The organism is Flavobacterium sp. ov086, assembly GCF_900187965.1.
Classification (GTDB): domain Bacteria; phylum Bacteroidota; class Bacteroidia; order Flavobacteriales; family Flavobacteriaceae; genus Flavobacterium.
This window is the reverse complement of record NZ_FZNL01000022.1, coordinates 1-57,671: the sequence shown is the minus strand read 5'-3', so window position 1 is coordinate 57,671 and position 57,671 is coordinate 1. Positions and strand designations below refer to the sequence as shown.

The 57,671-nt window shown below is 33.6% G+C and carries 50 protein-coding genes and 1 pseudogene (1 of these 51 running past the window's edge); 37 read left to right on the top strand and 14 right to left on the bottom strand.

The annotated features are described in order from the left end of the window. The 3 genes in view from CHB81_RS20705 to CHB81_RS20695 are tightly spaced (at most 11 nt apart) and all read right to left on the bottom strand, a layout consistent with a single transcriptional unit that may run on beyond the window. Positions 1-630, bottom strand: partial view of an outer membrane beta-barrel protein gene (locus CHB81_RS20705; RefSeq protein WP_089353741.1) — the 5' portion only. Its footprint begins 63 nt before the window's first position; the window shows 630 of its 693 coding nt (coding positions 1-630); the start codon lies at positions 628-630; the stop codon falls past the left edge of the window. 11 nt (positions 631-641) lie between these two features. Then, on the bottom strand, positions 642-1,232 hold the full coding sequence (locus tag CHB81_RS20700) for a hypothetical protein (protein WP_089353740.1): 591 nt from the start codon (positions 1,230-1,232) through the stop codon (positions 642-644). A gap of 2 nt (positions 1,233-1,234) precedes the next feature. Beyond that, entirely contained in the window at positions 1,235-1,957 is a 723-nt protein-coding gene (locus CHB81_RS20695) for a hypothetical protein (RefSeq protein ID WP_089353739.1), read from the bottom strand. A gap of 186 nt (positions 1,958-2,143) precedes the next feature. Here CHB81_RS20695 and CHB81_RS26945 point away from each other — a divergent pair, with 186 nt between their 5' ends. The 4 genes from CHB81_RS26945 (at position 2,144) to CHB81_RS20680 (ending at position 5,223) form a co-directional block, all read left to right on the top strand. Further along, positions 2,144-2,314 (top strand): hypothetical protein, encoded by a 171-nt coding sequence (locus CHB81_RS26945; protein WP_165902284.1) that lies wholly within the window; start codon positions 2,144-2,146, stop codon positions 2,312-2,314. Positions 2,315-2,382: 68 nt separating this feature from the next. Continuing rightward, on the top strand, positions 2,383-2,925 hold the full coding sequence (locus CHB81_RS20690; protein WP_089353738.1) for a hypothetical protein: 543 nt from the start codon (positions 2,383-2,385) through the stop codon (positions 2,923-2,925). Between the two features lie 273 nt (positions 2,926-3,198). Then, the gene (locus tag CHB81_RS20685; RefSeq protein WP_089353737.1) at positions 3,199-3,585 is read left to right on the top strand and encodes a PKD domain-containing protein; all 387 of its coding nucleotides are present in this window, start codon (positions 3,199-3,201) and stop codon (positions 3,583-3,585) included. 93 nt (positions 3,586-3,678) lie between these two features. Further along, positions 3,679-5,223 (top strand): patatin-like phospholipase family protein, encoded by a 1,545-nt coding sequence (locus tag CHB81_RS20680; RefSeq protein WP_089353736.1) that lies wholly within the window; start codon positions 3,679-3,681, stop codon positions 5,221-5,223. Positions 5,224-5,237: 14 nt separating this feature from the next. On the opposite strand, the gene CHB81_RS20675 is transcribed toward CHB81_RS20680, so the two are convergent. Next, positions 5,238-5,849 carry a DapH/DapD/GlmU-related protein gene (locus CHB81_RS20675; protein ID WP_089353735.1) on the bottom strand — a complete coding sequence of 204 codons (612 nt, stop codon included), beginning with the start codon at positions 5,847-5,849 and terminating at the stop codon, positions 5,238-5,240. A 222-nt stretch (positions 5,850-6,071) separates the two neighbouring features. Between CHB81_RS20675 and serS the strand changes: the two genes are divergently transcribed. From serS to proC, 7 genes are all read left to right on the top strand, one after another. After that, complete coding sequence (gene serS, locus CHB81_RS20670) at positions 6,072-7,343, top strand: serine--tRNA ligase (RefSeq protein ID WP_089353734.1); 1,272 nt, start codon at positions 6,072-6,074, stop codon at positions 7,341-7,343. Between the two features lie 68 nt (positions 7,344-7,411). After that, positions 7,412-8,251, top strand: a complete 840-nt coding sequence (gene lgt / locus CHB81_RS20665) for a prolipoprotein diacylglyceryl transferase (protein ID WP_089353794.1) — start codon at positions 7,412-7,414, stop codon at positions 8,249-8,251. Between the two features lie 89 nt (positions 8,252-8,340). After that, complete coding sequence (locus CHB81_RS20660; protein WP_089353733.1) at positions 8,341-10,122, top strand: tetratricopeptide repeat protein; 1,782 nt, start codon at positions 8,341-8,343, stop codon at positions 10,120-10,122. A gap of 94 nt (positions 10,123-10,216) precedes the next feature. Beyond that, positions 10,217-10,528 carry a DUF4286 family protein gene (locus CHB81_RS20655; protein WP_089353732.1) on the top strand — a complete coding sequence of 104 codons (312 nt, stop codon included), beginning with the start codon at positions 10,217-10,219 and terminating at the stop codon, positions 10,526-10,528. 279 nt (positions 10,529-10,807) lie between these two features. Beyond that, complete coding sequence (rsmA, locus tag CHB81_RS20650; RefSeq protein WP_089353731.1) at positions 10,808-11,587, top strand: 16S rRNA (adenine(1518)-N(6)/adenine(1519)-N(6))-dimethyltransferase RsmA; 780 nt, start codon at positions 10,808-10,810, stop codon at positions 11,585-11,587. Further along, a complete protein-coding gene (gene mgtE, locus CHB81_RS20645) occupies positions 11,577-12,983 on the top strand; it encodes a magnesium transporter (RefSeq protein WP_089353730.1) in 1,407 nt (468 codons plus the stop codon). The genes rsmA and mgtE overlap by 11 nt, the downstream gene beginning before the upstream one ends. A gap of 156 nt (positions 12,984-13,139) precedes the next feature. Continuing rightward, entirely contained in the window at positions 13,140-13,916 is a 777-nt protein-coding gene (gene proC, locus CHB81_RS20640) for a pyrroline-5-carboxylate reductase (RefSeq protein WP_089353729.1), read from the top strand. A 215-nt stretch (positions 13,917-14,131) separates the two neighbouring features. Here proC and CHB81_RS27195 read toward each other — a convergent pair. The 3 genes and pseudogenes from CHB81_RS27195 to nhaA form a co-directional block, all read right to left on the bottom strand. Then, positions 14,132-14,380: pseudogene (locus CHB81_RS27195) on the bottom strand (cytochrome c); the annotation flags it as partial. Positions 14,381-14,583: 203 nt separating this feature from the next. After that, a complete protein-coding gene (locus tag CHB81_RS20630; protein WP_089353727.1) occupies positions 14,584-15,129 on the bottom strand; it encodes a hypothetical protein in 546 nt (181 codons plus the stop codon). Position 15,130: 1 nt separating this feature from the next. Beyond that, positions 15,131-16,276, bottom strand: a complete 1,146-nt coding sequence (gene nhaA, locus CHB81_RS20625) for a Na+/H+ antiporter NhaA (protein ID WP_089353726.1) — start codon at positions 16,274-16,276, stop codon at positions 15,131-15,133. A 252-nt stretch (positions 16,277-16,528) separates the two neighbouring features. On the opposite strand from nhaA, the gene CHB81_RS20620 reads away from it, so the two are divergent. The 3 genes from CHB81_RS20620 (at position 16,529) to CHB81_RS20610 (ending at position 18,366) form a co-directional block, all read left to right on the top strand. Beyond that, on the top strand, positions 16,529-17,473 hold the full coding sequence (locus tag CHB81_RS20620; protein ID WP_089353725.1) for a 2-hydroxyacid dehydrogenase: 945 nt from the start codon (positions 16,529-16,531) through the stop codon (positions 17,471-17,473). Between the two features lie 176 nt (positions 17,474-17,649). After that, positions 17,650-18,075 carry a DUF805 domain-containing protein gene (locus CHB81_RS20615; protein ID WP_089353724.1) on the top strand — a complete coding sequence of 142 codons (426 nt, stop codon included), beginning with the start codon at positions 17,650-17,652 and terminating at the stop codon, positions 18,073-18,075. Between the two features lie 15 nt (positions 18,076-18,090). Next, on the top strand, positions 18,091-18,366 hold the full coding sequence (locus tag CHB81_RS20610) for a TM2 domain-containing protein (protein ID WP_089353723.1): 276 nt from the start codon (positions 18,091-18,093) through the stop codon (positions 18,364-18,366). A gap of 319 nt (positions 18,367-18,685) precedes the next feature. On the opposite strand, the gene CHB81_RS20605 is transcribed toward CHB81_RS20610, so the two are convergent. Further along, positions 18,686-20,488 (bottom strand): lysophospholipid acyltransferase family protein, encoded by a 1,803-nt coding sequence (locus CHB81_RS20605; RefSeq protein WP_089353722.1) that lies wholly within the window; start codon positions 20,486-20,488, stop codon positions 18,686-18,688. A gap of 118 nt (positions 20,489-20,606) precedes the next feature. Between CHB81_RS20605 and CHB81_RS20600 the strand changes: the two genes are divergently transcribed. The 5 genes from CHB81_RS20600 to CHB81_RS20580 all read left to right on the top strand — a co-directional run bounded on the left by CHB81_RS20600 (position 20,607) and on the right by CHB81_RS20580 (position 24,487). Then, a complete protein-coding gene (locus tag CHB81_RS20600) occupies positions 20,607-21,368 on the top strand; it encodes an exodeoxyribonuclease III (protein ID WP_089353721.1) in 762 nt (253 codons plus the stop codon). Positions 21,369-21,600: 232 nt separating this feature from the next. After that, on the top strand, positions 21,601-22,545 hold the full coding sequence (locus CHB81_RS20595; protein ID WP_089353720.1) for an OmpA family protein: 945 nt from the start codon (positions 21,601-21,603) through the stop codon (positions 22,543-22,545). Between the two features lie 176 nt (positions 22,546-22,721). Then, positions 22,722-22,985, top strand: a complete 264-nt coding sequence (locus CHB81_RS20590) for a hypothetical protein (protein WP_141130434.1) — start codon at positions 22,722-22,724, stop codon at positions 22,983-22,985. Then, on the top strand, positions 22,978-23,220 hold the full coding sequence (locus CHB81_RS20585; protein WP_089353718.1) for a type II toxin-antitoxin system RelE/ParE family toxin: 243 nt from the start codon (positions 22,978-22,980) through the stop codon (positions 23,218-23,220). Before CHB81_RS20590 ends, CHB81_RS20585 begins: the two co-directional genes overlap by 8 nt. 229 nt (positions 23,221-23,449) lie before the next feature. After that, entirely contained in the window at positions 23,450-24,487 is a 1,038-nt protein-coding gene (locus tag CHB81_RS20580) for an aldo/keto reductase (protein ID WP_176427558.1), read from the top strand. Between the two features lie 509 nt (positions 24,488-24,996). On the opposite strand, the gene CHB81_RS20575 is transcribed toward CHB81_RS20580, so the two are convergent. The 5 genes from CHB81_RS20575 to panC all read right to left on the bottom strand — a co-directional run bounded on the left by CHB81_RS20575 (position 24,997) and on the right by panC (position 31,331). Then, a complete protein-coding gene (locus CHB81_RS20575) occupies positions 24,997-26,976 on the bottom strand; it encodes a transglycosylase domain-containing protein (protein ID WP_089353717.1) in 1,980 nt (659 codons plus the stop codon). A 160-nt stretch (positions 26,977-27,136) separates the two neighbouring features. Further along, a complete protein-coding gene (gene radA, locus CHB81_RS20570) occupies positions 27,137-28,498 on the bottom strand; it encodes a DNA repair protein RadA (RefSeq protein WP_089353716.1) in 1,362 nt (453 codons plus the stop codon). Continuing rightward, positions 28,498-29,652 (bottom strand): alpha/beta hydrolase, encoded by a 1,155-nt coding sequence (locus CHB81_RS20565; RefSeq protein WP_089353715.1) that lies wholly within the window; start codon positions 29,650-29,652, stop codon positions 28,498-28,500. Before CHB81_RS20565 ends, radA begins: the two co-directional genes overlap by 1 nt. A 435-nt stretch (positions 29,653-30,087) precedes the next feature. Then, positions 30,088-30,438 (bottom strand): aspartate 1-decarboxylase, encoded by a 351-nt coding sequence (panD, locus tag CHB81_RS20560; RefSeq protein ID WP_017495920.1) that lies wholly within the window; start codon positions 30,436-30,438, stop codon positions 30,088-30,090. 14 nt (positions 30,439-30,452) lie between these two features. Continuing rightward, entirely contained in the window at positions 30,453-31,331 is an 879-nt protein-coding gene (gene panC, locus CHB81_RS20555; protein ID WP_089353714.1) for a pantoate--beta-alanine ligase, read from the bottom strand. A gap of 78 nt (positions 31,332-31,409) precedes the next feature. Between panC and CHB81_RS20550 the strand changes: the two genes are divergently transcribed. The 18 genes from CHB81_RS20550 (at position 31,410) to CHB81_RS20465 (ending at position 57,316) form a co-directional block, all read left to right on the top strand. After that, on the top strand, positions 31,410-32,216 hold the full coding sequence (locus CHB81_RS20550; protein WP_089353713.1) for a glycogen/starch synthase: 807 nt from the start codon (positions 31,410-31,412) through the stop codon (positions 32,214-32,216). 21 nt (positions 32,217-32,237) lie between these two features. After that, positions 32,238-33,965, top strand: coding sequence for a DUF4270 domain-containing protein (locus CHB81_RS20545; protein ID WP_089353712.1), 1,728 nt, complete (start codon positions 32,238-32,240; stop codon positions 33,963-33,965). Positions 33,966-33,974: 9 nt separating this feature from the next. After that, complete coding sequence (gene glmS / locus CHB81_RS20540; RefSeq protein ID WP_089353711.1) at positions 33,975-35,825, top strand: glutamine--fructose-6-phosphate transaminase (isomerizing); 1,851 nt, start codon at positions 33,975-33,977, stop codon at positions 35,823-35,825. 140 nt (positions 35,826-35,965) lie between these two features. Beyond that, positions 35,966-36,421, top strand: a complete 456-nt coding sequence (locus CHB81_RS20535) for a T9SS type A sorting domain-containing protein (RefSeq protein WP_089353710.1) — start codon at positions 35,966-35,968, stop codon at positions 36,419-36,421. Positions 36,422-36,427: 6 nt separating this feature from the next. Beyond that, on the top strand, positions 36,428-42,961 hold the full coding sequence (locus CHB81_RS20530) for a polymorphic toxin type 23 domain-containing protein (RefSeq protein ID WP_089353709.1): 6,534 nt from the start codon (positions 36,428-36,430) through the stop codon (positions 42,959-42,961). Continuing rightward, entirely contained in the window at positions 42,955-43,503 is a 549-nt protein-coding gene (locus CHB81_RS20525; RefSeq protein ID WP_254921201.1) for a hypothetical protein, read from the top strand. Before CHB81_RS20530 ends, CHB81_RS20525 begins: the two co-directional genes overlap by 7 nt. Positions 43,504-43,524: 21 nt before the next feature. After that, the gene (locus CHB81_RS20520; RefSeq protein ID WP_089353708.1) at positions 43,525-44,031 is read left to right on the top strand and encodes a hypothetical protein; all 507 of its coding nucleotides are present in this window, start codon (positions 43,525-43,527) and stop codon (positions 44,029-44,031) included. Between the two features lie 29 nt (positions 44,032-44,060). Continuing rightward, positions 44,061-44,627: a transposase gene (locus CHB81_RS20515; protein ID WP_089353707.1), complete on the top strand. Its 567-nt coding sequence runs from the start codon at positions 44,061-44,063 to the stop codon at positions 44,625-44,627. 653 nt (positions 44,628-45,280) lie between these two features. Continuing rightward, entirely contained in the window at positions 45,281-45,709 is a 429-nt protein-coding gene (locus tag CHB81_RS20510) for a hypothetical protein (RefSeq protein ID WP_089353706.1), read from the top strand. 421 nt (positions 45,710-46,130) lie between these two features. Continuing rightward, the gene (locus tag CHB81_RS20505; RefSeq protein ID WP_254921200.1) at positions 46,131-46,931 is read left to right on the top strand and encodes a tail fiber protein; all 801 of its coding nucleotides are present in this window, start codon (positions 46,131-46,133) and stop codon (positions 46,929-46,931) included. A gap of 55 nt (positions 46,932-46,986) precedes the next feature. Continuing rightward, a complete protein-coding gene (locus CHB81_RS20500) occupies positions 46,987-47,925 on the top strand; it encodes a hypothetical protein (RefSeq protein WP_089353705.1) in 939 nt (312 codons plus the stop codon). Positions 47,926-47,935: 10 nt separating this feature from the next. Next, a complete protein-coding gene (locus CHB81_RS20495) occupies positions 47,936-48,868 on the top strand; it encodes a hypothetical protein (RefSeq protein WP_141130433.1) in 933 nt (310 codons plus the stop codon). Positions 48,869-48,887: 19 nt separating this feature from the next. After that, complete coding sequence (locus tag CHB81_RS27190; RefSeq protein ID WP_254921199.1) at positions 48,888-49,628, top strand: hypothetical protein; 741 nt, start codon at positions 48,888-48,890, stop codon at positions 49,626-49,628. A gap of 2 nt (positions 49,629-49,630) precedes the next feature. Continuing rightward, positions 49,631-50,326: a hypothetical protein gene (locus CHB81_RS20485; RefSeq protein ID WP_254921198.1), complete on the top strand. Its 696-nt coding sequence runs from the start codon at positions 49,631-49,633 to the stop codon at positions 50,324-50,326. A 303-nt stretch (positions 50,327-50,629) separates the two neighbouring features. Then, positions 50,630-53,473: a TonB-dependent receptor gene (locus CHB81_RS20480; RefSeq protein WP_089353703.1), complete on the top strand. Its 2,844-nt coding sequence runs from the start codon at positions 50,630-50,632 to the stop codon at positions 53,471-53,473. A gap of 85 nt (positions 53,474-53,558) precedes the next feature. Beyond that, entirely contained in the window at positions 53,559-55,115 is a 1,557-nt protein-coding gene (locus tag CHB81_RS20475; RefSeq protein WP_089353702.1) for an SGNH/GDSL hydrolase family protein, read from the top strand. A 235-nt stretch (positions 55,116-55,350) separates the two neighbouring features. After that, entirely contained in the window at positions 55,351-56,862 is a 1,512-nt protein-coding gene (gene atpD / locus CHB81_RS20470) for a F0F1 ATP synthase subunit beta (RefSeq protein ID WP_089353701.1), read from the top strand. Between the two features lie 172 nt (positions 56,863-57,034). Next, the gene (locus CHB81_RS20465) at positions 57,035-57,316 is read left to right on the top strand and encodes a F0F1 ATP synthase subunit epsilon (RefSeq protein ID WP_089353700.1); all 282 of its coding nucleotides are present in this window, start codon (positions 57,035-57,037) and stop codon (positions 57,314-57,316) included. 68 nt (positions 57,317-57,384) lie between these two features. Here the strand turns inward: CHB81_RS20465 and CHB81_RS20460 are convergent. Then, the coding region (locus CHB81_RS20460; RefSeq protein ID WP_141130429.1) for an IS3 family transposase at positions 57,385-57,671 on the bottom strand (287 nt) is incomplete at its 5' end.

Genomic DNA, 57,671 nt, shown 5'->3' with positions numbered 1-57,671 from the left:
AAGAGTTGGCCCTGTGTAATTATTCGATTCGTCGTAACTATGCACTTGTACATCTTGTAATAAATTTGCCATACCCAAACTATATCTTAGGTCAAATCTAAAATTATTATATCCCCCGGTTAAACCAATTCCAAAACCGTAATTAAATTTTGCCGAATTTGTTAAATCAGATTCATTAAGCAAATAAGGTAAGTATTGTTGGTTATTAACATCTGCGCCTTTAGAAGGTGTAAGAGGGTCTACTACCGCCACAAATAAACCTGCCTGCGGTCCCAAAAAGAATTCATCCTCTTCAGGTTTTAAAATATAGTAATTAAAGTAAAAACCAAAGGTAAGATCAGAGTATTTATATTTTGATTTTTTCACTTCTTCGAAAGTATCTTCAACATATTTTACATCTAAAGTGTTTTGTCTGTAAGCAAGCTCTAATTGAAAGTTGTAATTTTCATGATAGCCCATAAGAGCGTTTAACCCAATAAGAAAGCCGGGTTTAGATTCATTAAGTAAATCTGATGATTTTAAATTTGTTTGGGAAAAACCTGCTGAAGCATAAAATCCTCTTGGGGCTTGACTATATATAGATAAATTGAAAAGTAATGCGCTAATAAAAAGTAATGTTTGGTTTTTCATTATTAAGGGGGTTATTTGCAATTAATATATTCTGTGTCTGAAAAAAAGGATAAGATTGTTTCATTTCTTTCGTCCGGAATATCATATTTTTCAAGTTTTGTCATTAAATCCGGGCAGTCAGAAAAATGTTTCCTAATCATTGCCGCTATTTGTCCTCGACGTTCTATTTTTTCTTCTGATTTACCAGATTTTGTAACAATTTGTTCGATAACAGTTTCATTGTTATCAATAACATATAATTCATAAAATGTACTGGAAGACGACATTGATCCTTGAGTTGTTGTTACAGTTATGGCGACACCAATTAGCTTTTTGTCTTGTTTTTCTCCAAAAACGAAATAAACTTCTGCTTTTTTCTGCTGGTTTAGATGAAATGATTTTAGCAAACTTGGGCCAATTATTGCATAATCGAGATCTTTGAATTTAATATACTTTTCCCAGCTTTTCCCCACATTCACATAGGATATTCTTTTATCGACTAATAGAACATCAGTCAGTTCTCCTCTAATAAAAGTTTTGGTTCCTTTGTTGTCAACGATGTATGAGTTTTGTGCAAAAGAACTTGAGAAAGTAAAAAGTAGAATTATTAATAATTTTTTCATTTTTAATTTTCAGTTATTGTTGCAGATGAATTTAATGTAAAGGGAGACTGCTCGAAAATTACATTACAAAAAGTAGCTGTTAATTTTCCATTTAATGAGGATATATACACTAATCCACTATTGGCATGAGAATAACTAACATAATTCAAGCTAACGCAGACTTCATTGCTTTTCATGAAAGAAGTTGGACACGTGCTGCAGATATTGTAAACTCCAGGTATTGGAATTATATTACTCGCAAACTCTATTCTTAGAGTCGCTTCTAATGAACCTGCTGTAATGTAATAATCATCATTAACATGGGAGGAGTATACAGAACCAAATTTGAGCGGACCAAGAGATAATTTTTCAAAAACCATTGTATTTTTAACAGGATTACAAGGGATATTTGGAGCATTAATTTCAACCATAACAGTACTTTCGCTACTTTCACAGATTCCTTTATTGGTTTTTAGTTTATACTCTCCCGCCATAGAAGGTAAGACACTATTAATAGTTGGATTTTGTAGATTGGAGTGAAAGTTATTAGGTCCTGACCAATTGTAGCTTACATCTGGACTGTAAGTAGAAGTGGCGTTCAATAATAATGTTCCTCCGGGAACTAAGGGAGAGTTGCTGGTGGTTGTGTTTGAAGGAAGATAACATGTAACCGCTTCGTTTGTTGAGCAGCTAAATAAGGAAATACTAAAAACAATTGGCAATAGAAAAAGTAATGTTTTTTTCATGAAATAACATTTGATTTGGTTAAAAAAAGTGCTAAAGTATAGTGTATTATTAAGGTTTTTACTAATTTTTTTAAGTTAAATAAAAGGTATTGTCTTGAATAAAAGCTAATTGTCTCATACAGTTTTGTTTGACTAATGAAATGTTTTTTTTATATTTTATATTTGTAAATTAAAGAATAATCGATCATGGCAAAAGGACCCGAAAAAAATACCAAAAATAAGGCTTTGCATACCAAATTGCTCAATAGAAAAAAGGCTAAACTTCAGGCCGAAAAGAAAGAAAGCGCCTTGCGATTGAAAGCTTTAGTGGCAAAAATGAATGAAAAAAAGAATAGTGAGGGATCTGATCGTATTTAAATCAGATAGTATTTCTTTTCTGTTTTAATTTATCTGAAATTTGCAAAACAATCTCAAAACAAAACAAAATGGAAGAATTTGGTAGAATAATAGTTTCTGAAACGGCAATGAATAGTGAAAATCTTCACGATGTGATTCATTCCAATATTTCGGTAATCAATTTAATGCGCGAAGAAGGTGTTGATGATGAATTTATTCATGAAGATGCTTTGATGAGTTATTATCTTGATTATTACTGGTCACAGTATACCGAAGGAAATTTTGCTCAGTTTGTCTATAGATCGGGTTGGAATAAAGAATTAAACGAACTTATCGAAGAAGGTTTGGCTTTGATTGGTGCTGAGAAACACTTGGAATTGTTTCAGCAACAAAGCAAAAAAGTCAAATTGATGAGCAGCGTAAAGCTTAATAAATTTGTAAGCGGAAAATTAGAAGGCGTAAACCCAACGCGCGATTTGCTTAATAATGATACTTTTTATGAATTAGAAGAAAACCTAATTACATTGAATGCTAATTTCCTGAAAAATCATCCGGATTTCGAATCGCTTTCTGTAGATGATATGTTTGCTGTTTTGGAGGAATTTGTTGGACATGAGATAAAACGCGCTTAGTTTTTTACCTCAGAGTTTATTTTACCACAAATCACACTAAGGTTTTACGTAACGCAACGTTAAGTTATATTAAAAACTTTCCGGGACTCTGTGTTAGTTTTGGGCATCTTTGCGGAATAATTAATATTTATATATTGGTGTTTTCATTGTTTTAAGATTGTATAATATTTGATAAAAAAAGCCTTTTGGTGATAATTGTCAGATAATTCATGTAATATTTTGATTATATTTGTTAAAATTTCAATCTGAATAATAATAAAAAAATCAAATACCATGAAAAAATCCGCTACAATTTTGTGTTTTGTTGCATTGCTAACTTTAAGTCTCTCTTGTGAACATGAACTTGAAAAAGCACTTGATAAAGGAATTGATTGTGTTGAAGAATCACTATTCGAGAAAGTAAAACACACAACAGATGCTACAAATCCTAAGAAAATTGATTTTACAGTTGAATATTCAGGAAAGAATACTTTAAAAACTGTTAAATGGACTTTTGGAGATGGTACTCCTGCAGAGACAGTTACAGCAGCCGGAACTACAGTTTCTATTTCACACATCTATAGTGCGGCAGGGACTTATACTGTAAAAGCTGATATTACAGTTCAAAATGGAGATGGGACATGTACATCGTCTCCAACAAAAACTGTTACTGTAAATTAGAGAATTGCCTTTATTGTTAAAGATTTCATTATTTGAGAATTAACTTGTTTCAGTTTCTTGTAACTTCGCTTTTTGTGATTTAAAAAAGTCAAAATGAGATATCGATACAGTCAGATAATGTTTCTCCTTTTTCTTCAGATAGGATTTTCCCAAAATAAAATAAATCTATTTTCAGAAATCAATTATAGTTCAATTCCTGCTGTTTCACTAAGCGATTATAAGTCAGTTCAGGAAAGAGATAAAAAGTTTCAAAACCCAAATATTGCGCTCGGAATTGGTATTTCTGGAGGGGGTTCCCGAGCGCAGTTTTTTAGTATGGGTGTGCTTTTAGGATTAGAAGAAATTAAGGAAAGTGATGGACAGCGTAATTTTCTGAACGAGATAGATTATTATTCCACTGTTTCGGGAGGTTGTTTTTCGGCGGGATATTATTTGACGATTCTAAAGAATAAATTGTTTTATGACAATTGCACCTTCAACGAATTCTATTTTTCTAAAGCCGATGCATATAAAGACTACGTAGATAAATCGGCAAATATTTTATCACTTTTAAACAATAGCCGAAACGAAAAAGGCGATAAAATATCGATGACGCAACGAATAGATTCGGATATTTTACAATACGATGCAACGAATCCCGATAATACCAACAAGTTTGGAACGCAAATGTTATTGTCGGATTTCTTTGTTTCAAAAGATAGTAAACAAATCCCTTCTTTACCCATGTTTGTGGCAAACGGAACGGCATTTAATAATGGCGAACGTATTCCGTTTATGCCACATATTATTAGAGGTTTAAATCTCAACTCATCTTTGGCTCCAAATAAAGCAGAAATTTCATTAAATGAAAATAAGATAAACGATGGCTACGATTTTCCGGTTACGTACGCCATTACAGCAAGTTCGGCTTTTCCCGGAGTTCTTCCAAAAGTGAAGTTTGGAGTAAAAAACAAAGACAAAATATTGTGTATTGTCGATGGCGGTGCTTCAGACAATATGGGGTACAAAACCTTAGTCGAATTACTTCATAACGATACAAAAGTTGATGATAAAAACAAGAAAGCACTTTTTATTGATTGTCTCGGACAAGGAAAAAAAACACCGTATGTAACTGATGCCAAAATTAGATTGATTTCACTGTTTGAAACGGCTTCTTTATACACCGTTCAAACTCGATACATGACTTTTGATAAAGATGTAGAAAACACATTTGAGCGTTATAAAATACCCGTTTCAAATTATCAAATCATTGGATTTACTACTATTCGCGATCATTTATTAAAATTGGAGAAAGATCAGCCATATGAAGATTTAGTAATTGAATTGAAGAATACAAATGACGATTCGAGCAGTTGGGCAAGATTATATGCTAATTTTAAGCAAGAGCTTTTGAGTAAATTTGGCGAAGATGCCTTCAAAAAAGATAAAGACGGTGAAGTAATCGTTGCTACATTAAACAAGGAAAAGTTTAGTGAATTATCACCAAGGCAAATTTTACTTCTATACGAATATGCTTCACATGTTGAAACCAAATTGAGAATTACTCCCGAAGAGAGAGAAATGTTACTACTTTCAGGACGTTTTGCTACCTATTTAAAAACCAATGAATTGAAAGAATTATTGGTAGAACATAAATAAGAGTTTATTGTATGTTACTCCGGTTGAACTTGCTCAATGAGCTCAAGTCTTTTTACAACCGAATTTTTAAGTAATATCGTTCCCGGCGATAATACAGCATTTGCGCCAACTCTGGAATTATCGCCAATTAGCGATCCAAATTTATCAGAGTTTGTTTCGATAATTTCGGAATTATAAAGTACAGATATTTTCTTAATTGCTCTTTCGTTGTAATGATTTGCGGCAATTGAACCTGCTTCAAAATTGATATTGCGGCCAACAATACTGTTTCCGATATAATTAAAATGGGCAATTGCAGTTTCTGAACAAATAATACTGCTTTTAATCTCGCAACCCGGACCAATCTTTACGGAATTATCCAGATAAACGCCTTCTCTAAAATAAGCATTTGCACCAATGTAACAGTTTGCACTAATAATTGCAGGGCTTTTTATGGTGACGTTACTTTCTATAATTGCCGATTTATGAATAGCGATATTGTTTTCAATTATAAAATCGGTATCAAGATCTACGATCATTTTTTCGATTATACTTTTGAGATTGCTTGTTATAGTCCAGGGTTCTGATTGAGGAAGTTCTTTAAAAGTATTGGAGAAACCTTCGATAAAATGGTCGATATGAATCATTGTAATTTTTTAAGGGCAATTTAATTAATTCATTTTGTTTTCAATCCATCCATCGCAAAGAAAAGACATGAAAATTTAGTGAATCTCTGCGAAACCTTTACGGATCTCTGCTGAATAAACATCAAAATGGCTTTTCCTCTCAAAGTTTGTCTTATTCTTATGAAACATTTCCTTAAATTTGCTTCCATTATAAAAAAATACAATAGTTATAAAAAGTAAGCTATGTTACAAATCGCATTTATTAGAGAGAATCAGGAGAAAGTAATCAAGGCTTTAGCAAAACGAAATATCGATGCTAAAAGCGTTGTTGAAGAAGTGGTGCAACTAGACGAAAACCGTCGCGCAACACAAGTTGAATTAGATAATACTTTAGCCGAATCTAATAAATTGTCCAAAGATATAGGCGAATTAATGAAAGCGGGAGAGAAATCTAAAGCCGCAATCTTAAAAGAAAAAACCGTTTCATTAAAAGAAAAAAGTAAAGAATTAGGCGAGAAAGCAGAAGCTTTGGCTGTCGAATTAACCAATAAATTATATACATTACCAAATCTTCCAGCTGATATTGTTCCTGAAGGAAAAACTCCGGACGATAATTTGAATGTTTTTCAAGAGGGAGACATTCCGGTTTTGCATGAAGGTGCGCAGCCTCACTGGGAATTGGTGAAAAAATACGATATTATCGATTTTGAACTAGGTGTAAAAATTACAGGCGCAGGATTTCCGGTTTACAAAGGAAAAGGAGCTCGTTTGCAACGTGCCTTAATCAATTATTTCTTAGATAAAAATACAGCTGCAGGATATAATGAAGTTCAGGTTCCGCATTTGGTAAACGAAGCTTCAGGTTACGGAACAGGACAATTACCGGACAAAGAAGGGCAAATGTATCACTCAACAATTGATGATTTATATTTGATTCCAACTGCTGAGGTTCCGGTTACCAATTTATTCCGTGACGTTTTATTAAGCGAAACTGAATTACCTGTTTTATACACGGCCTACACGCCATGTTTCCGTCGTGAAGCAGGTTCTTACGGAGCACACGTTCGTGGATTAAATCGTTTACACCAATTTGATAAAGTAGAAATTGTACGTGTTGAACATCCTGACAATTCTTATGCAGCACTTGACGGAATGGTTGAGCATGTAAAAGAGATTTTGAAAGAATTAAAATTGCCTTACAGAGTTTTACGTTTATGTGGTGGTGATATGGGTTTCACATCGGCTTTGACGTATGATTTTGAAGTGTTTTCTACAGCGCAGGATCGTTGGTTAGAAATTAGTTCAGTTTCTAACTTTGAGACTTTCCAGGCAAATCGCTTGAAATTACGTTTCAAAGACAAAGACGGAAAAAACCAATTGGCACACACACTCAATGGAAGTTCATTGGCATTGCCAAGAGTTTTGGCCGGAATTTTAGAAAATTACCAAACGCCGGAAGGAATCGTAATACCAGAAGTCTTACGCCCTTACTGTGGATTTGATATTATAAATTAATTTAGTTTTCAGTTACAGTCTCAGTTTGCGCTGAGACTGTAAACTGGAACCGCAAACAGAGATTGGGTATGATGAATGGAGTTTTGAATTGGAATGTAGATCCGGTTATTTTTATGATAACGGATAGCTTTCCATTAAAATATTATGGAGCTCTTTTTGCCTGCGGATTATTATTAGGCTATGCCATAGTAAAAAGCATTTATAAAAAAGAAAATCTATCATTAGATAATCTCGATAGTTTATTGGTTTATGTAATCGTTGGAACAATTTTGGGTGCCAGATTAGGGCATTGTCTTTTTTATGAACCGTCTTATTTTTTACAACATCCAATAGAAATTCTTTTGCCAATTCAGAAAATAGGAGGAGTTTACAAATTTGTTGGATATCAGGGATTAGCAAGTCACGGAGGATCAATTGGAGTTCTTATTGCGATGGTTTTATATTGCCGTAAATACAAAGTTAAGTTCTTATGGCTTTTAGATAAAATGGCTATTGGAGTTCCGGTTACGGGAGCTTTTATTAGGTTTGGAAATTTTATGAATTCTGAAATCTACGGAAAACCAACAAACGGAAATTGGGGAGTTGTTTTTCAAAGAGACGATATGATTCCAAGGCATCCAACGCAATTGTATGAAGCATTTGCCTATTTGTTGATTTTTGTAATTTTATTTTGGATGTATAATTCAGATAAAGTTAAAAAAGCCGATGGATTGATTTTTGGTTACTTCTTGACATTGTTGTTTTTAGCTCGATTTATAATTGAATTTTTTAAAGAAAATCAAGAAACCTTTGAAAACAGCATGCCAATAAATATGGGACAAATATTAAGTATTCCGTTTATTTTAATTGGTCTGGCTTTGATTGTATGGAAATCAAAAACAAAAAATGAGTTCGTCGAAATATCATAAAATTATTGTAGTTTAGAATATTCAGTTCCAGTTTGTAACGACGCTGATTATTCGACTGAAAAGTAAGACTGCTACTAAAAAACTGAAATATGAAAAACATCTTTATCTATATCGTTTTGTTGTGGTCCACTTTTGCATTAGCACAAAATGAGCAACTTGCGCAATATTACTACGATAAAGGCGATTTCGAAAAAGCTAAAATCAGCTATGAAGAGCTTTTAGCCAGTGCACCATCCAATACGCAATATTTTTTAAGAACCGTTGATTGTTATCAGCAATTGCAGCAATACGCAATTGCCGAAAAAGCAATTCAGGATCGATACAACAGATATAAACAAGGTGTTTTTTTAGTAGAATTGGGATATAATTTTCAATTGCAAAAAAACGAAGCCAAAGCCAAAAACTACTACGAACAGGCTATCGAAAAAATCAAAACGAGTCCGAATGATGTTTACGGAATCGGAAATTCTTTTGAGAAAAAAGTATTGTTAGAATATGCTTTAAAAGCGTATCAAACTGCAATGCAGGTACAGCCGAATTACAATTTTAATTTCCAGATTGGATTGTTGTATGGACAGTTAGGAAAGACCGATCAGATGATTGATCTTTTGTTGACAGAATCGTATAATAATCCTCAAAATTCTAATTTAATTCAGACCCAATTATCTCGTTTCATGAGTGGAGAAACAGATAACACTGCTTTTAAAGATGCAATGCGTAAAGCTTTAATTCTGAGAACCCAAAAAGATCAGGATGTGTTTTGGAATCACTATTTGAGTTGGTTTTATGTACAGCAAAAAGAATTTGGGAAAGCCTTTATTCAGGAAAAAGCCATTTATAAGCGTGAGCCTGAATCACTTTCGAGTATTGTAAATTTAAGTCAGTTTGCGATGAACGAAGATGATACGGATACTGCAGAAGAAATTCTGAATTTCATTCTTCAAAACACTAAAGATTTAGACTTATTGGTTGTGACTAATTCGTATTTAATGCAAATTAAAATTGATAAAGCACAGGAAAAAGACTATCCAATTATCAGTGCTGAGCTACAACAATTGCTCACAACCTATGAAATAACTCCTTTTACCTTATCTTTGCAAATAATTCGGGCGCATTTCCTGGCTTTCAATCTTAAAAAGACGGAAGAAGGGAAGGCAATTATTAAAAAAGCGCTGGAATTAAATTTGAATGGTTACCAAGAAGCAGATGCGAAGATGGAGTTGGCGGACATCTTGCTTTTAGAAGAAAAATTCAATCAGGCGTTGATTTATTATTCGCAAATTCAGTTGGATTTAAAGAATGATGTAATGGCGCATGAAGCAAGTTTAAAAGCGGCAAAAACGAGTTATTACAAAGGCGATTTTGAATGGGCTTTAAAACAATTTAAAGAATTGAAAGCGGCAAACACACAATTGATTGCCAATGACGCTCTTGAATATTTTTTATTGATTAATGATAATACCGCTGCAGATTCGACACAAACAGCTTTGAAGCAGTTTGCAAAAGGTGATTTTTTGATGTATCAGAATAAAAGACCCGAGGCAATTGCTCAGTTTCAGAGCATTTTGAAGAATTTCAAAGGACAGGAAATCGAAGCTGTAACATTGTTGCGTTTAGGTAAAGTTTATGAAGGTTTAAAAGATTTTAGTTCGGCTTTAAGCCAATATCAGCAAATCATAGACAATCATAGCGACGGAATTTATGTTGATGAAGCGCTGTTTTTTTCGGCAGAAATTTACAACGATGAATTGCATGATCCCGAAAAAGCAAAACCTTTGTATGAAAAGGTAATTTTTAATCATCAGGATAGTATTTACTTTGTTGATGCGAGAAAAAAATACAGAGAATTAAGAGGAGACAAGAATTTATAAAAATAGATCGTTAGATTATTAGACTACTTAGATTTTTAGACTTTTCTGAAATCTAAGTAGTCTAGTGTCTAAGAAGTCTAAAATCTAGAGAAAAATGATTATTTACAACGTTACCACCAATATACACGAAAGCGTTCATGACCAATGGTTAAAATGGATGCAGGAAAAACACATACCGGAAATTCTGGCTACACAAAAGTTTTCATCAGCACGAATTGTAAAAGTTTTGGTTGAAGAAGAAATGGGCGGAATTACGTACTCAGTACAATATGTTGCCGATAACAAAGAAATTTTGGAACGCTATTATATAGAAGATGAGCCCAGATTTCATAAAGAAGCTTTAGAATTATTTGCTGACAAAATGCTTTCTTTCAGAACGGAACTAGAAGTGATTTCAGAACACTAGAAATTAGTTTTCAGTCTCGGTTTTCAGATAAAAAGAGATGTTTACAAACTCATTTTAAATGGAAATAAAATTGCCCACAGATTAAGCGGATCAAACGGATTAACGCAGATTATTAAGTTTAAAAATTTGTGATAATTAGTGCAATTCGTGGCAAAACAATAAAAATAGAACTTTGTGGCTTTGAGCCTTCGCGGCAAAAGAGAAATAGAAATAAACTTTGCATTTTAGCACCTTCATGGTAAGAAAAGCTTAGTGCCTTTACGGCAAACAAAAGAGAAAATGGAAAAAGTAAAAGCCAAAAAACATTTAGGACAACACTTCCTGAAAGATGAAAGTATCGCCAAAGCTATTGCAGATACCTTAAGCCTGAAAGGATACGATGAGGTTTTAGAAATAGGACCGGGGATGGGTGTGTTGACTAAGTATTTGCTTGACAAACCAATTAATACACACGTGATCGAGATTGATACCGAATCTGTGGTGTATTTGGGTGAAAATTATCCAAAATTAAAAGATAAAATTATCTCTCAGGATTTCCTGAAATACAATATTAACGAGGTTTACGAAAATAAACAATTCGCCATAATTGGAAACTTTCCATATAACATTTCGACGCAAATCGTTTTTAGAACTTTAGAATTTAAACATCAGATTCCGGAATTTTCGGGAATGTTTCAAAAAGAAGTGGCTGAAAGGATATGCGAGAAAAAAGGCTCAAAAGCGTACGGAATCTTATCTGTATTAGCCCAGGCTTTCTATGATACTGAGTATCTGTTTACGGTAGATGAAAACGTTTTTATTCCTCCGCCCAAGGTCAAGTCGGGTGTGATGAAAATGACCCGAAAGGAAGATTATAGCCTTCCGTGTGGAGAAAAGTTGTTTTTTACGGTTGTAAAAACTGCTTTTCAGCAAAGACGAAAAACATTACGTAACAGTTTGAAAACATTAAATTTATCAGATGAATTGCGATTAGACACTATCTTTGATAAGCGTCCGGAGCAATTAAGCGTGGAGGAATTTATTGTTTTGACTCAAAAAATAGAAGCCGATGGAGTTTAAAATCAGCAAAGAGCTAATTAAAGAAATAGCTCAACTCATTCAAGCTAAAAACAACAAAGAGCTGGAGGTTTTATTAAATGACATGCACCATGCCGATTTCGCTGAAATCCTTGATGAAATTGACATTGATGAAGCAACTTATATATTTAAGGTTTTAGATAGCGAAAAAACAGCCGAAATTCTTTTGGAATTAGAGGATGATTTACGTGAACAAATCTTAAATAGACTTTCGCCTAAAGAAATCGCCGAAGAGCTGGATGAATTGGAAACCAATGATGCAGCAGATATTATTGGGGAACTTTCGAAAGACAGAAAAGCCGAAGTAATCTCTGAACTTCAGGATGTAGAACACGCAAAAGGAATCGTTGATTTATTGCGTTACGACGAGGATACTGCCGGAGGTATCATGCACAAAGAGTTGGTGAAAGTCAACGAAAACTGGAACGTACTTACTTGCGTGAAAGAAATGCGTATTCAGGCCGAAAATGTTTCCAGAGTGCACTCTATTTATGTTGTTGACGATGAGAACAGACTTAAAGGGAGATTATCTCTTAAAGATTTATTGACAACTTCTACTAAAACACAAATTTCTGATATCTATATTAGAAAACTATACCATGTAAACGTTGAAACACCTGATGTTGAGGTAGCGAGAATGATGGATAAATACGATCTGGAAGCCATTCCGGTTGTAGACGAATTAGGACGTTTAGTAGGTCGTATTACAATTGACGATATTATTGATGTCATCAAAGACGAAATCGAGAAAAGAGATACTGAAGATATTCAGAAATTCGGGGGACTTGAAGCATTAGAATTACCATACGTTCAAACGCGTCTTGGCGAGATGGTCAAAAAGAGAGCAACATGGCTTGTTGTTTTGTTTATTGGTGAAATGTTTACCGCATCTGCAATGGGATTTTTTGAAGGAGAAATCGAGAAAGCAGTAGTTCTGGCATTATTTGTTCCGCTTATTATTTCGAGTGGAGGAAATTCAGGTTCTCAGGCAGCAACATTGATCATTCGTGCCATGGCGTTGAAAGAACTTACGCTTAAAGACTGGTGGTATGTAATGAAAAAAGAAATTGCTTCTGGTTTTCTATTAGGAGCGATTTTAGGTATTGTTGGTTTTATCAGGATCATGGTTTGGCAGCAAACCGGACTTTATGAATATGGAGAACATTGGTTGGCGATAGGAGCAACGGTTTCACTTTCGTTAGTGTTTATCGTTTTATGGGGAACACTTTCAGGATCTATGATACCCTTTTTATTAAAAAGACTTAAACTTGATCCCGCAACTTCATCAGCACCGTTTGTGGCTACTTTAGTCGACGTAACAGGATTGGTGATCTATTTTACGATAGCTTCTTTATTATTAAAAGGGAAGTTGTTATAAGAATAGAATATAATGGCCAGAATGATTTTTGACTTTTAGATTTTTGCCACAAATTGATAGATTGCAGTGATTTAAAATCTGTATAATCTGCGTAATTTACACGTCGAAAAATGGGCTATTAAGCTACCAGAAAAATAATTCAAAAAACCAACCAGAATGAAAGTACACATCATAGGAGGAGGAAATCTAGGGGTTTCTATTGCCTTAGGAATTGCGAAGTTCTCAAAAAACAATCAGGTTACTGTAACGAGAAGAAATACGGCTAGTATTCAATATTTATCTGAATACGGAATCACAGTTTCATCAGATAATAAACATAATATTCAAGAAGCAGATGTAGTAATTTTAACCATAAAACCGTATCAGGTTGATGTTGTTTTAGCTGAAATTTTATCAGCAATTCCGGGGAAAACTATTGCTTCGGCAGTGAGTGGTTTGTCTTTGGATATGCTTCAGGAAAAAACAAAGAATGAATATCCGGTAATTCGAATCATGCCAAATATTGCGGCACAGTTTGGCGAATCGGCAACTTGTATTTCTTTCCCTGAAAAGGACAGAGAAAAAGCATTGCCAATCGTTGATTTATTTCAGGATTTAGGAACTGCTCCCGTTATCGATGAAAAATTAATGGATGCAGCAACAGTTCTTGGTGCATGCGGAACCGCGTATGCTTTAAGATATATTCGCGCCTCGATGCAAGCCGGAATCGAAATAGGATTTGATTCTCAAACCGCATTAGCAATCGCGGCACAAACCGTAAAAGGAGCGGCAAAAATGTTATTAGAAGAAAAAGTACATCCGGAACAATTAATCGACCGTGTAACAACGCCACAAGGCTGCACAATTGTAGGATTGAACGAAATGGAACATAATGGTTTCAGTTCATCTTTGATAAAAGGTATTAAGACTTCTTTGAAACAGATCAAAGGTTAGATAATATTAAATTCCAATATTTTAAAAATTCCAAATTCCAATTTTAGTTGGGGTTTGGGATTTTTTGTTTTCGTACAGTTTGTCATCCTTGACGGAGGAAGGATCGCACACGCAACTCGACAAAGATTGGAGAATTACTATGGGGAGCTTCTTGTGCGATCCTTCCTCCGTCAGCATTGTAGAAATTTGGGATTTGGGATTTTTATTTTTAGAATTTAATAACGTGTTCTTGAACAATAATCTATTATTAATGCAAGATTTTCTTCATTTACAAAATCTTTAAACATCGTTCTGTGATAATCTAATCCTAATTTCTCAATTTTAGTACTGTCAATTTTGTAGTTTTTACCAATCATCCATTTTGTAATTACAAGTGAATCTATGTTGCGAAGTGCTGGTCCGGTACTTCTTGCGTCTAGTTTGTGACACGCTGCACAATTCGAATTGAAAATCTCTCTTCCTTTTGTTTCATTTTCTGTTAAGTCAGGATTTCCGCAAAAGGCCGGTACAGGCATTGCACAAACTAAATAAGGTGGAACATATGTTTTTATTTGATAGAATATAAATATGGTAAGTACAGTGATAAGTAAAACTGAAAAGAGAAGTATTTGACGGATTTTATTCATTTGCAGCTTTAGTTAATTCGAATTTGGAATTTTAAAATAATTTATCTCTTAATCAGCTGTATATACTTTCTCCCGCATTCTGAAAGCTTAGTATAAGAATTCATAGCGTTCCCATAATTCTGAATTGTCAGCGTATCTTTGGTGTAGCTCGCACCAATTCCAACAGGGATTTCTAATTGTTGAGAATTTGCTTCTGAATCAGCTACAGAATCATTTTCTTCTTCACGGCTAATATCACCCTCATATTCATCCCATTGTATGCCTTCTAAAACGATAATTTTTTCCCCGGATTCGTTAGTGGTTAAATTGGCGATACCTTTTATTTTTCGAAGTTTTGTTTTTAGAAAATAAGTATAGCCGCTTTTTCCTTTTTTTATTTCGACCGAAATATTGCATTCATCACTATTGTAGGATTCCGGATGTGTTTCATATAAACCTTCAATAGATTCGTTGTTTTTGTGTGTAGAATCGATAGCAACTTCTTTAGGATTGCTTTCTTTAGCGACAATTTTGGATTTATCGTTGCAGGCAGAAAGCAATAAAAGAGAGAAGGTTATAATTGTAATTTTATAAAAATACTTTGTCATATCAAATGCTCTTTTTCTTAGACACTGTATATTTTAGATATAGTAATCCAAAAATACCAGAAAGTATAGAGGCAATTAAAATGGCAATCTTAGAAAAAACAATAGTTTCAGGATCTTTAAAAGCCAGAATCGTAATAAAGATCGACATTGTAAAACCAATTCCTCCTAACATTCCTGCTCCTAGAATATGTGCCCATTTTAAACTTTTAGGCAAACTACATAATCCGGCACTAACTCCTATAGAAGAGAAAAGTAAAATTCCCAGAGGTTTTCCAACCACTAAACCTAAAATGATTCCAAAAGTGTTTGGATGATTTAAACCTTCATGCCAGTCAGATTCAATAGCGATACAAGTATTTGCAACAGCAAACAATGGTAAAATAAAGAAGGCAACCGGTTTATGTAAAAAGTGCTGTAATCTGTATGAAGAAGAATTTTCGTCGCCATTCCCAAACGGAATTACAAAAGCTAAAACAACTCCGGTAATAGTAGCGTGAACTCCTGAGTTTAGCATGAAATACCACATCACGACGCCACCAATTAAATACGGAATCAGGTTTTGAACTTTCATTCGATTCAAAATAAATAGGACAACCCAGATTCCCAGAGCAATCGCAAGATTTACAAAAGAAATTGTAGTGGTATAAAAAATCGCAATAACGATAATAGCGCCCAAATCATCAATAACGGCCAAGGCAGTTAGAAATACTTTTAGTGATGCTGGAACTCTTTTTCCTAAAAGAGATAAAATACCAATCGCAAAAGCAATATCTGTCGCCATGGGGATTCCTGCTCCGTTTTGAGTTGCAGTTCCAAAATTTAAAGCCAGGAAAATAGCTGCCGGAATCAACATTCCGCCAAGAGCGGCCATAATTGGTAAAGAAGCATTTTTAATACTCGATAATTCACCGTGATAAATTTCGCGTTCCAATTCAAGACCAATCAATAAAAAGAAAATAGTCATTAAACCATCGTTAATCCAATGCGTGATTGAATGTCCTCCCAGATCTTTTTCCCAAAAAGCAACATATTCCGTCTGAAAAGAAGAGTTGGCGAGATAAAGTGAGATAATTGTAACAAAGAGCAATAGTATTCCTCCTGATTTTTCGTTTTCAAAAAAGGCTTTAAAAGTCTTGGTTAGTCTCATATTGGAGGGGAAATTTTAATTTAGAAAAGATAAATTCAGCGAAAGTTGGCGAATCTTATATTTTCAAAGTTAAAAAAAAATATAGCCAATAAAAAATTATGAACGGGGTTAACGCAAAAGTTGCTTTGTGCTTAATGATTTAGGTACGGGTATAAAGTCACAATTTTTTGAACATGTAACCTGAAACCTGAAACTTTTCAGGAGTGCTAATAAATAATTAACCGTATTTTTGTTTTTATAAAATAAATCACAATGAGCATAAAAATTCTACATATCGACAGTAATCACCCAATTCTTTGGCAACAACTCGAAGAAGCCGGTTTTGAGAATCACGCCGATTTTAAATCTTCAAAAGAAGAAATTGAATCTAAGATTCAGGATTATAATGGAATCGTAATTCGAAGCCGTTTTAAAATTGATAAAACTTTTTTGGACAGAGCAACCAATTTACAGTTTATTGCCAGAGTTGGTGCGGGTTTAGAAAGTATTGATTGTGAGTATGCCGAGACAAAAGGAATTCATTTAATCGCTGCGCCCGAAGGTAATCGCAACGCTGTTGCAGAACATTCGCTTGGGGTAATTTTATCATTATTTAATAATTTGAATCAGGCTGATGCCGAAATAAGAGCCGGACATTGGAATCGCGAAAGTAATCGTGGCCATGAACTTGATGGAAAAACGGTTGGGATTATTGGTTACGGAAACATGGGAAAAGCCTTTGCCAAAAAACTTCGCGGTTTTGAGGTCGAAGTTGTGTTTCATGATATTTTAGAAAACATTGGTGATGAAAATGCGAGACAAGTTTCGCTGGAAGAATTACAAAAGAAAGCAGATGTTTTAAGTTTGCATCTTCCGTGGACTCCGGAAACTGATAAAATGGTCAATGCTGATTTTATAAATGCATTTTCGAAGCCATTTTGGATTATAAATACTTCGCGTGGTAAAAACATCGTCACAGCAGATTTAGTTAAAGCGATGAAGTCTAAAAAGATTCTGGGAGCTGGTTTGGATGTTTTGGAATATGAGAAGTTATCTTTCGAAACTTTATTTCAGGATAAAAATACTCCTGAAGCTTTCCAATATTTGCTGGAAGCTAAAAATGCTTTGCTAACACCTCATATTGCAGGCTGGACTTTTGAAAGTCATGAACGTTTGGCACAGGTTATCGTAGATAAAATCAAGGCTGTTTACCTTTAAAATTCAAACCAAATTTACCTGCGCTTTAATAACAAGTTTTTTCTGTAGAATAATCTTATTTAGAATTAGTTTTTATAAGTATTTTTTTTTAATATTGTTTTGAATTTTAACAAAATTTTAGAAAGGAGTATCCGAAAATCCAAAGAGTAGGTGTTAATTAACTAATTTTATTTATTATGATTGAATGGTACAAAAAAGTTGTTTTTGAAAACTACAGTAATTTTAAAGGTCGCGCAAGAAGAAGCGAATATTGGTATTTTGCACTTGCAAATGGGTTAATTTCTATTTTATTAATAGTTATTGGAGCTGTCATTGGTGGAATTTTTGGAGATCCGATTACAGGCGGAATCATAGGATATATTCTTTTTGGTCTTTATAGTTTGGCAACTCTTTTGCCAGGTTTGGGGGTTGTTGTCAGACGATTGCATGATGTTGATAAGAGTGGATGGTTTTATTTTATTTTTCTAATCCCATTTATTGGTGGAATTTGGTTATTGATTTTATTTTGTACGGAAGGTACTCATGGACCAAATCAATATGGGCAAGATCCTAAAAATGAAACTGAAGACATAAATGAAATTGGTAAAGTTGAATTACAATAATTAAAAATTGATATAATGGAAAATACAAAACCAGAGTCCTGGAATACGCCATCAGCGCCAAGACCAGAAAACAAAAAAGTTGCTGCCGGAATTTTAGGGATTTTAGTTGGAGCTTTGGGGATTCATAAATTCTATTTAGGATATACAAAAGAAGGAATAATTCAAATACTTCTTAATATTTTGTGCGGACTAGGTAGTTTAATAGGATTAATAGAAGGAATTATTTACCTGACAAAAACAGACGAAGACTTTTATCAAACGTATCAGGTTGGTAGAAAGCCTTGGTTCTAAAAACATAGCAAATCCCATTCACTTCAAAATGAATGGGATTTTTCTTTTTAATTAGTTATTATAAAAGCTTTTTCTCTCCTATTAATAACTTTTAAGGGATGTCGGTAATCTTTTTACAAAGTAATATTGTAACATCTTTAGCAAGCAAAGTTTAGTTGTTTTTTTTAAGTGGATCTGAATGTAATTACATCCAATCCATTGATAAAGATTTGGTAAATTGATTAGGAAAGAATATTAGAATTAGATTGTAAAACTGTAATTAAAAAATCCCATTCGTTTTTTAACAAATGGGATTTTAATTTTTATAGTAAGTTTGCGATTAATCTTCTTTCTCCGATAATTTACGCTCCAATTCTATTTGAAACTCTTCGATAACAGGTTTCATTGTGCTTTCAGGGATATCAGCGATTCTAATGTACATTAAACCATCTATAGCATTATTAAACAAAGGATCGACGTTAAAAGCTACAACACGGGCATTCTGCTTGATGTATTTTTTAATTAAAACCGGCAAGCGTAAGTTTCCAGGTTCTAGTTCGTCAATGATTTTGTCAAATTTATTTAAGTCAGATTCTGCTTCATCGAAGATAAAATCTTTATCAGCGTCTTTAAGTTTTACTTTATAAGCCTTTTTAGGGTGAATATATTGTGCAATATACGGATCGTAATAATTCGACTTCATAAATTCAATCATCAATGATTTAGAGAAATCAGAGAATTGATTACTGATACTCACACCGCCCAATAAATATTTATGTTCAGGGTAACGTAATGTTGTATGAATAATTCCTTTCCACAATAAGAACAAAGGCATTGGTTTTTGCTGGTATTCTTTAATGATAAAAGCACGTCCCATTTCGATAGATTTATGCATCATATCGTGCAATTCAGGCTCAAATCTAAATAAGTCATTCAGGTAGAAACCTTCAATTCCGTATTTTGGATAAATTTCAGAACCCAATCCCATACGGTAAGCACCGGCAATTTTCTTGGTTTCATCATCCCACAAAAACATATGGTGATAATATTGATCAAATTTATCGATGTCAATAGATTCATTGGTTCCTTCACCAACTTCACGGAAAGTAATTTCACGCAAACGACCAATTTCGTGCAATACATTTGGAATAGATTTCGCTCTTGCAAAAAACACTTCGTAGTTTTTACTTTGCAATAAACGGCAATCACTATTTCTTAAAGCGTCAACTTCAGCAATCATATTTGATTCACTAGCCGGAGTTGCGATTTTTTTAGGCGCTTTTGGTATTTTTAAACTTGCTGTATCAATAAGTTTGGTATCCTTTTCAAAAGGATTTGCCAGCATATAGGTTTTCTTTCTTAAAAACTCAGAGTACTCTTCAAACGATTCGATTTCGTTTTGTTCATTTACAGAAATTGGTTTACCAATACGCACTTTAATCACACGGTCTTTCTGCGTAAGCAATTCTGATGGAAGTTTTGCAGTTCGCAAAGTGTCATCAATTTTAGAAAGCCAATAAAATAATTTACTGTTTTTAGCATGGAAATAAATCGGAACAACCGGAACTTTAGCTTTTCTAATCAGCTTCAAAGCGCCTTCTTCCCAAGGTTTGTCTACTACTAATTTTCCGTCTTTATAAGTCGAAACTTCCCCTGCAGGGAAAATCCCCAACGGTTTTCCATCACTTAAATGTCGCAAAGTTTCTTTGATTCCAACCACACTCGATTTAGCATCCCTATGATTTTCAAAAGGATTAACCGGCATGATATATTTTTTAAGCGGAACAATTCGGTGTAATAAAAAGTTGGCGATGATCTTGAAATTTGGTTCTCTTTCGAGCATTAATTTCAATAGCAAAATACCATCAATTCCTCCAAGCGGATGATTTGAAATCGTAATATAAGCGCCATCTTTAGGCAAACGTTTTAGATCTTCTTCCGGAATTTCAAACTTAATTTGCAATTCGTCTAATACTCCGTTTAAAAACGCAACATCTTCTAAATGTTTATTATGATCGTAAATTTTATTAAGGGTAGAAATTTTAAGGACCTTCATAAGAATCCAGCCTGAAAAAGTACCAAGAACTCCGTACTTATCAACATTTATTGCCTTTGCAACTTCTTTCGCGGTAACTAAACCCATGTACTATTTTTAATTTATTAGAGCAGCGAACAAAGATAACAAAAAACTCTACTTTTCGCTGTTTGAAACACAAACTTTCCACTTTTTTATTACATTTGGAATCCTTAAAAAAACACTGATGAAAATTATTTCTTATAATGTAAATGGAATACGTGCCGCGATTACCAAAGGTTTTATCGAATGGCTGCAACAGGCTAATCCAGATGTAATTTGTCTTCAGGAAATAAAAGCTACACAAGAGCAAATTCCCGTAGACGACATTACAGCAGCAGGTTATCCGTATCAATATTACTATCCGGCAACAAAAAAAGGTTACAGCGGAGTAGCGATCTTATCTAAAATAAAGCCAAATAATGTCGTTTTCGGAACTGGAATTCATCATATGGATTTTGAAGGTCGTAACCTTCGTGCCGATTTTGACGATTGTTCGGTAATGAGTTTATACCTTCCGTCAGGAACAAATATTGAAAGATTAGATCATAAATTTATGTTTATGGATGATTTTCAAACCTATATTAACGAACTAAAAGTAACGATCCCGAATCTTATTATTTGTGGTGATTACAATATTTGCCATGAAGCGATTGATATTCACGATCCTGTTCGTAACAAAACTGTTTCAGGATTTTTACCTGCAGAACGTGCTTGGCTTGACGGATTTATGAAGTCGGGATTTGTCGATAGCTTCCGTCATTTCAACAAAGATCCGCATCATTATTCGTGGTGGAGTTACCGTGCCGGAGCCAGAGGAAACAATAAAGGTTGGCGTATCGATTATAACTTGGTAAGTGACTCATTGCAACACCGTTTAAAACGCGCCGTGATTCTTCCGGATGCTGTGCACTCAGACCATTGTCCGGTTTTAGTAGAAATCGAGTAAAGTTTGGTATCGTTCTTGTTGAAAGAATAGTGGTTTTAAAACGAAGAAATGAGTTCAGTTGGAATTTGGAATTTAATTTTTGGAATTTCAAGTAGCTATTTCCTGCTGTACGCTATATCTTTTCATCGGCAAAAAAGCGGATAAAAAGGATGTCGCTTCCATCAGGGCTAAGGCTCTGTGTTAAACAAGAACATTTTGAATTATTAATTTATACTCCAAATAAAACAGAAAAATGATTAAAAAGGCCTCCATCGGATTCCTGGTCCTAGCTTTGTCTATGACCTCTTGTGTATCCAAGAAAATTTACAATGATCTTGAAACAAAATATTCGGATCTAAAAAAAGAAAATCGTTCAATAGCTGATGAAAATGCAAACTTGCAAAAAGCAAAAAATCAGTTAGAGTTAGATAAAGATGCTTTAACAAAAGACTTAAACACAACAAAAGCAGATCTTGCCAAGCAAAAAGCTGATTTAGCTGCGGCACAAAACAAATTCAAAGTTCTTCAGGATTCTTATAATGCATTAGAGAAAAACAGCAATGATGCATTAGAAAGCAATATGGCTAAAAACCGTGAATTATTGGCACAATTAGAAGCAAAATCTAAAAAACTAGCCGATGAACAAGCACGTTTAGACAAAACAGCAAGTCGCCTTAACGAACTTGAAGCAATGATTGCAGCAAAAGAAGCGGCAATGAAAAAACTAAAAGAGACTTTATCTAAAGCCTTAAATGGTTTTGAAGGTAAAGGTCTTACAGTAGAACAGAAAAACGGAAAAGTATATGTTTCTATGGAAAATAAACTACTTTTCAACTCAGGAAGTTGGGCTGTTGGAGTAGAAGGTAGAAAAGCGGTTGTTGAATTAGGAAAAGTATTAGGTGATAATCCTGATCTTTCCGTTCTTATCGAAGGACATACAGACGACGATCCTTATGCAGGTTCAGGACCAATTGCAAACAATTGGGATTTATCGACTAAAAGAGCTACAGCAATTGTTGCTATTTTGAGTGAAAACACTAAAATCAACAAACAAAAATTAACTGCAGCAGGACGTAGTGAATTCTCTCCCCTTGCAAGCAATGCAACTCCGGAAGGAAAAGCTAAAAACCGTAGAATCGAAATCATCTTAACACCAAGATTAGATGAAATTGCTGAAATGCTTAATAGTATAAATTAAAGTGGCTATCCCGAATCTTCGGGACTAAGGGACTAAGTTGCTAAGGTTTTAAAAGGCTCAGAGTTTTTAACTTTGAGCCTTTTTTGTTTTCTTTTTATAATGTTTTAAAACCTTGTATGTCTAAACTTAAGTCTATTTTTAATAGTGAATTTATATTTTGTAACTTTGAATTCTAAATGGACATAACTATGGGACTTCCGGAATTAAAAGATAAAATAAGACATCAATTGGATTTAGCCGATGAAAAGGTTTTGCGAATCGTTTCTTCGGTTTTTGATAATTATTTAAATGAAGTCGTTTCGTATGATGCTAAAGGAAATCCATTGACTTTATCTGAATACCATAATAAAGTTGAGGAAGGTTTGGATGATATTAAATACAATCGAATAATCTCAAAAGAAGATTTATCGAAGGAAATGCAAGATTGGGATAATGAGTAATGTTAAGTTGGTAGTTTCTTGGACCCAAAATGCAAAAGAAGATTTAAAAGAAATTTACATTTCGTTAAAGAAAGAAGTTTCTAAAGAAACGGCACTTAAGATTAGAGATGAGTTGTTTGATTGTCGAAGAATTATAATAAGAAATTATAAAGTATTGTACCAATTTAAAGACAATTCGATTTTTGTAATTAGGGTTTTTAATTCATTTCAAAATCCTATGAAAAGTTTAAAATAAAATAAGTAAGGCTCAGAGTTTTTAACTTTGAGCCTTTTTTAATTATAATAAGAAGCCTTGGTTACTTAGAATCTTAGCAACTCAGAGCCTAAAAAGAAAACCTTATTCTTTTTTTAACTTTTATCGCATTTCCATTTGCAAAATCCCTTTGTATCTTTGAAGCTTAGTTATTCAAGAAGCGAAAAAGCTTAGCAACTTAGAATCTCAGAACCTTAGAACCTCAAAAAAAATGAAATACACGACTTTACCTAATACCGATATAAAAGTTAGTAAAATAAACCTCGGAACAATGACTTTCGGGCAGCAAAACACGGAATCCGAAGGACATCAGCAGATGGATTATGCACTCGAGAGAGGTGTAAACTTTTTTGATACTGCCGAAATGTATTCCGTTCCTGCCAAAGAAGAAACGTACGGAAGTACTGAAAAAATCATTGGAACATGGTTCAAGAAATCAGGAAATCGTGATAAAGTGGTTTTAGCATCTAAAATTGCCGGACCAAATCCAAATTTCACTTACATGCGTGAGAAAGCTGATTTCTCGCCGGCAAGTATTAAATATGCTTTAGAAAACAGTCTAAGACGCCTTCAGACAGATTATATCGATTTGTATCAAATGCATTGGCCGGAACGATTGACTAATTATTTTGGGCAACGCGGATTTAAAGATCATGATGCTATATGGGAAGATAATTTCAGAGAAATTCTTGAAACTTTTGACGGATTGATCAAAGAAGGAAAAATAAAACACATTGGAGTTTCGAACGAAAATGCCTGGGGAATGATGCGTTTTCTGGAAGAAAGTAAATATCAAAATCTGCCAAGAATCAAAACCGTTCAAAATCCTTATAATTTATTAAATCGTCTTTTTGAAGTTGGTTCTGCCGAAGTTTCAAAATACGAAAATGTAGGTTTACTGGCTTATTCTCCTTTGGCGTTTGGTGTTTTAACAGGTAAGTTTTTAACCGGTGAAGCACATCCAAATGCGAGAATCAATCTTTTTCCGCAATACACACGTTATAATAGCGAACAATGTACACAAGCAACAAAGTTGTATCAGGAAATCGCTCACAAACACGGATTAACGTTAACAGAACTGGCAATGGGATTTGTATTGCAACAACCATTTTTGACCAGTGCAATTATTGGTGCAACAACAATGGAACAATTAAAAGAAAACATCGATACAATTGATGTATTTTTATCCAAAGAAATTTTAACTGAGATTGCAGCAGTTCAGGCCATAATTCCAGATCCTGCGCCGTAAATAAATTTATAGCCACTAAGACACGAAGTCGCAAAGTATTTTTCTTCATATATGGAAATACTTTGCGACTTCTTGTTTTGTGTAATTATTCTTTAGATCTTTATAAAAGAAACAGAACCACATAGTATGTCATTTCGATTTATATGATAAAATCAAATCTTTTGTCCTTACAACGGATTAAAATTCGCTGCTACAATATAAATCATTCCTCTAGAATTTTTTTAGGCAGTTCCGAAGGAACAAAATATATTGTAGGGATGGATTTTAATCCATCATTCGCAATCAAAACCCAATCTTGTTATTTCGAATTTAAGGAGAAATCACACTAGAAACTCCGAATTATATGTCGCCAATCTTTGTCGAACTTCTCGCGGAGATTCCTCGTGCCTCGGAATGACAAAAAATAAGAGTGAAACTTTGCGCCTTCGCGTCTTTGCGAGATTAAAATATTCAGTAAAGCCAAGAATGAGAATAAAAATTTTGCGTCTTAGTGCCTTCGTGGCGAATAACTACAAATCAAATTCATCACTAATAGACAAAGAATCCGCAGGAACTGCAGTTGAATCCGGAGCTTTAATGCGAATTAATGAACGCGCATTTCCGGAAATGTAAACAGGCAATTGACCAAGTGTATCTTCTGGAACTAATAGACCTCGGCGGAACATTAAGTTTCTTAGGAATTTTTGGTTTTTAACGGCGAAATCTTTAAGGTTTCCCTGATCGTTAAACTGATACATGAATTTTCTTGGCTTCGGAATAATGGTCGCTAAAAACAAACATTCATCAACATTTAAAGCCGAAGGGCTTTTTTGGAAATAAAAATGACTTGCTTCGCCAATTCCGTATACATTTGGTCCCCATTCTATAATGTTGAAATAAACTTCGAGCATTCTTTCTTTGCTAACAACGCGATTATTCTCAAGTATATAAACCAGTAGAATTTCTTCCAGCTTTCGCGAAAGCGTTTTTTCACGCGTCAGGAAAACATTTTTAATCAACTGCATACTAATTGTGCTGGCACCGCGAGAGAACTTTTTGGTTCTGATATTCTTTAAAATAGATTGCTTGAAAGCCTCATTTATAAAACCTCGGTGTGAGAAGAACGATGGATCTTCGGTCGTTAGAACACATTTTCTTAAATAAGGAGAAATTTGATCTAAAGGCGTGTAATTTGGATTTGCGTTGCCAACCAAAACAGGTCTTTGCAGTACATTTTGGATTATTGCACGATAAACAAATTCGCCGTTTAGTTTGTTAAGATCGGCTTCTCCATATTTTGTAATTTTTAAATCTTCTTTGTTCAGTTTACTGTCAAAAACTAAAGTATTTGGTTTGTTTTTATTGAATTTAAAATCCAGTTTATATTCAAAATTTCCGGTTGCTTCCATTCCCTGAAAATGGGTAAACAAACCATCAGGTAATGAAACAATAAAGTTTTGTGCCTGCATTTTTGGGATATTAACTCTCAAAGTATAAACCGTATCTTTTTCGGTATTATAAGATACATACGGATGCAGTTTTATTTTATTCAACTGCATTGTCGAAGTGCTGTCGATTGAGATAAAATCGTTTCCTAATAAAAAGCGGTAATCAAAACGAGCATTTTTAATGATAACATCTTTGCTCGCTATTTTTGGATGATTGATTTTTAGGTTTGTAATCGAAGTATAACCGTCAATATGTAATTCGCTTCCGTCTTTTTCTATGTTTTGAACATTTAAACGGATAGAGTCAAAGCTTGCTTTTAAGTTGTAACGTTCGTCTAAATATGGCACTCGAATTGCTCCGGTATCTAAATTAAAGAAACGAATATCGGCTTTTTTGTTTCTTGGATCGGCAAAACCTTTTATGTTCCAGCGCTGATCAAAATCTTTGCTTTGAACATGAAGATTGGTTTCTAGTTGTTTGTTGTCTAAAACAAGCTTATTTATTGCAATAGACGTTTTTTTGCCGTTATCATCAATTTTGAAATTTAGATTTTTTAGATCCATATCAGTCGGAACTAAATTCAGTAATTTTGAAATGATGCGATACGCAAAAGTGGCGTATTTTCTTTTTTCGTTTTTATCCGTATCTGATTTGTCTCTTTTTAAGAAAGCATCAAAATTTCGGATTTTTCCTTTTTTAACTAATTGAATGTATCCGTCGTTGACTCTTAAGGTTCCAACTTGAACGTCTCCAATTAATAAATTGGCTAAACTGATGCTGGTTTCGATTTTTTGAATGTGACAAAGTGTGTCTGCATTTTTAGGGACCAGAATAACATCGGTTAGTTTTATTCCTGATAAACCTTCGAATGAAGCAGATTTTACAGAAAATGTACTGTTATAATCAACAGCCATTTTGTGAGTGACTTTGGCAATAGCCTGTTTTAAAAGCGAATCACGAAAGTAGTAAAGCCCAATTAAAATCAGTACCAATATTACGGCGAGTATTTTTAATACTTTGAATATTTTTTGTTTTGGGAAATTTAGTTTAGGAAATTTCATAGAGTTGATTTCATAAAGTTTATGGAATACCACAAAGCTAATATTATTTTTTTGCCACGAATTTCACAAATTAGACACGAATTTTTATTTGTATTTAATGCGTATTTCATGTGTTCAAACAATATATAATTAGGGAAATTAGTGAAATTCGTGGCAAAAATCATCCAAAAAGAATACTGGCAACATCTTCAATTTTAGCAACAAGCTCAATTTTGATTCCAGTGTTTTTTAAGGCTATTTTATTGTACTTAGATACAAATATAGTGGTGAATCCTAATTTTTCGGCTTCTTGAATTCTTTGATCTACACGATTTACAGGTCGGATTTCTCCTGAAAGTCCAACTTCGCCCGCAAAACAAAAACCTTTTGTAACCGGAATGTCTTCGTTTGATGATAAAATCGCTGCAACAACCGCAAGGTCAATCGCAGGATCATCAACGGAAATTCCGCCGGTAACATTCAGGAAAACGTCTTTTGCGCCTAAACGGAAACCTGCTCTTTTTTCTAAAACAGCCAGAATCATGTTTAGCCTTTTGGCGTTGTAACCAGTCGTGCTGCGTTGCGGCGTTCCATAAACGGCTGTACTTACCAATGATTGTATTTCGATCATTAACGGACGCATGCCTTCCATAGTTGTGGCAATCGCAGTTCCCGACATTTCTTCGTCTTTGTGCGAAATCAATATTTCAGATGGATTGCTTACTTCGCGCAAACCGCTTCCTAGCATTTCATAGATTCCAAGTTCAGCAGTTGAGCCAAAACGGTTTTTTAGCGAACGCAAGATTCTGTAAACATGATTTCGATCGCCTTCAAATTGTAAAACTGTGTCGACCATATGCTCGAGGATTTTTGGTCCGGCAATGTTTCCGTCTTTTGTAATATGTCCAATTAATATAACCGGAATATTAGTTTCTTTAGCAAATTTTATAAGTTCGGCAGTAGTTTCTCTAATTTGAGAAATACTTCCTGCAGTAGATTCAATATAATCGGTGTGTAAAGTCTGAATGGAGTCAATGATTACAATTTCAGGCTGAATCGCTTCAATTTGTTTGAATATATTTTGTGTTTTGGTTTCCGTCAAAATATAGCAATTATCGCTATTTGGCGTTATTCTTTCGGCACGCATTTTTATTTGCTTCTGACTTTCTTCCCCAGAAACATAAAGCGTTTTATAGGGTAATTTTAATGATATTTGAAGTAAAAGCGTACTTTTTCCAATTCCCGGTTCACCACCCAAAAGTGTTAAAGATCCGGGAACAATTCCGCCACCCAAAACACGATTTAATTCGCCATCGGTTGTATCCATACGAACTTCCAATGCCGAATCGATTTCGTTTATTTTTAATGGGCGAGGTGCTTTACCACTTGGAGTTGGTTCGCTTTTCCAGGCTACTTTTTCCTGTTTCTGAATAATTTCTTCTGCAATAGTATTCCATTCTTTGCACGCATTACATTGCCCTTGCCATTTGGCATATTGGGTTCCGCAGTTTTGGCAAAAAAAGGAAGTTTTAACTTTTGACATTATTTAGTCTTTTTTGAAAGTGTATTCATCTCATCGATTTTCTCGTACATCAAATCTTTATTCAAATCACCAATAGGCTCCATTTGCGAAGCGTTTTGGTATTTTTTTGAAGCACGTTTAGGATCGCCCATTTTTTCATACATTAATCCCAACTCATATTCTCCCAACATAGCTTTTGGATAATTTACATTTCCAATTTCAGCCATTTTTCCTAATTCGTCGTAAGCATTTTTCTTTAAGATGATATTTTCGATTACTTTAAAATCACTCATTCTAACCGGAATCTGAACTCCAAGAACTTTAGACATCGTGTTGTATTTATTTTCTAAATAATCGGCATAACCAGTTTCAAGGATAGCAATCTTATCGTTGTATTCGGCAGAATTTATAGGTCTGTAAACGTCAAAAATCTGATATAACGCACTTGGGATAGAATGTAAAACTTCTGTATAATGTGTTGTTCCTTTAAAAACTTCGTATTTATAATTTACTAACGGATTATTTGCGATTTTAATATTGCTGTCTAATTTTTCGATTGGTTCTTTTATTTTCTTAATGTCGCCATCAGCAGCGGAAAGATAGTAGAAGAATGGTTGGGTTACTTTGGCAAATTTCTCGGGAATACGAACTTCCATTTTTGGGGCAAGTTCAGGACTCAAACAAATGTAAGCGTTAAAAAGAGGTTGTTCTTTATATAAATAGAAGTTGATAAAGCTTGCGGTAACATCATGACCGGCAATAACTCTGAAAGGGCTAGTACGGTATTTTTTTTCGATGTAAGGAACTAATTCAGCTCCAATAAATTCAAAAAACTTAGCTCCTTTTTCAAAAGGTAACCCTTCATTTTGGTCAATTGTAGTATCGTCGTAACGTTCCTCGTTTTTGTTTTGGTGAATACCAATAATAATCATCTCGGGTAAATCGTCCCAATAGTTTCCGTAACTTAAAGCTCCGGAAAAGGGATCGAATAAATAATCGCCATCTAATAAATAAAGAACAGGGTATTTTTTATTTGGATTAGACTCATAAGAAGCAGGAAGTCCGATGGTTATTCTTCTTTCTTCTCCAAGTTTCTCCGATTGAATGTTGTCGAATGTTTTCTGTGAGAAAGCAGAAATTGAAATTAAGATAAATAGTAAGTAAACTTTTTTCATGATTTGGGGCATTTCAGTGAATTAAAAAGTATTGAAATAGTGTAGCAATATAATACTTTATTTGCTTTTTTGTCAATGTGAAATTTTAAAAAAGAAAGAAGTTTCGCATCAATGCGAAAACCTGTGGAGAAACATAAAATATTTTGTATTGCTAATTGTTTTAAACGCAAAGTACACTAAATCTTTATTTAATAATATGTTTAAAAAGCACAAAGTTCGCAATCCCGATAGCTATCGGGATTGTATTGATTCTGGCTTTGCGAACTTTGTGTTTACTAAGCGCTATATGATGCAAAAAAAAACTTTGTGTTCTTTGCTGTAAAATTTATCCAAAGTGTAAGGATAAAATTGTTTTTACTTTTAGGCAAAAAAAGACTCGTTTGTTCAAAAATAATTTTGACAAATAAATAGTAAGATAAAGTGTAAAAGAAAAATTTAGGTTAGCGAATTATCGTTTTCATTAGGGAAAATGATCCATGGTTTGAAGGTTTTAGCTTCTTCAAATTCCAGGGTTGCATAGGATATAATGATGATAATATCGTCTTTTTGAACTTTTCTGGCTGCAGGACCATTTAGTGTGATCTCACCTGAATTTTTTTCTCCTTTAATGGCATAAGTTTCGAAACGTTCTCCATTATTGATGTTTACAATAGCTACTTTCTCACCTTCAATAATGTTTGAGGCTTCCAGTAATGTTTCGTCGATAGTAATACTGCCAATATAATTTAAATCAGCGCCAGTTACTTTTACACGATGAATTTTTGATTTTATAACTTGAATTTGCATGGTGCAAAGGTAAATTAATTTAATGAAATGGTGTCAATCAACCTTATAGAATTAACAAATACCGCTATAAATGCACGGTAGTTTTTGTCTTTACTTTTATGATCTATAGGTAATAATGTGGATTCGTCAGCAATTACAAAATATTCGAGGTCAAACCTTTCGTTGTCTTTGAAAGAATTTTCAACGAATTTGATGGTTTCTTCGGGAGTATTGGTCTGGAATATCTCTTTGGCTTCTGTTAAAATTTTATAAATAATAGAAGCTTCTTTTCGTTCTTCGGGAGTTAAACGCTCATTTCTGGAGCTCATTGCCAGTTGATTTTCTTCTCTAAAAATTGGACAACCAACAACATTTACAGGTAAATGGTTCTTTTCGACCATTTTTTTGACAATCTGTAATTGCTGAAAATCTTTTTCTCCAAAATAAGCATTTGTTGGCGTTACAATTTCAAATAGTCTTTTTACGATCGTACCAACACCATTAAAATGTCCAGGTCTGAATTTTCCCTCCATCTGATTTTCTAATCCGTCGAAGTCAAAAGATTGCGAAATTGTATGTCCTTCATAAATATCATCTACAGAAGGAGCGTATAAAATTATTTTGTCACTTAATCCTCGCATTTTTTTTACGTCTTCTTCAAGTGTTCTTGGGTATTTTTCGAGATCTTCGGGATTGTTGAATTGGGTTGGATTAACAAAAATGCTCACAACCGTGTCGTCATTTTCTTTCAGTGATCTTTGCATCAAAGCCAAATGCCCTTGGTGTAAAGCGCCCATTGTTGGTACAAATCCGATGGTTGAATTTGCGGTTTTGATAGTTTTTAAATAAGCTATCAAAGCTACTTTACCGTAGAAAATATGCATGCCAGTATTATTAAAATTTAGTGCAAACATAATATATTAGTTATAAACTGCATAAATTTTTGTAATTTTGCAACGTTTTTATTACCAAAAATTAAGTAAAATACTATTATGAAAGATAAGAGGATATTATATGTATCATCTGAAGTCGTGCCTTATTTGGCTGAAAATGAGGTTTCTTTAATGTCTTATGACGTTCCAAAAATGATTAACGATCAAGGAGGTCAGATAAGAATTTTCATGCCAAGATATGGAAATATCAACGAAAGAAGACACCAATTGCATGAAGTTATTAGACTTTCAGGAATGAATTTGGTAGTGAATGACTTAGATATGCCATTGATTATTAAGGTAGCTTCGATTCCCAAAGAGAGAATTCAGGTTTATTTTATCGATAATGATGAATATTTTAAGCGTAAAGCAACTTTTGCTGACGAAGAAGGTGTTTTATATCCCGACAATGACGAGAGAGCAATATTTTTTGCCAAAGGAGTTGTTGAGACGGTAAAAAAATTGAATTGGGTTCCGGATATTATCCATGTTCACGGTTGGTTGGCAGCGATGTTACCAATATACATGAAGCATTACTACAAAAACGAAGCTTTATTTTCTGAAACTAAGATTGTAACCTCTGTTTATGGGCAGTCTTTTGATGAAAATTTAGATCTGGAAATGATAAACAAGGTGAAATTTGACGGCGTTCCACACGAATCTATTGCTGATTTAGAAACACCAAATTACGAAAACATCCTAAAGGCTAGCATCTTACATTCAGACGCTGTGATTATAGCATCTGAAAATGTATCTCCAAGTTTAACAAAATTTATAGAATCTTCAGGAAAACCTTTTTTACCTTTCGCCTCGAAAGATGCATTCGCTGAAGCGTATACAAATTTCTATAAAACGATGGGCCTTTAAAAATTAACATTATTATTAAACATGTATAATACTTCTTTTATTAAGAAAATTCTATTAGTTGCAACTGTTGTTCTTTTGTATTCGTGCGATAAAGATTTTAACGAGATTGGTGAGGGATTAATTGGTGATAATCATTTTGATTTAGTTCCGGAGCAATATGGTGTTACGGCATTTAACCAGGAGGTAACTCCGGTGCAGTCAAACGGATTGCCATTTTATGGTTTAGGGATTTATGATAACCCTGTTTTTGGTGAAACTACTGCAAATTTTGTTTGCCAGGTTGGATTGTCAGAATATAAGCCAACTATTGGTGAAAATCCTGTTATACAAAGTGTAGTACTTACAGTACCTTATTTTAGTCACGCCACTGCCATTGATCCAAAAGGAGGGAATACTTATGTGTTGGATTCTATTTATGGTCCAAAAGATGGAAAGATTAAACTAAGTGTTTATGAATCCGGAGCGCAAATGTACAGTAGTTATTATGATAATACTGGTTCACTATTTGGAAAATTATATTATAGTGATCAGGATACAAATACTCCTCCTCAAAAAGATGAGGTAAATTTTAGTACTGCCAAAATTGGAGTTCCATTAAATGATGCTAAAGATCCAGACAGTTCTCCAACTAAAGGAACGCAGAATGATAATTTCTTTTTTAGTGCTGCACAAACAGTAATTCAAACTCCAGTAGACGCTAATGCTAATCCGGTAGTATATACAACAACTTATGCTGCTCCACAAATGCAATTGGATTTGAATAAAGCTTTTTTTCAGGCTAAGATTTTAAATGCTCCAGCAGAAAAGCTATCGTCTCAAGATGTTTTTCAATCCTATTTTAAAGGGTTGTATTTTCAGGTTGAAAAAGCAGCAGACGGTAGTGTGTCAAACATGGCAATGTTAGATTTTTTGAAGGCTAGCGGTCCGGCGAAAATTACAATTAAGTACAAAGCAAAAACGGCTATTACAACTGATGGTGAAACAACAGAAGATAAGGTCTTAACGATCAATTTGACTGGTGCCGCAACAAGTTTATTGAAAGATGCTAAGGATTCTAATTATGCAACTGCATTAACTAACAGAAATAAAGATACCGGTGATGACAGACTTTATCTTAAAGGTGGTCAGGGATCAGTGGCAGTTATTAATCTTTTTAATAAAACGGATCTTATAGGATATGATAGCGACAATAAATTAGTAAATCAGCCTAATGGTGTTTCAGACGAGTTAGACGAAATCAGACATAACGTTATAGTTAAAAAATGGTTGGTTAACGAGGCTAATTTAGTTTTTTATATTGATGCAGCTAAGATGGCTCCGGTAAATAAAAATGAACAAGTAAATCGAATCTATTTATACGATCTGGACAACAATACAATTATCGCTGATTATGTTGATAATAGTACTAATGCTTTAAATGCAAAACAAAACAGAGCCGTTTTTGGAGGGATCATAACTGTTGATGCAACTACAAAACGAGGAATAAGTTATAAAGTTCGAATTACCAAACATATCAGAAATCTTATAAAAGATTCGACTGTAAAAAATATTAGGTTAGGTCTGGCGGTAACAGAAGGAATTGATGTTATTGCTTCGAATAAGCTAAGATTGAAAAATGATGTTATTTCAGAAGCGCCAAGAGGTTCAGTTATGGGGCCTTTGGGAACAGTATTATATGGTAATAATGTTTCTGCGGGTGATGCTGACAAGAAATTAAAACTTCAGATTTACTACACGAAACCAAATTAATAAATATATATGTGTGGAATTGTTGGATATATCGGTCATAGAGAGGCGTATCCTATTATTATTAAAGGATTAAAACGGCTCGAATACAGAGGATATGATAGTGCTGGTGTTATGTTGTATAATGACCAGGACGGAATAAAACTTTGTAAAACAAAAGGTAAGGTTTCAGATCTTGAAGCTAAAGCAAAAGATAATTTTACGACAAACGGTAGTATAGGAATTGGGCATACACGTTGGGCTACACATGGAGTTCCAAATGATGTAAACTCTCATCCGCATCTTTCGAATTCTGGCGAGTTGGTTATTATTCACAATGGAATCATTGAGAATTATGCGCCGCTTAAAGAAGAATTGATCAAAAGAGGTTATACTTTTAAATCGGATACAGATACAGAAGTTTTAATAAACTTAATAGAAGAAGTTCAGAAAAACGAAAATCTAAAATTAGGTAAAGCGGTTCAGGTTGCTTTAAATCAGGTTGTAGGAGCTTATGCTATTGCAGTTTTTGATAAAAAGAATCCAAACGAAATCGTTGCTGCAAGATTAGGAAGTCCGTTGGCAATTGGTGTTGGAGAAGGAGAGTTTTTTATCGCTTCTGATGCTTCGCCGTTTATTGAATATACTTCGAATGCTATTTATCTTGAAGATGGTGAAATGGCAAATATCAGATTGCACAAACCTCTTAAGGTTCGTAAAATAAAAGACGATTCATTAGTAGATCCTTATATTCAGCAGCTTCAAATGAATTTGGAGCAAATTGAAAAAGGAGGATATGATCACTTCATGCTTAAAGAAATCTATGAGCAGCCAAGTGTAATCAAAGATACTTACAGAGGAAGACTTCATGCAAATGAAGGAATTGTACAAATGGCAGGTGTTGAGGATAATCTTGAAAAATTTCTGAATGCTAAACGAATTCTAATCGTAGCTTGTGGTACTTCATGGCACGCAGGATTGGTAGCAGAGTATATTTTTGAAGAGTTTACCCGTATTCCTGTTGAAGTAGAATATGCTTCTGAGTTTAGATACAGAAACCCAATTATCAATAAAGACGACGTTGTTATTGCGATCTCTCAATCTGGAGAAACGGCAGATACAATGGCGGCTATTAAATTGGCAAAAGAAAACGGAGCTTTCGTTTTTGGAGTTTGTAATGTGGTAGGTTCTTCTATTTCAAGAGAAAGTCATGCTGGTGCTTATACACACGCAGGACCTGAAATTGGAGTAGCTTCGACTAAAGCTTTTACAACTCAAATTACAGTTCTAACGATGATTGCTTTACGTTTAGGAAAAGCGAAAGGAACATTGTCAAATTCTGATTTTCATGCCTACTTACAAGAATTAGAGATAATTCCTGAAAAAGTTGCTGAAGCATTAGAGACAAACGAGAGAGCAAAAGAGATTGCTGCAGCTTTTAAAGATGCTCCAAACTGTTTGTACTTAGGTCGTGGATATAACTTCCCGGTGGCATTAGAAGGTGCTCTTAAACTTAAAGAGATCTCTTATATTCATGCCGAAGGTTATCCTGCTGCTGAGATGAAACATGGTCCTATTGCGCTTATTGACGAGCATATGCCGGTTATTGTAATTGCACCTAAACAAGGTCATTATGATAAAATTGTAAGTAACATTCAGGAGATAAAATCCAGAAGCGGTAAAATTATCGCTGTAGTTACAAAAGGGGATACACAAGTTCGTGAATTAGCAGATTATGTAATCGAAATTCCTGAAACTTCAGATGCTTTATCTCCGTTGATTACTACAATTCCTCTGCAATTACTGTCTTATCATATTGCAGTAATGAGAGGTTGTAATGTAGATCAGCCACGTAACTTAGCAAAATCTGTTACTGTAGAGTAATATATTAAAATACTTAGATATTTAAAAAGCGAGACTTAGGTCTCGCTTTTTTTATGCACTTTTCTTTTATTTAACAAATTTTTATGTAAGACTTGATTTATAATTATATATTTGTAAGAAATGTATTAAAATAAAGCCTTATGAAAAAATATCTGCCTTTTATCTTCCTTTTATTTCCTGTGCTGGCTAGTGCACAAACTAAACTTACCTTTAGTTATGATGCTGCAGGAAACCAAATTTTAAGAGAATTGTGTTTATCTGGCTGTTCTCCAACTGCAAAACCTGCAAAAGAGGTAAAAGAAATCGAAGCCATTACAAAAGATGATTTATTAAAATTTTCTCCACAAGATGTGATCTCCTATTATCCAAATCCCGTAAAAGAAGAATTGTATTTGCAATGGCAATTGGCAAACGATAATCATGTCACTTCGATTATGGTGTATTCCGTAACAGGACAAATGCTGCAAATGTATCAAGTCAATGAGAGGACTGATAGTCTAAATATCCCTTTTCAGCCTTATTCGACAGGAGTATATCTTGTTTTGCTTTCGTACAAAGACGGAGGAGAAAAATCTATTAAAATCATTAAACAATAATTGGCTATGAAGAATATTTACTTAACCCTGGTTTTTTTATTGTTTGGTTTTTTAGGTTTTGGGCAGTCGACAGAGGTTGGTGTTACAGAAGGACAATTATCAGTTTCTTTATCGGGAGGAGCTAATTATACAATTCCTATAGCAGTTCCTCCAGGAATCAATGGCGTAGTACCACAAATAAGTTTAGCATACAATAGCCAGGGCTCTAATGGTATTGGTGGTTTCGGCTGGAATATTTCAGGTGTCTCAGCAATTTCCAGAATTCCGGCAACTAAATTTCATGATGGATTAATTGATGGGGTAGATTTTAATAGTTTAGACCGTTTTGCACTAGATGGACAAAGATTGATCGTGAAAAACGGAACAAATGGAGTTTATGGGGCTGACAAAACTGTTTATGAAACGGAAAGTTTCTCAAATATAAAGATAACATCTTTTGGTGTAAACCCAATTGGAGTAAAGTATGGTCCTGCCTATTTTTTAGTAGAATACCCGGACGGTTCAAAAGCATATTATGGGAATTCTACAGACTCACGTTCTGTAACAGATTGGGCAATCACCTATTGGGAGAATCCACAAGGTATAAGAATTAGTTACTCTTATGCTTTGGCTAATAATATGCTGGATATAGCTTCTATAAAATATGGGAGTTTAACTACCCAAACACCAATTAACGAAATTAAGTTTAAATACGGCATTAGAAAACGTGTTGAACAAGCTTATATAGGAGGTTTGAGTGTTATTAGAAATACACTACTTAAAGAAATTAATGTAGTTGGGAATGGTATAGGGTTTAGAAATTATGTTTTGAAGCAAGAAGAAACTTCGTTAGGATATGACCGTTTAATTACTATTACAGAAAAAAATGGTGACAATTCTAAGAGTTACAATCCTACTACATTTAATTATGATACTACTGTTAGTGATACCCCCTTAAAAGTGAATGTTCCTGCTACACTTGGGATTTCAGGGATAAATTACATAAATACGGATTATATATCTGGTGATTTTAATGATGATGGGAAAACGGATATTATTTTATATTCAAAGGTTACTGGGTTAAAAGATAATTTTAGATTGTTTTCTAATATACTTTCTGGAAAACTTAATACTGGAAAACTGGAAAACGTTGGAGCTTTTGAGGATATTTTCCCTGCTGTTTTTTTAAGTTCTGATAGTAAAATGTTACCGCAAGGTTGGGCAATATTAAAAAAAACAGATACAAATTGTACTATTTCAATGTATGGTTTAGGATCAACTTCAGCCACTTTTAAACATTACGAAAAACAATATAATTTTAGTAAAACAGTAACAAAAGCTTCCAACTGGTCTTATTGTGATCCTAAAGAATACAATGGTTTAGTGCTGGAAAATATCCCTATAGAATATTTGAAAGGAGATTTTAATGGAGATGGATTGACTGATGTTATTGCCATAGAGAAAAGTTTTTACTATGATATGAGGGTTTGCAATTTTGGAAATAAAACAACTGAGTATCAAAGGCCTTTATATCAGGGGGGAAAGGCTTACTTTTTTAATTTAGACAGACGTATTACTACAAATGAACCTGAGAATATAGGTAGCATTATAAATAATGATACTGCTGTTAAAAAATATTTTGTTGCCGATTTTGACGGAGATGGCAAATCTGATATTTATGTATTTGAAACTAATTTTATAAAGGTATATACTTTAAATAAAGATAACAAATTGGTTTTATTATATGAGAACACAGTTGCTGATCCAGGTATTGCTCTTGATAGACAAATTTTGTTTGGGGACTTTAATGGTGATGGTAAAACTGATTTTGTGATACCAAATGAATTAAACAAAGATAGTTGGAATTTTTATCTTGCAACAGGAACGTCATTTAATAAAACAAATACAGCTATTGGATTAACATATAAGCTAGGAGATTATGCTTATTTTCAAGATGTAGATGCGCAAGGAGGCAAGAGATATCCCTATTGTTTAAATGAAAGAAGTTTTATTGCTAATGATTACAACGGTGACGGTAAAACTGATATATTGTATGTGCAAAATCTTACTACAGCTCAGAAGTACGATTATAAAGCAATTGGAGAGCCTGTTTATTCCTTGTTATCATTGTATGAAAATAAATCAGTAACAAATAATACTGTTAGTTTTCAGTTGCTTACTAGTGAAATTCAGGTTACGGGAATAAAAAGAAATCCAATTCCTGTATTCACCAACCATAATCAAATAAATCACAATTTAGAGTTTAGTTTAATAAATGATAATGCTATACTCACTTTTAATAGTCCTAAAGATAATCGTGAAGATGTACTATTAAAAGGAATTACAAATGGCAATGGAGTTAAGGAAACAATAACGTACAAACCTCTGCAACAAGATCCTTACGAACCAATATATACGCCAACTGAACTAACAGAAACTTATCCTAATATTGATATTGTAGTAGCTTCCGGTTTTAAAATTGTTTCATTTCTTGAAAAACAAAGTAAAGATGTAAATAAAAAGCAGCAATTCTTGTATTCAGGAGCTGTTTCTAATACCGAAGGTTTAGGGTTTTTAGGTTTTAGATCAACAGTAAGAACCAATTGGTACGATGATGACAGTCAGGAAATTTCGACTATTTCAAAGAATGATATTGCTTTAAGAGGTGCAAATACCGAAAACTACACCGTATTGGGCCTTGGTAGACCTTTGAGATCAGGTCCTGGTCAAACCGCAAATACAATTGTAAAAGAAGGTTCTTATACCGTATCAGGAACAGATAATTTAATAGCGACAGAAAGCATTACCTTAAAACCTGACACTTGGATAAAACCGGGAAGTACATTTTCGGCAAAAATAAATGAAGACGCTAATGTTAATTCGCCCAATACACCTTCTAGTTTTATAGCAAAATCATTGTTAAACTATGAAAGCGAACTTTTGCCGAATAAAGTGTTTAAAATAAAAAACACAACAACTAAACAATTTAATGGTTTAGACGACACAAGCTCAGAAACCAGGGTTGTTTATGATCAGAATAATAATCCTTTAAAATCGACTACTTATTTAAAAGAATCTGGAGCTACGATTCAAACAACGGTTTCAGATGTAGCATATAATGCGTCTACAGTTTCGCCTTATATAATAGGAAGACCTAAAAGTAAAAACCAAAGTGTTACAGTTTCTGGTGATGTAATGACATCTGAAGAATTGTATTTTTATCAAAACAGTTTATTGACTCAAATCAAGAAAAAAGGAACCAATACAGATTATATTACTGAAGACAATGGATATGATGCCTTTGGTAACATTACGAAGAAAACAATAACTGCATCTGGGCTAACCCCAAGGGTTACAAGTTATGAATATGATTCCTCAGGGCGATTTTTGACAAAAAGTACCGATATCGAAAAGTTGTCTACATCATTTGTTTATAATCCGGATAGTACATTAAAATCTGAAACCAATCCTTATGGATTAACAACTTCTTATCTATATGATTCGTGGTTCAAGAAAACAACCACCACAGATTATCTGGGCAAAAAGAATAGTTATGCTTATGCACGTAGTGGTCAAAAAACAATTGTTACATCAACAGCAGATGACGGAAGTGTAAGCGAGGAAACATTTGACGATTTAGGGCGAAAAGTAAAAGAGGGAAGTAAAAACATAATGGGGACTTTCTCTTATGTTGATTACTTGTATGATATTCAGAATCGCAATTATAAAGTAAGTGAACCGTATTTTGGATCAGCAGGAACGCAGTGGAATGAAACCAAGTATGATATTTATGGAAGGGTAATTAAAAATATTGCTGCTACAGGAAAAACAACTGATATTACTTATTCTGGATTATCGACAACGGTAAACGATGGTACAAAATCAAAAAAGTCAGTTAAAAACGCCATAGGAAACGTTATGTCTATGACAGATACTCCGGGTGGTACAATTAAATACACCTATTTTGCCAATGGAAGCTTAAAAGAATCAGATTATGCAGGCGTAAAAACCACGATTAAACAGGATGGTTGGGGCAGAAAAATAGAATTAAATGATTCGTCTGCTGGAATATATAAATATAGTTATAATGGGTTTGGAGAAACGACAAGCACAACTACACCTAACGGAACTACAACATATACATTAGATCCCCTAGTTGGTAAAGTAACTCAAAAAACTATTAAAGGCATTAATACAGATTCACAAACAACCTATAAATATGATTCGTTAAGCAAGTTGTTGATTAGTAGTGAGTTTACTGATGTAGCAAACGGATCAAAGAAAACCCTCAATACAATTACTTACGATGATTCAAAAAGAATAAGTACGACGATAGAAGCTACACCGTATGCCACATTTACAAAAGAATTTAAATATGATGATTTTGGAAGAGTTTTTACTGAAACCTCTATTGCGCAAGCAGGAGGGAAATCGAGTTCGAAAACTATTAAAAATAAGTATTTAAACGGATCGCACTGGCAAATAACAGATAACAATACAGGTGCTATATTGTGGCAAACCAATACCGTAAATGCAAGAGGGCAGCTTACCAACGCACAAAATGGGCCAACGACCGTAACAAATAATTATGATAACTATGGTTTTGCTTCTCAGCTTAAATATGACAAAACCTCAGGATCAGTAAACCTCTTGACTTTAAATACTGTTTTTGATGTCAAAAAAGGCAATCTGACAAGCAGAACAAACAGTTTGTTTAATCGAAATGAAAGTTTTAAATACGATACACAAGATCGTCTGACAGAATTTACAAATGCGAAAGGTTTGCAGGAAAAGCAAATTTATGATGATCAGGGTAGAATTATAGAAAACGATTTAGGAACCTATGCGTATGCAAAAGACAAGCCTTATCAAAACGAATCTATAACAGTTACACCTGAAGCTTTAAACTATTATACAGCAAAGCCAACACAGATCATAACATACAATGTATTTAAAAGTCCTGTATTAATTGATGAAAAAGGTATTGACAAAATTAGTTTTACGTACAATGACGGCAATGATCGTAGTGCCATGTTTTATGGAGGTCTGCAGGATGAAAAATTAGACAGACCGTTACGCAAATACTATTCTGCCGATGGCAGTATGGAGATAAAGGAAAATCAAACAACAAAGGCATTTGAGTTTATAACTTATATTGGCGGCGATGGATACTCTGCACCAATTGTAGTAAAAAGCAACGGAACAACACAAGAATATTTATATTTACAACGAGATTACCAAGGTAGTATTTTAGCAATTACAAATGCCAGCGGAGCAGTTATTGAGAAACGATTGTTTGATGCCTGGGGAGCTATTGTAAGTGTAAAAGACGGAGCAGGCAATGTGCTTGCAGGCTTAACGATCTTAGATCGAGGTTATACAGGTCATGAACATTTGCAAAGTGTAGGACTCATCAATATGAACGGCCGTATTTATGACCCTAAACTGCATCGTTTTTTACAGCCGGATAATAACATTCAGGATCCTTCAAATACTCAAAATTTTAATCGTTATGCATATTGCTATAATAACCCTCTAAAGTACACAGACCCTAGTGGTGAGTTTGTCTGGGCTCCAATACTTGTTGGTGCTTTAATAGGGGCAATAATTGGAGGAACAAGTTATGTAGTTCAAGCAGCTATGACAGGAAATTGGAATTGGGGACAGTTTGGAGTTTCAATATTTGGCGGTGCTGTTATTGGAGGAATAAGTGGAGGACTTAATCCTGCAAGTTTAATGGGAAGTTCAGTCGGAGGTGCAATAGGTACAGGTTTTGTAGCTGCTTTTCTCCCAGCTTATGGTGTAAAAGTTGGAGATTGGAGTTTTAATATATCACCAGCAATTGCGTTTGGGAATGTTTCAGGAATTGGAGCAAGTATATCTGCAACTTATAATAGTGGCGATTTTAGTTTTTCTGCGGGAGTTGGTATTATGAGTAATAGCAATTATAATGGTTTTGGTAAAAACGGTTTAGAAATTAGAAAATCTATTCTAGCAGCTTATGATGATGGTAAAACAGGGGTTTCGTTAGGTAGTAATATTTGGAGTGGAGATTTTAAACAACAAACAGGCTCTTTAGGTTTGCATTCTGGTGATTTTAGAGCAATGTATGAAAATGATGGTAGTATTGGTCCAGGCGGTGACGGAGGAGATAAATATCGGACAGCAGCACTTAATTTATCTATAGGAAAATTCAATTTTGGATTTAGTTTATTTACAGGAAATAGAGATTATGATAATGAACAAGGCAGTATTGGCTCACATAGAGATCCTTTACAAATTGATAATTATGGGCGTAGAATGCCCAATGGCTTTGCCTTAGAAAGAGGAACAAAATATAGAATGGGTACTTTAACAGCAGGGTACGAAGGATATAGAATAGGTGTGAATAGTGAGCATATTCGACATGCGATACAAGATCAAGCAATTCACAATTTACGAATACCTTGGTTTAAAGGTAAATCAGTTTTTGACAAGAGACAAATGGGATTTGAAAATCAATCATGGGATTGGAAAGGTTATTTCCAATACAAATCATCTAATATATTTACATCATGGTAAAGAAGATAATTGTAAATTTTAGTATAATAATTTTATTTAGTAGTTGTTGCTATAATGGGATGGTTTCTGAATTTGGTTTGCCAAGAAGAAAAATAAATAAACTAAAACCTTTTAAGACATATGGTATAATAGACACACTTGCATTGTACAAATTATCAATTAATTTTAGTACTAATAACATATCAAACGAATATGTTTATTTTGAAAAAGAGAATAATAATTCTTATCCTTATACCAGTTATATGAAGTTTTATCCTAATGGAAAGTTAGGGCTTTTTATTATTCTCAAAAGAGATACTTTAAGTTTGGAGCGTTCCTTTTTTGATCCGAGACGTGCTAAAATGGGATATTATTGGGTTGAGGATAGTGTCATAAGAACAAAGATATCTACTATAGGCGATTGCTCTTTATATATTAGTAATAAAAAAGGTGTCGTAATTGGTGATACAATTAAATTAGAAAATCATTACAGATATGGAGAAATTTTCATAAAAAAAAGAATGACTAAAGAATCTTTAGAAAATTGGGAACCTGATTGGTAATTAAACCTTAAAATAAAAAAAATGAAATTAATTATTGATAGAACAATGTTTTGGTTTAATTACCCAGAAGATATGCTTAAATTAAATAATAAATTTTCTTTTGAAGGGAATTTATTAAATAGACTTTTGAGTGAAAAATATAATGGAAAAAAAATAAAATTTCTTAATATCGAATTTTATGAGAGTTCCGAAAAGCTTTTGAAAGCTTACGGCAAAGATTATTTTTTACACTATTACGGAGGACAATTTACTTATAAAAAAGTAATAGATTTCAATCATTTTTTAGCGTTAAATTTTCAGGGACAAAAAACATTTATCTGGAAGGAAGGGTATGATATGCTTCAATTTGCTGGAAAAGAACTTAAAAATGAAAGTTTGTTAATTTCGAGTGAATATGCTTATCATAAAGGACTGGAGATGGGACTAAATGCAGATTACAGAATGATAGATGCAGATGTTGTTTTGTTTGAAGAAAATTATAAAGCCCCGCTCCCGCACGAATCCTTTCGTGTGGCATTGGTCAAGTAGCAACAATGAATTCTAAATTCTAGAAAGTAATGAGTAGAAATTATAAATTTCATAATCCTGAAGGTTTGTATTTTATCAGTTTTGCGGTTGTGGGTTGGTTAGATGTATTTACTAGAAACGAGTATAAGAATTTGTTTTTAGAAAGTTTAGAGTTTTGTCAAAAAAAGAAAGGACTGGAGATTCATGCTTGGTGTATTATGACAAATCACGTGCATTTAGTTTTTAGGAGTATCAATGGGCAAAAGCCTGAGTTATTGGTTGGTGATTTAAAGAGGTTTACAAGTCAGTCAATTGTTAAAAGTATACAAGAAAATCCAAAAGAAAACAGAAAAGAATTCTTGTTAGATTTTTTTAATAAAGAAGCCGAAAAAAGTTCCAATGTGAAGCATCACCAATTTTGGCGGCATGATAACAAGCCTATTGAACTTTGGAGTAATAAAGTTATTCAGCAAAAGATCGATTATGTTCACAATAACCCTGTGGAGGAGGGATTGGTATACAGAGCAGAAGATTATGTTTATAGTAGTGCTATAGACTATTCTGGTCAAAAAGGACTTATTGATGATATTGTGGTTTTTATAATGTTTGATGTTTAAGCAGGGCGTGCCACACGAAAGGATTCGTGCGGGAGCGGGGGACTGTAATGTCAGGTAAAAGAATTCAATATAATTATGCTTTCATAAACTTAACTTAGGCAGAAGTAAAAACCTACATGTTAAAAAAAATATGTTTCCACCTATTTTAGAAAGTGTTAAAAGTGATCCTCAATCGAAAGTGTTTAGAGATAATAAAGTAACTATTAATTATCACTACAGTGATAAAAATGGAGTCTTTATAATTAATTATTTAATAAAACCTGAAATGTACAAGGATGAGCTAAATTAGTTTTTTACTTTTCGTTTCTGCACGAACCCTTTCGTATAGAAATATTGAAGATAGAAATGAATGTTAACTGAATAATATGAAGCAGTGAAAAAGGAAAAAAATTGGCTTAAAATCATTGTCGAAAATCTGCTTGATTTTATTTTAATGTGGAAATAATAAGCTTTTCTAAAGTATAAAAGAACGCTACTGCAATGCTTATAAGTGTGATCATATTTTTTTGTGTAATTCAGAAAAGTGAATAAGTAAAAGGTTTAAACATAGATTAGAAAAGTAAAAATACATACGAAATATTTTAAGAAAGAACTAAATGTAAAAAGCCGGACTCGTGCGAATCCTTTCGTTTGCCAAATAAAATATAAATAAGATGAAAATTTTTGATTACGTTTTTTACAAAATGTATAAGTCAACCTCAAAAGTAAATGATTTATTCCCTGAGATCCCAACTATTATTTTTCTCTCCGCATTATTGTTTTTAAATGTAGGGTCGATCTTGTTGGTTTTCGATATTTCAATTGAGGGTGTAGGTCTCAATAGAATATATTTAATTGTAACAATTATTTTGTTTTTTAACTTTTATTATTTTTTAAAAAACGATAAGTATAGAATGATAATAGAGGAATATGAATCCAAAAAAAATGTACCTTTTTTAGATGTTTTGATTTTTATTTATCCATTTGCTTCTTTCTTTATCTGTTTTAAATTGTTGAAAATGGCTAACGGACAAATTGGTTTTACATTAATGGGTTTGTTGTTTGTTGAAGTGTTGGCGTATATTAGTAAAAAGAAAGATTAGTCACGCGAAAAGTAAATTTATGATGAGCAGAGCAGAATTACGCAAAATGATTTAGAAAACTATACGTAAACAAAAGATAAATGATATCAAGATGAATCTATAGGGGTTAAATTTTATAAAGAAAGCGAGATCTAAGTCTCGCTTTTTTTTAGACAATTATTGTTTTATTTAACTTGTAATTGCGTAAGATTTGGTTTATAATTATATATTTGTAAGAAATAGATTAAACTTGGTATTTATAAAAAAGGATTGGCTTTTTACTCCTTTGTTTATTCTGCACTTTTTAGAATATTGAATGTTTTGCATTTGAGTATACAAAAGAATTTGCACAGGAACAGAGAAGAGTAATAATAACATAGAGCCAAAAGGCTTTGGAATACTGAATTATCTAAGCTTTAGATGATATTTAATTTAAATAGCTATGAAAAAAATCAACAAAACTCTTGTTTCTATTCTTGTACTAGTCTCTATGATGAGTGCAAATGCGCAGACAATCGCATCTACCCAGCAACAAAATGCCAGAGCTACAGGATATGCAATAGTAGCTGCCAGGAACCCAGGTAAAAGTTTATCAATTATGATGATAAAATGGGATGGTATTAATACTCTGGAATATAATGCTAACAAGCAAATTAATTCGCTTTGGCACCCTCAAGCAGCTGTAAAAGGCAATTATTTTGATCAGACGTTTGAAGCAAATAGTTTTAGTGTTTATAGTTCAGTAGTTATAAGTGAGGCTGAGTTTGATAAGTATAAAAGTACCGGTACAGATTGGTGGATTGTTTGTTCGCCGTTACCATCTTTTAGTAATTCAAGTGTAAATATTTTGGCGAATGGCAATGTAGGTATTGGTACAACAAATCCAACAGAAAAACTTACCGTTGCAGGAAGCATTAACTCTCGCGAAGTAAAAGTAACCGTAGGTGCCGGAGCAGACTTTGTTTTTGAAAATGATTACAACTTACAGTCATTAGATTTCTTAGATAAATTCATAAAAGAGAATAAACATTTGCCCGAAATTGCTTCTGCAGAAGAAATGCGTAAAGAAGGAATTAACCTGTCTGAAATGAATATTAAACTTTTGCAGAAGATTGAAGAATTGACACTTTATGTGATTGAGCAAGATAAAGATATAAAAGATTTAAAAAGTCAGAACGAAGTGTTTAGAGGTTTAATTGAAAAGATGAGTAAGTTAGAAATGACGGTTTTAAATAGTAAATAAACATGTTAAAAACACAGTATAAAAAGTATTGAAGTAATCCGATAAAATTTAAATTATGAATAAAATTATGTTTTTCGCATTGGTCTTAATTACACAATTAAATTTTGGGCAAAATATATTTCCTACATCTGGAAATACTAGTATTGGTGCTGGAGCAACGCCTATATCTCCGTTACACATTAAAAGTTCTAATGACGCTATTTTGGCTTTGCAAACTACAGATGATAGATGGCTTTATACTCAATACTTGAATAGTGTGGGAACAAGAAAATCTTGGATTGGTTTAGGTTATGATTTAAGCAGTTTTAATATTACAGTTGAAAATGGGACGGATAAAATCCTTTTAAATGGTGGTAATGTAGGTATTAACTCGCCATCTCCATTAAATACATTTGAAGTTAAAGTACCAACAAGCAAAGGCGTATCGAGTTCAGATGGTATTTCTATACATGATGGTGCAGTTTATAGATTAGGAATTAATATTGGAGTAAATACAGAGAGTGAATATTCTTATATACAAGCTATTAAAGGTGGTATTGGTCAAAAGAACATTATAATTAATCCAATTGGTGGTAGTGTTGGTATTGGAACAATTACAACTGGAACTCATAAACTGGCGGTTGAAGGGTCAATCGGAGCACGAGAAGTAAAAGTGTTGGCAACAGGCTGGGCAGATTTTGTTTTCAAAAAAGAATACAATTTGCCAACACTTCAAGAAGTTGAAAAACATACTAACGAAAAAGGGCATTTAGAGAATATTCCAAGTGAAGAAGAGGTTTTAAAAAACGGCATTAATCTGGGCGAAATGAATGCTAAGTTATTGCGAAAAATCGAAGAATTGACTTTGTATGTAATTGAACAGGAAAAGAAAAATATCATACAATCGGAAGAAATTGAAAAGTCAAACAAGCAAATTGAAAGGTTAAGTTTTGAAAATAAAACTCTTACATCTATTTCTGAAAGATTATATCAGATTGAACAAAAAATAAAATAAAAAAAAGACCATGAATAAGCTTGTATTGTTATTTATCCTTGTTGGGATGCCAAATGTTTTTTCTCAAAATAATGTTCCTCCAAGTGGGAGTGTTAATTTCGATACAAATTTAAAAATAGGTAAACAAGAAGCGCCTGCAAATACCGCAGGTGAAATTATTCGTTTATCGTTACGTCCTTATGGACATACTGGTGGATTGTGGGATTTTACCGCAAGAGATATTGCAGGTGCTGCATATCTTGATATAAATTATGGGCTTAATTCGGTTATAACATTTGGTACTGATAAAAACGTAGGTATTGGGACAATAACTCCACTTGCAAAACTAGAAGTTAAAGGAGGAAATATCTTAGTTAGAAATTCCTCAAACGTTGATAATGAATCTTCTATTATGATTGCTCATTCTATAGCTCTAGGAAGCTATAATACTTTTGGGACTTCTATAAGAACAATTACCCAAATTAGTGGTTATAATACATACGGAATGCAATTTTTTACGCAAGAATTACATTCGACAGGTCAAACAGAAAAAATGAGAATTTTAGGTAATGGTAATGTTGGTATTGGAACAATAACAACAGGAACTCATAAACTGGCGGTTGAAGGATCAATTGGAGCACGAGAAGTAAAAGTGCAAGCTACAGGTTGGGCGGATTTTGTTTTCAAAAAAGAATACAATTTGCCAACACTTCAAGAAGTTGAGAAACATATTACCGAAAAAGGGCATTTGGAGAATATTCCAAGTGAAGAAGATGTTCTAAAAAACGGAATTAATCTTGGAGAAATGAACGCTAAGTTGTTACAAAAAATAGAAGAACTAACGCTTTATGTAATTGATCAAAATAAAAAAATAGAAGAACTGATAAAGGAGACTAAGATATTAAAAGAGGATAATAAGTCTTTTAAAACTATTCTTGAAAGTGATTTTGGAGCTAAGAATTAATTTAAACTGATATAGAAAAATGAAAAAGATAATATTTATTCTCGTTATTTTAATTGCCGGTAATAAGTTAGTTCATAGTCAAACATTTGATGGGAATTTAGGAGCTAAAAGTTTAGCATGGGCAACAGAACAGAAAGATTTTAATAGTGTTCCCAGAGCTGGAGTTAGTCCAATGTCTTTAAAACTTTGGGATAATTATGGAGGTGCTGGCGCTCCCTCTAATTACGGATCTTTGTTAGAAATATATGGCAAGTCAAGTCATTTAATTTCGCAATTGTATTTTGATAATACTTGGAATGGTAGTAGAATATTATACAGAACTTCATTTTATGGACAAACTACTTGGGAAAGTTGGCGTTATCTTTTGGATTCAAAAAGCGATGTAGAATCTGTAGGTAATTTAAAAATAGCAGGAACAGGTAACAGTTATATTCTGAATGGTAATTTTGGAGTAGGAACTTCAAATCCAAAAAATAAATTAGATGTAAACGGAACAATTCACTCAAGAGAAGTTAAAGTTGATGTGAATGGCTGGTCTGATTTTGTTTTCAAAAAAGAATACAAGCTACCAACGCTTGAAGAAGTTGAAAACCATATCGCAGAAAAAGGTCATTTGGAAAATATACCAAGTGAAGAAGAAGTTTTGAAAAATGGGATTAATCTTGGCGAAATGAATGCTAAGTTGTTGCAGAAAATCGAAGAATTAACTTTGTATGTGATTGAAATGAAGAAAGATATTATAATATTAAAAACAAAATAAATATGAAAAAAAATACATTAACCTTAATTATTTTATTAGGTTTTATTGGTGACATTTCTGCTCAGATTTCAACTTCGCTATCTATAAACGATACAAGATCTATAAATGATTTGCCAAATTTTTCTTATCGTGATTTAAGGGCTGATTTTAAGTATAGAAATGTTATTGGTGTACCTGGTAAGGGTGTGTTTTCTGCTAATTTAACTCTTTCGCCATGGATTAATAATGATAATACAGGGGGTAAAAATTATCAATTAAACCTAAATGAAGGAGGTATGTTTTATAGAAGTGGGTTTCCTTTGGATTCGCAATGGGGAGTATGGAGAGAAATCATAATGGCTAGTGAAAATGGCAATGTTGGTATTGGCAAAATAAACCCAGCAAACAAGTTAGACGTAAACGGAATAATCCATTCAAAAGAAGTTAAAGTTGATATGAACGATTGGTCCGATTTTGTCTTTAAAAAACAATACAAGCTACCAACTCTTGAAGAAGTTGAAAACCATATTGCAGAAAAAGGACATTTGGAAAATATTCCAAGTGAAAAAGAAGTTTTAGCAAATGGAATAAATCTGGGAGAAATGAATGCAAAGTTGTTGCAAAAAATAGAAGAGTTAACACTTTATGCAATTGAGCAAAATAAGCTGTTAATCGATTTACAAAACAGACTGGAAAAAGTAGAAGTAAATACAAAATAGTAAAAGAAGTGCGCAAATGTTAAAAAAGCGAGATTTATGTCTCGCTTTTTTTTATTGTCAAATTTTTTTTCTTGCGCATGTATTTTTATTAAATCATCATTTTTTTTCTTAAAAATAATATGTATGCATAGTAAATTGGCCATTGTGTGTTTAATGTTTGATTTTAATTTAATAAAACTAACTGACGAATAGTTAAAATACTGGCAAAAAACATGCTGAATATTAATTTTTTTTAACGTTTTTTTATTAATATTAAAAATATTTGTATTTTGGCTATATAAACTAACCAAAAACAAACCTAACATGAGACTGTATTTGCTAATTATGTTGTTTTTCAGCGGAATATCTTTTGCGCAGAATACAATTACTGGTTCTGTTACCGATGGTAACAAACAAGCTATTCCGGGTGCCAACATTGTTATTGTAGGAGATCACAGTGGTACTTCTACTGATTTTGACGGGACATTTAAATTAACGACTTCCACTAAACCGCCATTTACGATTAAAGTATCGGCTGTGGGATTTGGTTCTAAAACAGTAAATGTTACATCGACTACTCAAAAGATAGATGTGGTTTTGAAAGATGAAGAAAACAAACTGGACGAAATTGTGGTTTCTGCTTCAAGAACTCCGGAGCGAGTTTTAGAATCTCCGGTTACTATTGAAAGAATGGGAATTCAGGACATCAAAAAAACTGCTTCACCTTCTTTTTATGACGGTATGGAAAACATGAAAGAGGTACAGATGAATACCAGTAGTATGACCTTTAAATCTGTTAATACCAGAGGATTTGCTACTGTAGCAAATACACGTTTTATGCAATTGGTTGATGGAATGGATAACTCATCTCCATTGTTGAATTTTGTGCTTGGAAACATGATTGGGGTTTCTGAAATTGATGTTCAGAGTGTGGAGTTATTGCCTGGAGCATCATCTGCTTTGTATGGGGCAAATGCTTTTAATGGAATTTTGTTTATGAATAGTAAAAGCCCGTTTACAAGTCAAGGTATTTCTACCTATTTAAAAATGGGACAAACGTCTCAAAATGCAGCCGGTAACAATTTGTATTATGATTTTGGAATTAGAATGGCATATGCTTTTAATAAATATATTGCCGTTAAAGCTAATTTTACTTATATGGAAGCTACTGATTGGTATGCAACAGATTATAATGATAAAACGACTGCCGGAATCGATAGAAGTAATCCAAATTATGATGGAATAAATGTTTATGGTGATGAAGTTTCTACAAATCTAAAAGGTGTAGGGCAATCATTAGCGAGTTTGGGATTGATTCCTGCTGCAGCTGTAAATTTATTGCCAAGTACTAATGTTAGTAGAACGGGTTATGATGAAACAGATCTTACAGATAATAAAGCGGGTAATACAAAAATAGATTTTTCGTTTCATGGAAGACCTTTTGGAGATGAAAGATTAGAAATTATCTGGCAAAGTAAATTTGGTTTTGGTAATGCTGTTTATCAGGGAGCAAACAGATATTATCTGAACAACTTTGCAATGCAACAACATAAATTAGAATTTAAAGGGAAAAATTTCTTTTTAAGAGGATATACAACATCAGAAGATGGAGGGCAATCTTATGATATGGTATTTACAGGAATCAATGTAGATAGAAAATGGAAAGATGATAAAACATGGTTTGGTCAATATGCAGGAGCATATATTCAGTCTACTTTAGGCGGAGCTACTCCAGAACAAGCGCATTCGATCGCAAGAAGTACAGCAGATACAGGACGTTTTTTACCGGGATCAGCAGCATTTAAAAATGCCTTCAATCAGGTAATTGCTGATGAAAGTGTATTGACAGGTTCTAAACTTGTTGATAATTCACGAATTTATCATTCAGATGCCAATTATAACTTCAAAGACATGATAAAATTTGCTGAAATTCAGGTTGGAGGTTCTTTTAGATTGTATGAATTGAATTCTCATGGAAGAATTTATACAGATGCTAATGGTCCTATTAATTATAATGAATATGGAGCTTATACACAATTGGCAAAGAAATTCATGGATGATAGGTTAAAATTCACAGGATCTATTCGTTATGATAAATCAAAAAATTTCGACGGGAACTTCTCTCCTAGATTGGCGCTTGTGTATTCTGGAGGAGAAAAGAAGAATCATAATTTTAGAGCATCTTTTCAAACGGGTTTCAGAAATCCATCAACGCAAGATCAATACATAGGTTTCAATATTGGAAATGCTGTATTGTTAGGTTCAGCTCCTGATAACTTAGGAAGATTTAGTGAAACTTTTAACCTTAGTGCAGAGGGGCAAGCGTATAGCGGGAAAGCTACAAAAGATATGAATGGTTATGATGCTTATGACAACTCTTATGTTGCAAGTTCGGTAACTGCTTTTGCGGCAGCGGCAGGTTCTAATCCATATACGGCAGCGGCATTGTTGAAAAAAGCAAAAGCTAATTTGGTGCAGCCTGAAAAAGTGAAAGCTTTTGAGTTAGGATATCGTTCTATTTTTGAAGGTACGTCGATAGACATTAATGGATATTATAATATTTACAATGATTTTATTGGAAATCTTAATGTTATTTCTACTTTTTATGGAACAGCCCAGGATAGTCCTAATTTAGGTACACCAGGTGGTCCTCCACCAACAGGAGATGCTGGTTTTCAATCTGTACGTGCAATTCAAAACGGAGAATACAGAGCATATCAATTGTATACGAACTCAGATGTGGAAATTCATTCACTTGGTTTTGGAGTTGGACTTTCGAGAAAAATTATTGCTGATTTTGAATTGGGATTGAACTATAACTATGCTCAATTTGATTTTGATCAGGCAAAAGATCCAAGTTTTGAAGCCGGTTTTAATACACCAAAACACAGAATTAAAGCATCTCTTGGAAATGATAAATTATTCAAAAACTTCGGATTCAATGTAAGCGGAAGATGGAATAGTGAATACATGTGGCAATCTAGTTTTGCAGATGGTTTAATTAAATCGGCTACAGTAATTGATGCGCAAATTAATTATGCGGTGCCGGTAATGAAATCTGTTTTCAAATTAGGGGCAGCAAATATCGGAGGAAAAGAATATACTCAGGTAATTGGAGCAGGAGCTATTGGTCAGCAATATTTTGCTTCTTGGACAATCAATCCGTAATTGCAAAATCTCAGATAAAACAAATATGTTATTTACTTTTCTTTAAGAAGGATTTAGAAAGTGATAATTTTAAAATATATAAATTATGATAAAAAATTTCAAATGGCTTTTATTGGTTTCGTTGACCTTTGGAGCCTGTAATAGTGATGACAACGCTACAACTGTAGTAGATTCGTCTGATGGATTGCCTTTGACTTCCGGTTCTGCTAATTTTTCTAAATATGTTGCATTAGGAGATTCTTTTGCAGCAGGATTTAGTGGGAATGCTTTATTTGTTAAAGGGCAAGAAGGAGCGTATCCAAATTTATTAGCACAACAATTTGCTTTAGTAGGTGGGGGAGAATTTAAAACTCCTTTTGCAAATGATAATATAGGAGGTTTATTGTTGGGAGGAAATGTTATTGCCGGCCCTCGATTGTATTTTAATAATGTTATAACGCCAGAGCATCCTGCTTCAAGTGTTGATGCTGTAAGTGGAAAGCCAACAACTGAAGTTACAGCGCATTTGTCAGGATCTTTTAATAATTTAGGAGTGCCGGGAGCTAAAAGTTTTCACTTGCTTGCGCCTGGTTATGGTAATCCTGCAGGAGTAGCTGTGGGAACGGCAAATCCTTATTTTGCTCGTTTTGCTTCAAGTGCAACTACAACAGTTTTAGCGGATGCTCTAAGTCAGAATCCTACTTTTTTCTCCTTATGGATAGGTGGAAATGATGAATTGGGTTATGCAACAGCCGGTGGAGATCCTGCCGTAAATCCTTTAACACCTCCTGCTACTTTTGACGGAGCTTACAAGGCTTTAGTTGGTCAGCTTGTGGCTGGTGGAAAAAAAGGTGTTGTAGCTAATTTGCCTGTTGTAACAGCGCTTCCTTATTTTCATGTTATAGCTTATAATCAATTAACTCAGGCTAATTTGACTGTTGGAGGAGTTAATTTGGTTAATACATTAAATGCTCAATTATACGGTCCTATACATGGTGCATTAACTTTTTTAGGTCAGGGAGATAGAATCAAACTATTGTCTGCAACCGGAAATAACCCGATGATTATGGTGGATGAAAATTTACCTGATTTGTCTGCAAGTTTAAAAGCGGTATTAATGGGTGGCGGATTAGATGCTACGACTGCTACAGTGTTAGGACAGATTTTTGGAAGAGCTAGACAAACGCAGCCAACTGATTTGATTTGTTTAAGTGCTTCTGCAAGAATTGGTAAAGTTCCATCGGTAGCGATTGATGGGGTTGCTTCGCCTTCACCATCTTTGGCACAATTAGGGATTACTTTTCCATTGCCTGACAGATATGTATTATTGCCAAGCGAGGTAGCAGAGATTGAAGTGGCTACTAATGCTTATAATGCAACAATTAAAGCAGCATCTGATGCGAACAATTTAGCATTTGTTGACGCAAAAACAATTATGAATAAATTAGGTGAGCCAGGTGGAATAACGGCTAATAATGTCACTTTGACTTCTACATTTGTAACCGGAGCGGCTTTTTCTGTAGATGGAATTCATCCTTCTCCAAGAGGATACGCTTTAATTGCGAATAAATTTATAGAAGCAATTAATGTAAAATACGGATCAAACCTTAAAGGTGTAGATGTAAGTAAATATCAGGTTTTGTTTCCTGCAGTATTACCGTAAAGCCAAATTTTTTTTAGTAAGAAAGCCACGCGTTTCTAAAATGTAGTGGCTTTTTTTTATTTTGATAAAAAATGCTTTTTTCTGTATTTGGAGCCTGAGTTTTAGGAATCAAACAAAATCATAGCATTTTTTATAAAAAAAATATTGATTTTATATTTTAAAAAATTATCTTTGCGCTCTGAAAAAAGAGGTATTTTCGATAAACCTAAATAGCTATTTAATAAATACATAAGTAATGTCAAAAGTAATAGGAAAAGTTGCTCAAATCATTGGACCAGTAGTTGACGTAGTTTTCAACGGTAAGGATGTTGAACTTCCAAAAATTTATGATTCACTAGAAATCACTAAAAAAGACGGAACATTATTAGTTCTAGAAGTGCAATCTCACATTGGAGAAAACACTGTTCGTACCATTTCTATGGACTCTACAGACGGTTTGTCAAGAGGATATGAAGTTGTTGGAACAGGAAATCCAATCCAAATGCCAATCGGTCCGGATGTATACGGAAGATTATTTAATGTAATTGGAGATGCAATTGATGGTTTAGGAAACTTGCCAAAAACAGGAGAAAACGGTTTGTCTATTCACAGACCAGCGCCTAAATTTGAAGATTTGTCAACTTCATCAGAAGTTTTATTCACAGGTATTAAAGTAATCGATTTGATCGAGCCTTATGCAAAAGGAGGTAAAATTGGATTGTTTGGTGGTGCAGGTGTTGGTAAAACAGTATTGATTCAGGAGTTGATCAACAATATCGCAAAAGGTCACGGTGGACTTTCAGTATTCGCAGGAGTAGGAGAAAGAACACGTGAAGGAAATGACTTGCTTCGTGAGATGTTAGAGTCAGGAATTATTAAATACGGTGATGATTTCATGCACTCTATGGAAAATGGAGGATGGGATTTATCTAAAGTAGATATGCCAGGAATGAGAGAGTCTAAAGCTACTTTCGTTTTCGGACAAATGAATGAGCCTCCTGGAGCTCGTGCTCGTGTAGCACTTTCAGGATTATCTATCGCTGAGTATTTCCGTGATGGAGCTGGAACTGATCAAGGTAAAGACGTATTGTTTTTCGTTGATAACATCTTCCGTTTTACACAAGCAGGTTCTGAGGTATCAGCGCTTTTAGGACGTATGCCTTCTGCAGTAGGATACCAACCAACTCTGGCAACAGAGATGGGAGCAATGCAAGAGCGTATTACATCTACAAACAAAGGATCTATTACATCTGTACAAGCGGTTTACGTTCCTGCGGATGACTTAACTGACCCGGCACCGGCAACAACGTTTGCTCACTTAGATGCAACAACAGTATTGTCTCGTAAAATTGCTGAGTTAGGTATTTATCCAGCGGTTGACCCGTTAGATTCTACTTCAAGAATTTTGACTCCTCAAATCTTAGGGGCAGAGCATTATGACTGTGCACAAAGAGTAAAAGAGATTCTTCAAAAATACAAACAATTACAAGATATCATTGCGATCCTAGGTATGGAAGAGTTATCTGAAGAAGATAAATTATCTGTATCAAGAGCACGTCGTGTTCAACGTTTCTTGTCTCAGCCATTCCACGTAGCGGAGCAATTTACAGGTATTCCTGGAGTATTGGTTGATATTAAAGATACTATCAAAGGATTCAACATGATTATCGACGGTGAATTAGATCACCTTCCGGAAGCAGCTTTCAACTTGAAAGGTTCTATTCAGGATGCGATCGAAGCTGGAGAAAAAATGTTAGCTGAAGCATAATCAAGCGAAGCTTGATAAATAACAAAAAATAAAAATTCCAAATTCCAAAATTGGGATTTGGAATTTTTATAATTTGGAAGCATAAAAATAAAGTTAAAAGTTTGAGATTATAAGTGAACGCTTTGTTTGCAACTTCTAACCTTTAACAAATAACTTCTAACTCAAAAAAAAGATGATTTTAGAAATAGTATCACCAGAAGCAAAATTATTTTCAGGGCAAGTAACATCAGTTACATTACCTGGAGTTGATGGAAGCTTTCAAATATTGAATCACCATGCTCCTATTGTTTCTATTCTAGAAAAAGGAACTATTAAAATTGCAGCGTCAAGTTTCAATTTTTCTAAAGATGTAGCGAGTAAATTCACGAAAGTAAATGATCAAACCTATACATTAGAGATCACGTCAGGTACTATCGAAATGAAAGACAATAAAATTATTGTATTAGTTGACTAAGACAATTCTAAAATAAATAAAAAGCCATTCACTATAGACTGCACCCAAAAGTTTAGACAAATTTATAATTAAGTTTGATAATAATGAGCTCGATATTTTATCGGGCTCATTTTGTTTAAATTTGATTTAATTCTTTCGTTATTGTAATATATTATATACTTATTAATTTCTTTTTTTAATTGTTCTATTGATTTAAATTTTTGGGTATAAAACATTTCAGATTTTAATATTCCAAAGAAGTTTTCAATAATTGCATTATCTAGGCAGTTTCCTTTTCTTGACATGCTTTGTTTGATTCCTTTTTGTTTTAATAAAAGTTGGTAATGATTCATTTGGTATTGCCAGCCTTGGTCTG

Bases quoted from the DNA above. Each gene is read 5' to 3' on its own strand.
- proC (WP_089353729.1), top strand. From the start codon at position 13,140: ATGAAAGTACACATCATAGGAGGAGGAAATCTAGGGGTTTCTATTGCC.
- panC (WP_089353714.1), bottom strand. From the start codon at position 31,331: ATGTTTGCACTAAATTTTAATAATACTGGCATGCATATTTTCTACGGT.
- CHB81_RS20535 (WP_089353710.1), top strand. From the start codon at position 35,966: ATGAAAAAATATCTGCCTTTTATCTTCCTTTTATTTCCTGTGCTGGCT.
- CHB81_RS20530 (WP_089353709.1), top strand. From the start codon at position 36,428: ATGAAGAATATTTACTTAACCCTGGTTTTTTTATTGTTTGGTTTTTTA.
- CHB81_RS20545 (WP_089353712.1), top strand. From the start codon at position 32,238: ATGTATAATACTTCTTTTATTAAGAAAATTCTATTAGTTGCAACTGTT.
- CHB81_RS20610 (WP_089353723.1), top strand. From the start codon at position 18,091: ATGGAAAATACAAAACCAGAGTCCTGGAATACGCCATCAGCGCCAAGA.
- lgt (WP_089353794.1), top strand. From the start codon at position 7,412: ATGATGAATGGAGTTTTGAATTGGAATGTAGATCCGGTTATTTTTATG.
- CHB81_RS20525 (WP_254921201.1), top strand. From the start codon at position 42,955: ATGGTAAAGAAGATAATTGTAAATTTTAGTATAATAATTTTATTTAGT.
- CHB81_RS20515 (WP_089353707.1), top strand. From the start codon at position 44,061: ATGAGTAGAAATTATAAATTTCATAATCCTGAAGGTTTGTATTTTATC.
- CHB81_RS20585 (WP_089353718.1), top strand. From the start codon at position 22,978: ATGAGTAATGTTAAGTTGGTAGTTTCTTGGACCCAAAATGCAAAAGAA.
- CHB81_RS20475 (WP_089353702.1), top strand. From the start codon at position 53,559: ATGATAAAAAATTTCAAATGGCTTTTATTGGTTTCGTTGACCTTTGGA.
- CHB81_RS20465 (WP_089353700.1), top strand. From the start codon at position 57,035: ATGATTTTAGAAATAGTATCACCAGAAGCAAAATTATTTTCAGGGCAA.
- atpD (WP_089353701.1), top strand. From the start codon at position 55,351: ATGTCAAAAGTAATAGGAAAAGTTGCTCAAATCATTGGACCAGTAGTT.
- CHB81_RS20680 (WP_089353736.1), top strand. From the start codon at position 3,679: ATGAGATATCGATACAGTCAGATAATGTTTCTCCTTTTTCTTCAGATA.
- CHB81_RS20675 (WP_089353735.1), bottom strand. From the start codon at position 5,849: ATGATTCATATCGACCATTTTATCGAAGGTTTCTCCAATACTTTTAAA.
- serS (WP_089353734.1), top strand. From the start codon at position 6,072: ATGTTACAAATCGCATTTATTAGAGAGAATCAGGAGAAAGTAATCAAG.
- CHB81_RS20700 (WP_089353740.1), bottom strand. From the start codon at position 1,232: ATGAAAAAATTATTAATAATTCTACTTTTTACTTTCTCAAGTTCTTTT.
- CHB81_RS20590 (WP_141130434.1), top strand. From the start codon at position 22,722: ATGGACATAACTATGGGACTTCCGGAATTAAAAGATAAAATAAGACAT.
- CHB81_RS20485 (WP_254921198.1), top strand. From the start codon at position 49,631: ATGAAAAAAAATACATTAACCTTAATTATTTTATTAGGTTTTATTGGT.
- panD (WP_017495920.1), bottom strand. From the start codon at position 30,438: ATGCAAATTCAAGTTATAAAATCAAAAATTCATCGTGTAAAAGTAACT.
- CHB81_RS20595 (WP_089353720.1), top strand. From the start codon at position 21,601: ATGATTAAAAAGGCCTCCATCGGATTCCTGGTCCTAGCTTTGTCTATG.
- CHB81_RS20685 (WP_089353737.1), top strand. From the start codon at position 3,199: ATGAAAAAATCCGCTACAATTTTGTGTTTTGTTGCATTGCTAACTTTA.
- CHB81_RS20510 (WP_089353706.1), top strand. From the start codon at position 45,281: ATGAAAATTTTTGATTACGTTTTTTACAAAATGTATAAGTCAACCTCA.
- CHB81_RS20660 (WP_089353733.1), top strand. From the start codon at position 8,341: ATGAAAAACATCTTTATCTATATCGTTTTGTTGTGGTCCACTTTTGCA.
- CHB81_RS20575 (WP_089353717.1), bottom strand. From the start codon at position 26,976: ATGAAATTTCCTAAACTAAATTTCCCAAAACAAAAAATATTCAAAGTA.
- CHB81_RS20580 (WP_176427558.1), top strand. From the start codon at position 23,450: ATGAAATACACGACTTTACCTAATACCGATATAAAAGTTAGTAAAATA.
- CHB81_RS20500 (WP_089353705.1), top strand. From the start codon at position 46,987: ATGAATAAAATTATGTTTTTCGCATTGGTCTTAATTACACAATTAAAT.
- CHB81_RS20505 (WP_254921200.1), top strand. From the start codon at position 46,131: ATGAAAAAAATCAACAAAACTCTTGTTTCTATTCTTGTACTAGTCTCT.
- CHB81_RS20480 (WP_089353703.1), top strand. From the start codon at position 50,630: ATGAGACTGTATTTGCTAATTATGTTGTTTTTCAGCGGAATATCTTTT.
- CHB81_RS20605 (WP_089353722.1), bottom strand. From the start codon at position 20,488: ATGGGTTTAGTTACCGCGAAAGAAGTTGCAAAGGCAATAAATGTTGAT.
- CHB81_RS20695 (WP_089353739.1), bottom strand. From the start codon at position 1,957: ATGAAAAAAACATTACTTTTTCTATTGCCAATTGTTTTTAGTATTTCC.
- CHB81_RS20495 (WP_141130433.1), top strand. From the start codon at position 47,936: ATGAATAAGCTTGTATTGTTATTTATCCTTGTTGGGATGCCAAATGTT.
- CHB81_RS20520 (WP_089353708.1), top strand. From the start codon at position 43,525: ATGAAATTAATTATTGATAGAACAATGTTTTGGTTTAATTACCCAGAA.
- CHB81_RS20630 (WP_089353727.1), bottom strand. From the start codon at position 15,129: ATGACAAAGTATTTTTATAAAATTACAATTATAACCTTCTCTCTTTTA.
- CHB81_RS20615 (WP_089353724.1), top strand. From the start codon at position 17,650: ATGATTGAATGGTACAAAAAAGTTGTTTTTGAAAACTACAGTAATTTT.
- CHB81_RS20600 (WP_089353721.1), top strand. From the start codon at position 20,607: ATGAAAATTATTTCTTATAATGTAAATGGAATACGTGCCGCGATTACC.
- nhaA (WP_089353726.1), bottom strand. From the start codon at position 16,276: ATGAGACTAACCAAGACTTTTAAAGCCTTTTTTGAAAACGAAAAATCA.
- CHB81_RS27190 (WP_254921199.1), top strand. From the start codon at position 48,888: ATGAAAAAGATAATATTTATTCTCGTTATTTTAATTGCCGGTAATAAG.
- radA (WP_089353716.1), bottom strand. From the start codon at position 28,498: ATGTCAAAAGTTAAAACTTCCTTTTTTTGCCAAAACTGCGGAACCCAA.
- CHB81_RS26945 (WP_165902284.1), top strand. From the start codon at position 2,144: ATGGCAAAAGGACCCGAAAAAAATACCAAAAATAAGGCTTTGCATACC.
- CHB81_RS20550 (WP_089353713.1), top strand. From the start codon at position 31,410: ATGAAAGATAAGAGGATATTATATGTATCATCTGAAGTCGTGCCTTAT.
- rsmA (WP_089353731.1), top strand. From the start codon at position 10,808: ATGGAAAAAGTAAAAGCCAAAAAACATTTAGGACAACACTTCCTGAAA.
- CHB81_RS20690 (WP_089353738.1), top strand. From the start codon at position 2,383: ATGGAAGAATTTGGTAGAATAATAGTTTCTGAAACGGCAATGAATAGT.
- CHB81_RS20620 (WP_089353725.1), top strand. From the start codon at position 16,529: ATGAGCATAAAAATTCTACATATCGACAGTAATCACCCAATTCTTTGG.
- glmS (WP_089353711.1), top strand. From the start codon at position 33,975: ATGTGTGGAATTGTTGGATATATCGGTCATAGAGAGGCGTATCCTATT.
- CHB81_RS20565 (WP_089353715.1), bottom strand. From the start codon at position 29,652: ATGAAAAAAGTTTACTTACTATTTATCTTAATTTCAATTTCTGCTTTC.
- CHB81_RS20655 (WP_089353732.1), top strand. From the start codon at position 10,217: ATGATTATTTACAACGTTACCACCAATATACACGAAAGCGTTCATGAC.
- mgtE (WP_089353730.1), top strand. From the start codon at position 11,577: ATGGAGTTTAAAATCAGCAAAGAGCTAATTAAAGAAATAGCTCAACTC.